Annotated in this window: 54 protein-coding genes (1 of these 54 running past the window's edge); 22 read left to right on the forward strand and 32 right to left on the reverse strand. The window is 64.2% G+C overall.

The window, feature by feature from the left end; all coding sequences use genetic code 11:
- The 7 genes from ACFORG_RS11925 to ACFORG_RS11955 all read right to left on the reverse strand — a co-directional run.
- Positions 1–1136 (reverse strand): acyl-CoA dehydrogenase family protein (locus ACFORG_RS11925; RefSeq protein ID WP_386735731.1); only part of this gene is annotated, 1136 nt, incomplete at its 3' end.
- A 108-nt stretch (positions 1137–1244) separates the two neighbouring features.
- Positions 1245–2033, reverse strand: coding sequence for a TIGR03084 family metal-binding protein (locus tag ACFORG_RS11930; protein WP_386735732.1), 789 nt, complete (start codon positions 2031–2033; stop codon positions 1245–1247).
- Positions 2034–2035: 2 nt separating this feature from the next.
- A complete protein-coding gene (locus tag ACFORG_RS11935; RefSeq protein WP_386735733.1) occupies positions 2036–3163 on the reverse strand; it encodes an NAD(P)H-dependent flavin oxidoreductase in 1128 nt (375 codons plus the stop codon).
- Complete coding sequence (locus tag ACFORG_RS11940; protein WP_386735734.1) at positions 3160–5136, reverse strand: acetyl/propionyl/methylcrotonyl-CoA carboxylase subunit alpha; 1977 nt, start codon at positions 5134–5136, stop codon at positions 3160–3162. Before ACFORG_RS11940 ends, ACFORG_RS11935 begins: the two co-directional genes overlap by 4 nt.
- Before the next feature lie 2 nt (positions 5137–5138).
- On the reverse strand, positions 5139–5933 hold the full coding sequence (locus ACFORG_RS11945) for an enoyl-CoA hydratase-related protein (RefSeq protein WP_386735735.1): 795 nt from the start codon (positions 5931–5933) through the stop codon (positions 5139–5141).
- The gene (locus ACFORG_RS11950) at positions 5933–7552 is read right to left on the reverse strand and encodes an acyl-CoA carboxylase subunit beta (protein ID WP_386735736.1); all 1620 of its coding nucleotides are present in this window, start codon (positions 7550–7552) and stop codon (positions 5933–5935) included. Before ACFORG_RS11950 ends, ACFORG_RS11945 begins: the two co-directional genes overlap by 1 nt.
- Positions 7553–9325, reverse strand: a complete 1773-nt coding sequence (locus ACFORG_RS11955) for an acyclic terpene utilization AtuA family protein (RefSeq protein ID WP_386735737.1) — start codon at positions 9323–9325, stop codon at positions 7553–7555.
- A 114-nt stretch (positions 9326–9439) separates the two neighbouring features.
- Here ACFORG_RS11955 and ACFORG_RS11960 point away from each other — a divergent pair, with 114 nt between their 5' ends.
- Both ACFORG_RS11960 and ACFORG_RS11965 read left to right on the forward strand, forming a co-directional pair.
- Positions 9440–10075, forward strand: a complete 636-nt coding sequence (locus ACFORG_RS11960) for a TetR/AcrR family transcriptional regulator (RefSeq protein WP_386735738.1) — start codon at positions 9440–9442, stop codon at positions 10073–10075.
- Positions 10072–11229 carry an acyl-CoA dehydrogenase family protein gene (locus tag ACFORG_RS11965; protein WP_386735739.1) on the forward strand — a complete coding sequence of 386 codons (1158 nt, stop codon included), beginning with the start codon at positions 10072–10074 and terminating at the stop codon, positions 11227–11229. The genes ACFORG_RS11960 and ACFORG_RS11965 overlap by 4 nt, the downstream gene beginning before the upstream one ends.
- 16 nt (positions 11230–11245) lie before the next feature.
- On the opposite strand, the gene ACFORG_RS11970 is transcribed toward ACFORG_RS11965, so the two are convergent.
- A complete protein-coding gene (locus ACFORG_RS11970) occupies positions 11246–12241 on the reverse strand; it encodes an AraC family transcriptional regulator (RefSeq protein WP_386735740.1) in 996 nt (331 codons plus the stop codon).
- Positions 12242–12337: 96 nt separating this feature from the next.
- On the opposite strand from ACFORG_RS11970, the gene ACFORG_RS11975 reads away from it, so the two are divergent.
- Positions 12338–13546, forward strand: coding sequence for an acetyl-CoA C-acetyltransferase (locus ACFORG_RS11975; protein ID WP_386735741.1), 1209 nt, complete (start codon positions 12338–12340; stop codon positions 13544–13546).
- Between the two features lie 11 nt (positions 13547–13557).
- A complete protein-coding gene (locus ACFORG_RS11980; protein WP_386735742.1) occupies positions 13558–15702 on the forward strand; it encodes a 3-hydroxyacyl-CoA dehydrogenase NAD-binding domain-containing protein in 2145 nt (714 codons plus the stop codon).
- Between the two features lie 18 nt (positions 15703–15720).
- Here ACFORG_RS11980 and ACFORG_RS11985 read toward each other — a convergent pair whose 3' ends face one another.
- Positions 15721–16308, reverse strand: coding sequence for a TetR/AcrR family transcriptional regulator (locus tag ACFORG_RS11985; RefSeq protein WP_386735743.1), 588 nt, complete (start codon positions 16306–16308; stop codon positions 15721–15723).
- Between the two features lie 297 nt (positions 16309–16605).
- On the opposite strand from ACFORG_RS11985, the gene ACFORG_RS11990 reads away from it, so the two are divergent.
- Genes ACFORG_RS11990 through ACFORG_RS12000 form a run of 3 tightly spaced genes read left to right on the forward strand, consistent with a single transcriptional unit; the run spans position 16606 to position 17922 of the window.
- Positions 16606–17070 (forward strand): nuclear transport factor 2 family protein, encoded by a 465-nt coding sequence (locus tag ACFORG_RS11990; RefSeq protein ID WP_386735744.1) that lies wholly within the window; start codon positions 16606–16608, stop codon positions 17068–17070.
- Positions 17071–17080: 10 nt separating this feature from the next.
- Positions 17081–17728 carry a pyridoxamine 5'-phosphate oxidase family protein gene (locus ACFORG_RS11995; RefSeq protein WP_386735745.1) on the forward strand — a complete coding sequence of 216 codons (648 nt, stop codon included), beginning with the start codon at positions 17081–17083 and terminating at the stop codon, positions 17726–17728.
- A 20-nt stretch (positions 17729–17748) separates the two neighbouring features.
- Positions 17749–17922 carry a hypothetical protein gene (locus ACFORG_RS12000; RefSeq protein ID WP_386735746.1) on the forward strand — a complete coding sequence of 58 codons (174 nt, stop codon included), beginning with the start codon at positions 17749–17751 and terminating at the stop codon, positions 17920–17922.
- An 82-nt stretch (positions 17923–18004) separates the two neighbouring features.
- On the opposite strand, the gene ACFORG_RS12005 is transcribed toward ACFORG_RS12000, so the two are convergent.
- The gene (locus ACFORG_RS12005; protein ID WP_386735747.1) at positions 18005–18652 is read right to left on the reverse strand and encodes a TetR/AcrR family transcriptional regulator; all 648 of its coding nucleotides are present in this window, start codon (positions 18650–18652) and stop codon (positions 18005–18007) included.
- A 78-nt stretch (positions 18653–18730) separates the two neighbouring features.
- Here ACFORG_RS12005 and ACFORG_RS12010 point away from each other — a divergent pair, with 78 nt between their 5' ends.
- The 4 genes from ACFORG_RS12010 to ACFORG_RS12025 are packed head-to-tail and all read left to right on the forward strand — an operon-like array spanning position 18731 to position 22627.
- Positions 18731–20047, forward strand: a complete 1317-nt coding sequence (locus ACFORG_RS12010; RefSeq protein WP_386735748.1) for a flavin-containing monooxygenase — start codon at positions 18731–18733, stop codon at positions 20045–20047.
- Entirely contained in the window at positions 20044–20946 is a 903-nt protein-coding gene (locus ACFORG_RS12015) for a bile acid:sodium symporter family protein (RefSeq protein WP_386735749.1), read from the forward strand. Before ACFORG_RS12010 ends, ACFORG_RS12015 begins: the two co-directional genes overlap by 4 nt.
- On the forward strand, positions 20943–21872 hold the full coding sequence (locus ACFORG_RS12020; protein WP_386735750.1) for an SDR family oxidoreductase: 930 nt from the start codon (positions 20943–20945) through the stop codon (positions 21870–21872). The genes ACFORG_RS12015 and ACFORG_RS12020 overlap by 4 nt, the downstream gene beginning before the upstream one ends.
- Entirely contained in the window at positions 21869–22627 is a 759-nt protein-coding gene (locus ACFORG_RS12025; RefSeq protein WP_386735751.1) for an SDR family NAD(P)-dependent oxidoreductase, read from the forward strand. The genes ACFORG_RS12020 and ACFORG_RS12025 overlap by 4 nt, the downstream gene beginning before the upstream one ends.
- Here ACFORG_RS12025 and hemF read toward each other — a convergent pair.
- The 4 genes from hemF to clpS are packed head-to-tail and all read right to left on the reverse strand — an operon-like array spanning position 22624 to position 25717.
- Positions 22624–23517 (reverse strand): oxygen-dependent coproporphyrinogen oxidase, encoded by an 894-nt coding sequence (gene hemF / locus ACFORG_RS12030; protein WP_386735752.1) that lies wholly within the window; start codon positions 23515–23517, stop codon positions 22624–22626. The two genes, ACFORG_RS12025 and hemF, sit on opposite strands and share 4 nt — an antisense overlap.
- A 16-nt stretch (positions 23518–23533) precedes the next feature.
- Positions 23534–24334, reverse strand: a complete 801-nt coding sequence (locus ACFORG_RS12035) for an SDR family NAD(P)-dependent oxidoreductase (RefSeq protein WP_386735753.1) — start codon at positions 24332–24334, stop codon at positions 23534–23536.
- Positions 24335–24370: 36 nt separating this feature from the next.
- A complete protein-coding gene (locus ACFORG_RS12040; RefSeq protein WP_386735754.1) occupies positions 24371–25342 on the reverse strand; it encodes a class I SAM-dependent methyltransferase in 972 nt (323 codons plus the stop codon).
- 33 nt (positions 25343–25375) lie between these two features.
- Entirely contained in the window at positions 25376–25717 is a 342-nt protein-coding gene (clpS, locus tag ACFORG_RS12045) for an ATP-dependent Clp protease adapter ClpS (RefSeq protein WP_386735755.1), read from the reverse strand.
- Positions 25718–25807: 90 nt separating this feature from the next.
- Between clpS and ACFORG_RS12050 the strand changes: the two genes are divergently transcribed.
- Positions 25808–26509: an HAD family hydrolase gene (locus tag ACFORG_RS12050; RefSeq protein WP_386735756.1), complete on the forward strand. Its 702-nt coding sequence runs from the start codon at positions 25808–25810 to the stop codon at positions 26507–26509.
- 242 nt (positions 26510–26751) lie between these two features.
- Positions 26752–28179, forward strand: a complete 1428-nt coding sequence (locus tag ACFORG_RS12055) for a D-alanyl-D-alanine carboxypeptidase family protein (RefSeq protein WP_386735757.1) — start codon at positions 26752–26754, stop codon at positions 28177–28179.
- A gap of 61 nt (positions 28180–28240) precedes the next feature.
- On the opposite strand, the gene ACFORG_RS12060 is transcribed toward ACFORG_RS12055, so the two are convergent.
- From ACFORG_RS12060 to ACFORG_RS12070, 3 genes are read right to left on the reverse strand one after another with little or no spacing between them, the layout of a single operon-like run.
- Entirely contained in the window at positions 28241–29005 is a 765-nt protein-coding gene (locus tag ACFORG_RS12060) for a LamB/YcsF family protein (protein WP_386735758.1), read from the reverse strand.
- Positions 29002–30012, reverse strand: a complete 1011-nt coding sequence (locus ACFORG_RS12065) for a 5-oxoprolinase subunit C family protein (RefSeq protein ID WP_386735759.1) — start codon at positions 30010–30012, stop codon at positions 29002–29004. The genes ACFORG_RS12060 and ACFORG_RS12065 overlap by 4 nt, the downstream gene beginning before the upstream one ends.
- A complete protein-coding gene (locus tag ACFORG_RS12070) occupies positions 30009–30779 on the reverse strand; it encodes a 5-oxoprolinase subunit B family protein (protein WP_386735760.1) in 771 nt (256 codons plus the stop codon). Before ACFORG_RS12070 ends, ACFORG_RS12065 begins: the two co-directional genes overlap by 4 nt.
- Before the next feature lie 134 nt (positions 30780–30913).
- On the opposite strand from ACFORG_RS12070, the gene ACFORG_RS12075 reads away from it, so the two are divergent.
- Genes ACFORG_RS12075 through modC form a run of 4 tightly spaced genes read left to right on the forward strand, consistent with a single transcriptional unit; the run spans position 30914 to position 33886 of the window.
- The gene (locus ACFORG_RS12075; RefSeq protein WP_386735761.1) at positions 30914–31285 is read left to right on the forward strand and encodes a winged helix-turn-helix domain-containing protein; all 372 of its coding nucleotides are present in this window, start codon (positions 30914–30916) and stop codon (positions 31283–31285) included.
- Positions 31286–31345: 60 nt separating this feature from the next.
- Complete coding sequence (gene modA / locus ACFORG_RS12080; protein ID WP_386735762.1) at positions 31346–32122, forward strand: molybdate ABC transporter substrate-binding protein; 777 nt, start codon at positions 31346–31348, stop codon at positions 32120–32122.
- Complete coding sequence (gene modB / locus ACFORG_RS12085; RefSeq protein WP_386735763.1) at positions 32115–32807, forward strand: molybdate ABC transporter permease subunit; 693 nt, start codon at positions 32115–32117, stop codon at positions 32805–32807. Before modA ends, modB begins: the two co-directional genes overlap by 8 nt.
- Positions 32804–33886 (forward strand): molybdenum ABC transporter ATP-binding protein, encoded by a 1083-nt coding sequence (gene modC / locus ACFORG_RS12090; protein WP_386735764.1) that lies wholly within the window; start codon positions 32804–32806, stop codon positions 33884–33886. Before modB ends, modC begins: the two co-directional genes overlap by 4 nt.
- A gap of 15 nt (positions 33887–33901) precedes the next feature.
- On the opposite strand, the gene ACFORG_RS12095 is transcribed toward modC, so the two are convergent.
- From ACFORG_RS12095 to ACFORG_RS12110, 4 genes are read right to left on the reverse strand one after another with little or no spacing between them, the layout of a single operon-like run.
- Positions 33902–34552, reverse strand: a complete 651-nt coding sequence (locus ACFORG_RS12095; protein WP_386735765.1) for an ABC-type transport auxiliary lipoprotein family protein — start codon at positions 34550–34552, stop codon at positions 33902–33904.
- Positions 34549–36663, reverse strand: coding sequence for an MCE family protein (locus ACFORG_RS12100; protein WP_386735766.1), 2115 nt, complete (start codon positions 36661–36663; stop codon positions 34549–34551). The genes ACFORG_RS12095 and ACFORG_RS12100 overlap by 4 nt, the downstream gene beginning before the upstream one ends.
- Positions 36664–36671: 8 nt before the next feature.
- Positions 36672–37487: an ABC transporter ATP-binding protein gene (locus tag ACFORG_RS12105; RefSeq protein WP_386735767.1), complete on the reverse strand. Its 816-nt coding sequence runs from the start codon at positions 37485–37487 to the stop codon at positions 36672–36674.
- The gene (locus ACFORG_RS12110) at positions 37487–38608 is read right to left on the reverse strand and encodes an ABC transporter permease (protein ID WP_386735768.1); all 1122 of its coding nucleotides are present in this window, start codon (positions 38606–38608) and stop codon (positions 37487–37489) included. The genes ACFORG_RS12105 and ACFORG_RS12110 overlap by 1 nt, the downstream gene beginning before the upstream one ends.
- Positions 38609–38768: 160 nt before the next feature.
- Here ACFORG_RS12110 and ACFORG_RS12115 point away from each other — a divergent pair, with 160 nt between their 5' ends.
- On the forward strand, positions 38769–39605 hold the full coding sequence (locus ACFORG_RS12115; protein ID WP_386735769.1) for a BKACE family enzyme: 837 nt from the start codon (positions 38769–38771) through the stop codon (positions 39603–39605).
- Positions 39606–39612: 7 nt separating this feature from the next.
- On the opposite strand, the gene ACFORG_RS12120 is transcribed toward ACFORG_RS12115, so the two are convergent.
- From ACFORG_RS12120 to ACFORG_RS12135, 4 genes are read right to left on the reverse strand one after another with little or no spacing between them, the layout of a single operon-like run.
- Complete coding sequence (locus ACFORG_RS12120; protein ID WP_386735770.1) at positions 39613–40347, reverse strand: peptidase; 735 nt, start codon at positions 40345–40347, stop codon at positions 39613–39615.
- Positions 40348–40354: 7 nt separating this feature from the next.
- Entirely contained in the window at positions 40355–41152 is a 798-nt protein-coding gene (locus ACFORG_RS12125) for a transglutaminase family protein (protein ID WP_386735771.1), read from the reverse strand.
- A 4-nt stretch (positions 41153–41156) separates the two neighbouring features.
- Entirely contained in the window at positions 41157–42098 is a 942-nt protein-coding gene (locus tag ACFORG_RS12130; protein ID WP_386735772.1) for an alpha-E domain-containing protein, read from the reverse strand.
- 5 nt (positions 42099–42103) lie between these two features.
- Entirely contained in the window at positions 42104–43528 is a 1425-nt protein-coding gene (locus tag ACFORG_RS12135; protein ID WP_386735773.1) for a circularly permuted type 2 ATP-grasp protein, read from the reverse strand.
- A gap of 256 nt (positions 43529–43784) precedes the next feature.
- Between ACFORG_RS12135 and ACFORG_RS12140 the strand changes: the two genes are divergently transcribed.
- Positions 43785–44081 (forward strand): hypothetical protein, encoded by a 297-nt coding sequence (locus ACFORG_RS12140; protein WP_386735774.1) that lies wholly within the window; start codon positions 43785–43787, stop codon positions 44079–44081.
- 33 nt (positions 44082–44114) lie between these two features.
- On the opposite strand, the gene ACFORG_RS12145 is transcribed toward ACFORG_RS12140, so the two are convergent.
- Both ACFORG_RS12145 and katG read right to left on the reverse strand, forming a co-directional pair.
- On the reverse strand, positions 44115–44693 hold the full coding sequence (locus tag ACFORG_RS12145) for a hemerythrin domain-containing protein (protein ID WP_386735775.1): 579 nt from the start codon (positions 44691–44693) through the stop codon (positions 44115–44117).
- Positions 44694–44758: 65 nt separating this feature from the next.
- Complete coding sequence (gene katG / locus ACFORG_RS12150; protein ID WP_386735776.1) at positions 44759–46936, reverse strand: catalase/peroxidase HPI; 2178 nt, start codon at positions 46934–46936, stop codon at positions 44759–44761.
- Positions 46937–47047: 111 nt separating this feature from the next.
- Between katG and ACFORG_RS12155 the strand changes: the two genes are divergently transcribed.
- The 3 genes from ACFORG_RS12155 (at position 47048) to ACFORG_RS12165 (ending at position 51115) form a co-directional block, all read left to right on the forward strand.
- Positions 47048–47983, forward strand: a complete 936-nt coding sequence (locus ACFORG_RS12155; RefSeq protein ID WP_386735777.1) for a hydrogen peroxide-inducible genes activator — start codon at positions 47048–47050, stop codon at positions 47981–47983.
- Positions 47984–48202: 219 nt separating this feature from the next.
- Positions 48203–50074, forward strand: a complete 1872-nt coding sequence (locus ACFORG_RS12160; RefSeq protein ID WP_386735778.1) for a DEAD/DEAH box helicase — start codon at positions 48203–48205, stop codon at positions 50072–50074.
- Positions 50075–50140: 66 nt separating this feature from the next.
- Positions 50141–51115 (forward strand): serine hydrolase domain-containing protein, encoded by a 975-nt coding sequence (locus ACFORG_RS12165; protein WP_386735829.1) that lies wholly within the window; start codon positions 50141–50143, stop codon positions 51113–51115.
- Positions 51116–51128: 13 nt separating this feature from the next.
- On the opposite strand, the gene ACFORG_RS12170 is transcribed toward ACFORG_RS12165, so the two are convergent.
- The 5 genes in view from ACFORG_RS12170 to ACFORG_RS12190 are tightly spaced (at most 10 nt apart) and all read right to left on the reverse strand, a layout consistent with a single transcriptional unit that may run on beyond the window.
- Positions 51129–52106 (reverse strand): ornithine cyclodeaminase family protein, encoded by a 978-nt coding sequence (locus ACFORG_RS12170; protein WP_386735779.1) that lies wholly within the window; start codon positions 52104–52106, stop codon positions 51129–51131.
- Positions 52103–52954 (reverse strand): alpha/beta fold hydrolase, encoded by an 852-nt coding sequence (locus ACFORG_RS12175; RefSeq protein WP_386735780.1) that lies wholly within the window; start codon positions 52952–52954, stop codon positions 52103–52105. Before ACFORG_RS12175 ends, ACFORG_RS12170 begins: the two co-directional genes overlap by 4 nt.
- Entirely contained in the window at positions 52951–54402 is a 1452-nt protein-coding gene (locus ACFORG_RS12180) for a M81 family metallopeptidase (RefSeq protein ID WP_386735781.1), read from the reverse strand. Before ACFORG_RS12180 ends, ACFORG_RS12175 begins: the two co-directional genes overlap by 4 nt.
- A gap of 10 nt (positions 54403–54412) precedes the next feature.
- A complete protein-coding gene (locus tag ACFORG_RS12185; RefSeq protein WP_386735782.1) occupies positions 54413–54958 on the reverse strand; it encodes a TRAP transporter small permease in 546 nt (181 codons plus the stop codon).
- 4 nt (positions 54959–54962) lie between these two features.
- On the reverse strand, positions 54963–55725 hold the 3' portion of the coding sequence (locus ACFORG_RS12190; protein ID WP_386735783.1) for a TRAP transporter substrate-binding protein. Its footprint extends 218 nt past the window's final position; only the last 763 of its 981 coding nucleotides appear in the window; the start codon falls outside the window, past its right edge; the stop codon is at positions 54963–54965.

Consider the following 55725-nt stretch of genomic DNA (forward strand, 5'->3'; position numbering starts at 1 on the left):
ATGAGTTCCTTCATCACCTCGTTGGTGCCACCATAGATCATCTGCACCCGAGCATCGGCATAGAGACGTGCGATCGGGTATTCCATCATGAAGCCGTAGCCGCCGAACAGTTGAAGGCACTCGTGCATGACTTCATTCTGGGTCTGTGATCCCCAGTATTTCGCCATCGACGCGAAGGTCGCGTCGAGCGTGCCGTCCTCCAGCCGAGCGATGCCGTCATTGACGAAGCTGCGCAGCAATTCGGCTTTGGTCTTGCACTCGGCCAGCTTGAACCGCGTGTTCTGGAAATCCATGACGCGCTGACCGAAGGCCGTGCGTTCCTGCGTATACTTGACCGTCTGCTCGATGGCGAAGTCGATCATGCCCAGTGCACCGATGCCGATGGTCAGCCGTTCCCACGGCAGCTGCTTCATCAACTGGTAGAAACCCTGACCCTCTTCGGGGCCGATCAGGTTGGTCATCGGAACCTTCACGTCCTCGAAGAACAGCTCGGCGGTATCGTTGGCCTTCATGCCGAGCTTCTTGAGGTTGCGGCCCCGGCGGAACCCTTCGGCGCCATCGGTCTCGAGCGCGATGAGCGATACACCCTTGGCACCCAGCGATTTGTCAGTTTTGGCGACCACGATGATCAGGTCAGCCGTCTGCCCGTTCGTGATAAAGATCTTGGACCCATTGATCTTGTAATGATTGCCATCCTTCTCGGCGGTGGTGCGCACCGCCTGCAGGTCCGACCCCGTTCCCGGTTCGGTCATCGCGATGGCCCCGACCATTTCGCCCGACGCGAGTTTCGGCAGCCAGTTCTGCTTCTGCTCCTCGCTGCCATAGGCGGTGATGTAATGCGTCACGATCGACTGGATCGCATAGCCCCAACCGGCATCACCGCGGCGGGCCTGTTCGTAGAGGGCGACCGAGTCGAAGCCCATGCCTCCCCCCGAACCGCCATATTCCTCGGGGATCGACCCGCCCATGATGCCGGCGGCGCCCGCCTTTTGCCAGAAGGCGCGGTCTACCACCCCGTTCTGGATCCAGGTGTCGATATTGGGCACAAGTTCATCGTCCAGGAAGCGGCCCGCCATATCTGCGAACATCTGGTGTTCGTCGAGCTTCCACGACGCTGTCGGCGTAAAGAGAGTCATCCCTGTCTCCTTCATCTCGTTCGCGGGAAATCCTATCGCCGCTTTGTTTTTGCACCAACGCCTATGACGCCGCGTCCGACCCGTTCGAACGCAACGTCCCGGGCAGGCTCAGGCCACCTTGTGCCGCGCTCCGGGCGGCGGAGGCGTTTCGGCACCGCCCGCGAAACACTGTGCAATGGCCATCCACTCGGTCGCGACCGGCCCCTCGACCGTCAGTCCGGTGTCGGCGATGTTGCGCGTCTGTGCCACCACCTGTGCGAATTCGACTGCCGAGCCTGCGATCCGGTCCTTGCCCGGCTCTCCATAGGTCCACACCGCCCCCGAGGGCGCCGTCAGCTCCAGCAGCGGCATGGTTTCGGGCACGTCGCGACCGTTCACCTTGAACGACCAGCCAAAGGTATTGACGCCCAGAACCACGACATTCCGAATCCTGTCGCTCTCCTCTCGGTCAACGCCGAGAGAGTCGAACACCTCCTGCCCATGCGCCCATGTCTCCATCTGTCGGGCGGTAATCGACGACCTGACCGACATGTCCGGGCCGACCCATTTCACCCGCATCTTGGGGTCCAGTGCCTCCCAGTCCTGTCCCATCCGGGTGTAAAAGGCGCGCCACGCCTCGCGAAGCGCCTCGCCCCGCTCGGGGATCATGGCGTTCTCGGTGGCGCGTATCCCTTCGCGCTGAATGCCTGCAACGGTCCGGGCCAACCTGCCCTGAAGCGCGGCCTGATCCGAGCGTGACAGCTCGGCCATCTGGTTCCAGAAATGGAGATGAACCAGCACATCGTTCAGTGTCCATCCCTTGAACTGGGTCGGCCGGTCCCATGCCTCGCCGGACACATCGGCAAGAACCGCGTAGAGCGCCTCGCTCTCCTCAAGGAAATCATGTGCCTGTTCCATTGCTACTCCTCCAACGTGGCGTTCAGTCGTTCGACGGCGGCCAGGTAGTCCTGCTTGAACTCCTGCACGACCGCACCGGCCGAACTCATACGATTCATCAGGCCGACACCCTGGCCGACCCAATAGGTCGAAAGGTCTCGCGCACCCTCGTGCCCGCCGGCGGCCAGCTTCTCGATCCGGCTGAGCGCCGGTTCCGACACCAGCGTCTGGAACGGCATAGGCAGCGGGTCGGGGCCTTTGCCTTCCCACGCGTCCGTCCAGGCAGACCGCAACTGGCGCGAGGTCTTCCCGGTCCGCGACCGGGATCGCACCGTGTCGCCGGAACCCGCGGCGATCAGTTTCTGCTTGATCACTTCCGACGGTTCGGCCTCGGCCGTGGTCAACCAGACCGACCCGCACCACGCACCGGCCGCACCCATTGCCATGGCGGCCGCCATTTGCGCACCGGTAACGATACCGCCCGCCGCCAGCACCGGCGTGTCACCTGCGACCGAAACCACTTCGGGCACCAGAACCATGGTCGAAATCTCGCCGCAATGCCCGCCCGCCTCGCCGCCAGCGGCCACGAGGATGTCGACGCCTGCAGCGACCTGTCGCTCGGCATGTTTGCGCGACCCGACGAGTGCCGCAACCGGTACACCCGCCCTGCGCCCTCTTTCCAGCATGACGGCAGGCGGCGTGCCCAGCGCATTGGCGATCAGGCGAATGGGAAAGGAGAACGCAACATCCAGCATGGCCTCGGCACCTGCCGCGTCGAGGTTGCGCGAGAAATTCAGGAAGTCCGCACGGTTCTCATCCAGCCCCTCCGCAGGCACACCGTGCGCTGCAAGCGTTTCGGTGACAAAGTCCGTGTGGCTTTCGGGAAGCGCTCCGATCAGGTCCGTGCCAGACGGTGCGTTATCCTGCCGCTGGATCGAGGTCGGAACGATCAGGTCGACACCATAGGGTTTTCCGCCGCAATTGGCGTCGATCCATTCCAGTTCGGTCCGCAACTGCTCGGGTGTGTACATGACGGCGCCGAAAACACCCATCCCCCCGGCACGGCTGACGGCGGCCACCACATCCCGGCAATGGCTGAAGGCAAACAATGGGAACTCGATCCCCAACTGGGCGCAAAGATCTGATTTCATGCTGCGTCCTCCTCGATCTCAATCATCGCGTCCCCTGAGGCGATCTGCGCGCCTGCGGCGGTGTGAACCGCGCGAACCGTACCGGTGATGGGCGCGGTTATGCGATGTTGCATCTTCATCGCTTCGAGCACCGCAAGGGTGTCGCCCTTGGTCACTTGGTCCCCCGGCCCTGCACGCATCTCGAGAACCAGACCAGGCATCGGTGCAGAGATCATACCGCCCGCATCACCCATCGCGTCGGACCTACCTGCGCGAAGCCGTCTCATGGCGATCCGGTCGGCCCCGGATGCCAGAAACACGTCGTGCCCCCGCACAAGTGCGTTGATCTCTTCGCGCTGGCCATCGATGGAAACTCGGAACTGTCCACCGCAATGCTGAAGGGCCAGCGAGAACGTCTTGTCGCCAACACGAATCTGCCACCCCTCCGGCTTTGCCGTTGCACGCAACTCGTACCGCTCCTCTCCAAGGGCCAGTGTCAGGACCGACGGCAATTGCGGCGCGCTGCACCACCCCAGCTGATCGGGCGCGACGTACCCCGAACGCGACAGGGCAGCCTGGCGATCGGCTTGCAGGATCAATGCCCCGGCCAAGGCAACGTGGCGCGGCGCGATGTCGACCGCAGGCACGCCATCGGGCCACGTGTTGTCCAAAAGATCCGTCCGCGCCTCGCCCGCGGCGAATACGTCAAGCGCGAGGACATCGCGCAGGAACCGCGCGTTCGTCACGCATCCCAGCAGGACAGTGCGTTCGACCGCCTTGATAAGACGGGCGCGGGCGATCTCACGCGCCGGACCATGGGCGATGATCTTTGCCAGCATCGGATCGTAAAAAGGGGAAATCTCCTGGCCCTCGCGAATCCCCGCATCGACCCGGATGCCCTCTCCTTCGGCCGCGCGCCACAGGTGCACCGGCCCGGTGGCGGGCAGGTAGCCGTTGGCCGGATCCTCGGCATAAAGCCGGACCTCGATGGCATGACCGGTGAGCGCGACGTCTTCCTGCGTGACCGGCAGGGGCTCGCCCTGCGCGACGGCGATCTGCATCGCGACCAGGTCCAGCCCGGTCACCATTTCGGTGACGGGATGCTCAACCTGCAAGCGGGTGTTCATTTCCAGAAAGTAGAATTCGCCGCTATCATCGAGCAGGAACTCGACCGTCCCCGCACCGCGATAATCGACGGCGCGCGCGGCCTCGATCGCGGCCTTGCCCATGCGATCACGCAACTCGGGCGTCATGACCGGGCACGGCGCCTCTTCGACAACCTTCTGATGCCGGCGCTGGACAGAGCAGTCGCGTTCCCCGAGGTGGATGACGGACCCGTGCGCATCAGCGAAAACCTGCACCTCGACATGGCGCGGCGCGATGACAGCGCGTTCGAGGATCAGCTCGTCAGAGCCGAAAGCGTTCGCCGCCTCCGAGCGCGCCAGCGCCAGCGCATCCGCAAGGTCCTCCTGCCGTTGGACAAGACGCATACCGCGCCCACCGCCACCCGCCGCGGCCTTGACCATCAGGGGAAGGCCAATCTCGGCAGCGGCTGCGGTCAATACCGCATCAGACTGGTCGGCCCCCTCGTATCCCGGCACGCAGGGCACGCCTGCGGCGATCATCAGGCGTTTCGCTTCGGCCTTGTTGCCCATGGCGCGGATCGCCTCGGGACGCGGACCGATAAAGGTCAGACCTGCGGCCTCGACGGCTTCGGCAAACGCGGCGTTTTCGGACAGGAATCCGTACCCGGGATGGATCGCGCCCGCGCCAGTTGCGCGCGCCGCTTCAAGGATCTTGCAGGCATCGAGATAGCTGCTGCCAACCGGCCCGTCGCCGATTTCGACGGCTTCGTCAGCCAGCTCGACATGCGGAGATGTAGCGTCGGCGACGGTGTGAACGGCGACGGCGCGCAGGCCGATGGCCTGAGCCGAACGGATGATGCGAGCGGCGATCTCGCCTCTGTTTGCGATCAGTATTGTATCGAAAGACATGGTCACTCCTCCGCCCAAGCGGGTTTGCGTTTGTCAATAAAGGCCTGCACGCCTTCGCGCGCCTCGCTTCCCAGCATGGCATCCGCGAAACTGCTGGCCGCGGCCTGCCTTTGATCCTCACGGTTTTGAAAGGGCAGCCCGGCCATCTGCCGCTTGACGGCGGCAACCGCGCCGGGCGCGTTGCGGCACGCTTGCGCGCGGATCGCGGCAATGGCTGCATCGATCTCCTCAGGGGGCACGACCTGATCGACCATGTTCTCCGCCAGCGGCGATGTTGCGTCGAACAGCTCACCCGTCAGCATCAAACGTCGGCCAAGCCGCCAACCCAGCCTGCTGACAACGAATGGCGCGATCTGCGCGGGCGTCAGGCCAACGCGCACTTCGCTGAGGCCAAAGCGGGCATTGTCGGCTGCGATCACGTAATCGCCACAACAGGCGAGACCGAAGCCACCCGCCATCGCCGCCCCTTCGACCACCATCACGGTGAATTGCGGCAGGGCGGCCACCGCGTCAAAGAAATCGGCGGCCTGCAGACTCAATGCGACCACGTCTTCATGGGTCGCTCCACCCCCAAGCGCCTTACGAAACGCCTTGAGATCGCCGCCGGCGCAAAAGACCCCGCCCCTGCCGCGAAACGTCACGCCACGCATGTCGCTTGTCCGCAGAACGGCGCACAGGTCGATCAGCTCCGCCACGCGGTCTTGGGTCAGCGGGTTGCGCGCTTCGGGCTGGTTGAACCAGACTGTCAACCAAAGGCCGTCCTGTTCGAATTCGAGATGTTTCGCCTGTGGCAGCATCAGAACCTCGCAACGCCATAGGATGCGGGCCGCACGTTCCGGGCGCGGCCTTCAAGGCAGGTCTCGAGGCAGAAGCCGAGGATCCGCCGGGTGTCGCGCGGATCGATGACACCATGGTCGAGACACCGACCAGACGTGTAGAACGCCCCCGACTGCCTGTCGAAATGAGCCGTGATCATCGCGCGCTGCTTTGCAAGCTTTGCCTCGTCGACCTCGGCGCCTTGCCGTGCGGCACCGGCGCGGGCGACCATTTCCATCGTGCCGGCGGCCTGTTCCCCGCCCATCACGCCTGTCACCGCATTGGGCCACGCGAACAGGAAATCGGGCTCATAGGCATAGCCGCTCATCCCATAATTCCCGGCACCGAAACTTGCACCGATGTAGAGCGTGATCTTGGGCACATCGACCGAGGTGACCGCCTGGATCATCTTGGCCCCATGCTTGATCATGCCTGCCTGCTCGTACTGCGTTCCGACCATGTAACCGGTCGTATTGCTCAGGAATATCAGCGGCGTATTCGCCTGGCCGCAAAGCTGAATGAACTGCGCGGCCTTGGTGGCCCCGGCCGGGTCGATCGGACCGTTATTGCCGATGATCCCCACCGCGATACCATTGATCGCCGCCTGCAGGCAGACAGTCGAGACACCGTATCGCGGTTTGAAATCCTCGAAACGAGATCCGTCGACGATCCGCGCCGCCACTTCGCGCATGTCATAGGGAATGCGCGTATCCTTCGGCACAACTCCCGCGATCTCTTCCGGGTCCAGCACGGGCGGTTCGAAAGACCGCGGCCGGGATACGGGAAGCGATTTGTTCCAGTCCAGGCCCTCGACCACGTCGCGCGCGATCTCGACCCCATGGGCATCGTCCTCGGCCAGATATTCGACCAGGCCGCTGATCTCGGCATGCATCTCGGAGCCGCCCAACTCGCGGTCGTTGGCCTTTTCGCCGGTCGCGGCATGCACCAGCGCGGCCCCTGCAAGCGCAGCCATGCCGTTCTTTTTCACACCTACAACATAGTCGGCCAACCCGGGCATATAGGCCCCGCCCGCGGTCGAGGGGCCATGCAGTACGGCAAGGTTGGGAACCCCTGCCGCCGACAGGCGCGCCAGGTTGCGGAACAGCTTGCCGCCATTAGCCCAGAACTCGACACGATACCCCATCAAGTTCGCGCCCGCGCTTTCCACGAGGTGCACGAAAGGCAGCTTTTGCCGCAGCGCGATCTCTTGCGCGTTGAGGAACGCTGCGCCTGTCATCTCGACCATCGCGCCAGCCTTGATGCCGCTGTCATCCACCACGACCATGCAGCGCGTGCCCGAGATAAAGCCGATCCCCACGATCAACGAGGCGCCGGGCACCGATGTTTCGGGGTCGTCGGTATCGACCATGTAGCCGGCCAACGAATGCAGTTGCAGGAACGGCATCCCGGGGTCGAGCAGCCGGGCGAGGCGTTCACGCGGAGTGATCTGGCCCCGCTCCTCCATCCGTGCACGACGTTTCTCGCTCAACTCGATGGGCCGCGCCTCGAGCGTGCGCAGGTCATTGACCAGCGCCAACATCTCGGCGCGGTTCGTGGCAAAGCTGTCGCTGTTGGGATCGATCTGGCTTGCAAACCGCATTTACCCCTCCTTTCCGATATCTTCGATCAAGGCCTGCGGCACCCGGACCGGCAGCGCCAACAATTCCTGTGCATATCCCTTGCCCTGCGCATCGTTGCGCAGCGAGGCGACGCCGCCGCCTCCAAGGGTGCGTTCCATGAGGATGTTCATCGACGACGTGCCGGGCAGGAAATACCGGTGCACCTCTCCCCGGCACCTGTCTTCGAACCGCGCCTTCACCGTTTGCGGGTCCAGCGCGCGCCAGATGTAGGGCAGGAACCTTGCGTCGCGTGCGATCACCCCGATATTCGCGCTGTCGCCCTTGTCGCCGGATCGCGCCCAGGCAATGTCTTCGAGATCGCAGGTCACCTCTGGTTCTTGCGCCTCGACGGTGGGCGGTGCGGGGCGCTCGCACTCTCCTGCAGTGGCTATCGGCCCGTCGCTTCCGCGGTAGGCGACTTCTTCGCCTTCGAGCGAGACGCGAACAGGCACCTCCCCTCTCGCCACAAGAAAGGAAAACAACGCCACCACCGGCGACGGTTTCGCGCGGCCACCCCCGGTGAAGAAGTGCAGCCCCGGCGGCGTCGCCAAGGCACCCCCGATCAATTCCTTGAGGAACAACCCGACCGCGCGCGGATCGTCATGCTTGACGGCGGCCTTGAACGCGATTTCCTCATACGCGCCTTCGCCCGGTCGCCCGCCAAAGGTCTCGAAAGAGACCTCGCGATAATCAGGCGCACCCATCGCTTCGAGCTTGGCGCGCGCCCGGTCAAGCCCCGCTTGGGCGAACGCGCGGGCCTTTTCGGCGGCGTTGCGCCCGTTGAACTGCAGCGTCGTTCCCGCCCGGTATCCGTCGGCCCACGTGGCCGAAACCTTAAGCGAACCGGTCGGCGGCCGCCCTCTGGCACCGCGCACCATGACCCGGTCCGGTCCCTGCTGCTCCAGAGTGACATGGCTGAAATCACAGGCGACATCCGGCAACAGGTAGGCTTGCGGATCACCGATTTCGTATAGCATCTGCTCACCGACCGACGCGGGATTGACGACACCCGTCGTGCCTTCGGGTTTCGTCAGGACAAACCCGCCATCTTCCCCGATCTCGGCCACCGGATAACCGATGCGGGCGATGTCACCGGCCTGCTGCCAATCGGTGAAATTCCCGCCGGTCGATTGCGGGCCACATTCCAGCAGATGCCCCGCCAGCGAGCCTGCGGCAAGACGATCGAAATCGGCCATGTCCCAGCCGAACCGCTGGATGCAGGCGGCCAGAGCCAGCGCGCTGTCGACGCAACGCCCGGTGATCACGATGTCGGCCCCGGCATCCAGCGCCGCAACGATCGGCCCCGCACCTAGATAGGCGTTGATCGAGGCGATCTTGTCGCCCGCGGGCATTGGCGCACCCGAGAACATTTCACGTCGGTCGGAAAAATCACCGGCGCGGGCAAGCAGATCGTCACCCTCGACGACCGCAACCTTGAGCGCGAGTCCCTCTTGCGCGATCCGTGCGCGCAACGCCTCGGCACAGGCGGCAGGGTTTACGCCACCCGCGTTCGACAAAACTCGAACGCCCGAAGTTGCGATCTGATGCAGGTTTGGACCCATCGCATCAGTGACGAAGTCGGTCGCATAGCCGGCCGAAGGGTCCTTCATCCGGGCGCGTGCCATGATCGACATGGTGATTTCGGCCAGGTAGTCATAGACAAGGACATCGACCCCGGCCGCCAGCAATTGTGCCGTGGCGTGCGGCGCCTCCCCCCAGAACCCGGCAGCTCCTCCGATTCGCAAGACAGTCACGCGACGTCCTTTCAATAATTCTTCATCGGCCATTTACAGACCGCCCGTTCTGTTTGTAGATTTGACTGGACCCGCCGGTCAATCGCAAACACCGAGTTCGACGCCACGGAACAAATGACCAAGGAAAAGCCCGCCACACAGGAAGAGCGCGCGAAGCAGACCAAGAAAAAGGTCATACGCGCGACCATTGCGTGCCTCGACAAACAAGGCTACGCGGAAACCACTTTCGCGCGCATCCAGGATCGCGCTGGCGTTTCGCGCGGGGCCATCACGCACCACTTCCCCAACCGGCAAGCGCTTGTCGCGGCGACTGCCATGGAACTGCTGTCCAACGCACTTGGACCTGTCGAACGCCGCGCGGACAGCACGCCGGACGCGGCCGAACCGGTCGCCGAGTTGATCAAGCATGTATGGGACAGGGTGGTGAACTCCTCGGGCGGGCGCGCGATGGTGGAAATTCTCGTCGCGTGCCGGACCGACAAGGAATTGCACAGACTGCTCCAGGATCAGTTGCATGACTGGGACCGGCAAAGTCGGGAATCGGTCAACACCGCCTATCGGGGAAGCGAGCCGGACGCGGACGACGCAGAGCTTTTGTGGAGTATCATCCGCAACTTTCTGCGCGGCCTGATCCTTCACGACAAGTTCGTTGCAGACCCCGCCTACCTGACGCGGATGGTCGAACGTTTCGCACGTATCATGGAAACCCAGCTGATCATGCTCAGCGACCCAAACGAGGATCCGGAATGACCTGCCCTTCGCCCTTCATGACACCCGAGCGCGAAGCGTTCCGCACCAACCTCAATCGGTTTTTCGACAGCGAAGTGAAACCGAACCTGGAAAAATGGGAAGCGGACCGCGCCGTGCCTTGGGAAATGCACGAACGCGTCGCCGACCTCGGCGTGTTCGGTTTCGGCATACCCGAGGAATATGGCGGGCTGGGGTTCGACGACGCGTTCATGCGCGCCGATTATGGCGAAGCGGCATTCGGCTGCGGCGCGTCCGGCTTTGCCGCAGCGGTGGGTGGCCGTTCCATTTCGATCGGCCCGATTTCCCGGCTGGCACCCGAGAATTTCAAGCGGACCGTCCTTCCCGAGATCATCGCGGGTCGGATGGGTTCGGCACTTGCAATCACCGAACCCGGCGGTGGCTCTGACGTCTCGAACATGGCCACGCGTGCAGAACGCAAAGGCAAAGGCTGGGTCCTCAACGGGGCCAAGGCCTACATCACCGGCGGCATGGAAGCGCAGTGGTTCGTGGTCGGCGCGCGGACCGGCGGAGCGGGATTGGCGGGCATCTCCCTGTTTCTCGTCGAGGCGGACAGCCCAGGCTTCACCCGAACGCCTCTTGGCAACAAGCAGGGCTGGCATTGCTCGGAACAGGCGATGCTGCATTTCGACGATTGCCAATTGCCCGACACCGCGCTGATCGGTCCCGAGAACAAGGGCTTTCTCGCGATCATGAACAATTTCAACTACGAACGGCTGTCGATGATCGCGGGAAGCCTCGGCATGATGAAGCTCTGCTATACGTCCGCGCTGGACTGGGCACGCGAGCGACGCACCTTCGGCCAGCGATTGATCGAACACCAGGTCATCGCGCACAAGTTCGCCGAGATCTCGGCCCGCATCGACATGATCGAGGCCTATCTCGAACGGATCTGCTGGGCGATCAACCAGGGCGCCATGCCCGCGGCCGAGATCGCCAAGGCCAAGGTACAGGCCACCAAGGCACTGGAATTCACCGCCTCCGAAGGCATGCAGATCTTCGGCGGGGCCAGTTACCTCGTCGGCAATCCCGTCGAACGAGTCTGGCGCGAGGTCAAGGTGATGGCAATCGGTGGCGGATCCGAAGAGATCATGCGCGATCTGGCCGTACGGCAAATGGGGTTGGCGGGCCAGTGACGTTGGTTTGGCGGCCTCAGAACTCCGAGTTTCGATAGGCACCGGGCGTCAGTCCGGTCCAGCCGCGAAAGGCTCTTACGAATGCGCTGGCTTCGCTGAACCCCAAGCGCGCGGCGATCTGCTCCACGCTGTCGCCGGTCGTCGTCAACAAGCGCACGGCCATTTCGCGGCGCACCTGCGTTCGGATGTCCGGGTACCCGACCCCTTCGCGCCTCAACCGCCGCCGCAACGTATGCTGCGCAAAACCAAGCGTTGCGGCCACCTCTGCCATTGTCGGCAGTCGCCCCTCGGCGGCCAGAGCCGTTTCCACGGCAAGGGACGTATCCAGCGCAAGACCCGATACCGCGTCCACCGGCAGAAACGCGTCGAGCGGCGTGCGCCGTGCATAGGCGATCGCCTCGGCCTCGGTCCGGTGTACGGGCAGCTTCAATTGCGACGAGGCAAAGGCCAGCCCGCTTGTCGGCGCGCCAAACTGCAGCGGAACGCGGCCGAACATCCGGCGATATGCGGGCGCATGGACCGGCGGCGGAAAATCGAACCACGCCGCGGAATAGCTGCGCCGGTTTCCCCCAAGCCAGATCATCATGTGCCCGACGAGCACCAGCACCATGTCGACGGCGGTATGGTTCAGCACTTCCCGCCTTGGAATGCGCGTCATCTCGAACACCGTCTCGTCGCCCATGTCACGCAGCGTGAAGTGAAAGGAATTGTCCATCAGGTCACTGAATTGCGCCAGCCTCTGCCAGGCCGCACCAAGCGTTCCGGCCATCGCGACATGGGCCGCCATGATCGCATGGGTTCCGATGCGTTGCCGGCGATGTTGCAACCCCGCCAGCTCGTCATCCAGTGCCAATGTCACAACGCGAACCAGCCGCACGAAATCTGCCGTGTCAAGATCGGTGACAGGTACCGCAAGGCCGGCCCGGGCCAACAGATCGTCGGCGGCAAAGCCATGCCTTGCCGCGCCTTCCAGCAGGTTCGCAACGGTTTGCGCGGGTATCAACGCGGTCATCACTTGTCACTTTATGTCAATTTTCCTGTCGCGCCAGATCATTGTGGAATCATCCGCACCGCCTAGTCTTTCGCCAACGCTGATGAGGAGGACATCATGGCCACCGCCGCCTATATTTTCGATGCCGTCAGAACCCCGCGCTCGCGCGGGAAAAAGGACGGAACGCTTCACGAAGTCAAACCAGTGGAACTTGCCGCCGGGCTGTTGCGCGAATTGCAGGCGCGCCACGACCTCGACACCGCACGCGTTGGCGACGTGGTCCTGGGCTGCACCGCACCCGTGGGCGACCAGGGTGCCTGTGTCGCCAAGGCCGCCGTGCAGGCCGCGCATTGGGACGAGGCCGTGCCGGGTGTGCAGCTCGATAGGTTCTGTGCCTCGGGGCTCGAGGCCGTGAACATGGCCGCCGCCAAGGTCGGATCGGACCAGGAGGAACTGGTCGTCGCAGGCGGCGTGGAATCGATGAGCCGCGTCCCGATGATGAGCCAGGGCGGCGCGATGTTCACCGACCCCGCTTTCGTGATCGACCAGACATCGGCCCCGCAGGGCATCGGCGCCGACCTGATCGCCACGATCGACGGCTACAGCCGCGAGGATGTCGACGCCTTTGCCGTCGAAAGTCAGCGCCGCGCGGCCCATGCCCGCGACAACGGATGGTTCGACCGCTCGGTCGTGCCGGTCAAGGATGAGAACGGGCTGACCGTGCTGGAACGGGACGATTACATCAAGCCCGGCACCGACATGCAGAAACTGGGTGCGCTCAACGCCTCCTTCGCACAGATGGGCGGGTTCGGTTTCGACGACATGGCGCTCGCCAAGTATCCGCAGGTGACGCGCATCAACCACGTGCACACGCCCGGCAACTCCTCCGGCATCGTCGATGGCGCCTCGGCGGTGATGGTCGGATCGGAAAAGGCGGGTAAGGATCTCGGGCTTGAACCACGCGCCCGGATCGTCTCGGCCACCGTCATCTCGACCGACCCGGTCATCATGCTGGCCGGGCCGGGACCCGCGGCCAAAAAGTGCCTCGAAAAGGCAGGGCTGACCGTCGATGACGTCGATATCTGGGAAATCAACGAGGCCTTCGCCTCGGTCGCCCTGCGTTACATGAAAGACCTCGGCATCGACCCCGAGATTACCAACGTGAACGGTGGCGCCATCGCGATGGGCCACCCCCTCGGGGCGACGGGCGGCATGCTCGTATCCACTGTTCTGGACGAGTTGGAGCGCCGCAACGCCAAACGCGCGATGATCTCGCTTTGCGTAGGCGGCGGCATGGGCATCTCGACCCTGATCGAGCGCGTGTAAGGAGGCAGACAATGGGCGAATTCCGCTACGAAAAAGACGCCGACGGCATCGTGACCGTCACCATGGACATGGACGGCCCGGTCAACGCGATGAACGCGCAGTTCTGGCCTCTGTTTGCCGAAACGATGGACCGGCTCGAATCCGAGGATGGGCTGAAAGGCGTGATCTGGACCTCGGCAAAGGACACGTTCTTTGCCGGTGGTGACCTCAACATGCTCAAGAGCATCGATGCCGACGGGGTTCAGGGCCTGTTCGACTCGGTCGAGGCGACCAAGGCCGTCATGCGCCGGATGGAGCGTCAGCAGGTGCCGCATGTGGCGGCCATCAACGGTGCCGCGCTTGGCGGCGGGTACGAGATTTGCCTCGCCTGCAATCACCGCATCGCCGCCGACAATCCCAAGACCAAGATCGGTCTGCCCGAAGTGACGCTGGGCCTGCTGCCCGGCGGCGGCGGCGTGGTCCGGCTCACCTACCTTCTGGGTCTCGAAGGTGCGATGCCTTACCTGCTCGAGGGCAAACAGGTCAGCCCGCAACAGGCGGTCAAGGCCGGACTGATCCACGAGGTCGTGCCCGCCGACGCACTGCTGGCACGCTGCCGCGACTACATTCACGAGGTTGCCGGCGACCCGGCCGCGACAACGCAGCCCTGGGACACCAAGGGGTACAAGATCCCCGGCGGCCCGTCGATGTCACCCAAGAACATGCAGCGTATCGCTGGTGCCGCCGCGATGCTTTACAAGAAGACACGCGGCCTGATGCCTGCCCCGGCCAAGATCCTCGACATCATGACCGAGACTGCGGGCAAGCTCGATTTCGACACCGCCCTGCGCTACGAGACGCGCCGCTTCGTGTCGCTTACGCCGATGGCGACGACGAAGAACATGATCGAAACGCTCTTCTTCGGCATGAACAAGGTGAACGGCGGCGCCAGCCGGCCCAAGGGCGTCCCGCCCTCAAAGATCGAAAAGCTGGGCATCCTGGGCGCCGGGATGATGGGACAGGGCATTGCCTATTCGGCCGCGATGGCCGGATTGCCAGTCGTTCTGAAAGACACGACGGTCGAGGCTGCCGAACGCGGCAAGGCCTATACCGCCGGGTTGCTGGAAAAACGCGTCAAGCGCGGGCGCATGACCGAAGAAGCCGCAGGCAAGGTTCTCGACCTCATAACCGCGACAGACAAGCTCGACGACCTCAAGGGGTGCGACCTGATCATCGAGGCCGTGTTCGAACAGATCGACGTCAAGGACAAGGTGCTTGCCGAACACGAGGCGCTGCTGGCCGAGGGCGGCATCTGGGGCTCGAACACTTCGACCCTGCCGATCACGCGACTGGCGACCGGCTCGGCAAAGCCCGAAAACTTCGTCGGCCTGCATTTCTTCTCGCCCGTCGACAAGATGCCCCTGCTCGAGATCATCGCCGGGGAAAAGACCTCGGATGAAACGCTGGCGCGCGCCTTCGATTTCGCCCGCCAGATCCGCAAGACGCCGATCATCGTCGGTGACAGCACCGGTTTCTACACATCGCGTACCATCGGGACCAAGATTATCGAAGCGGTGGAGCTGGTGGCCGAGGGGCATGACCCGGTGCGCGTCGACAACCTGTCGCGCCTGACGGGGATGCCCACGGGGATGCTCTCTCTGCTCGATGAGGTTCAGATCAAGCTGGTCGTCGACATCTACAACACCCAGGTCGAAATGGGCCTTCTGGACCCCGAGAAAGAACAGAACCCTGCCGGTCGCGAAATGCTGGCTGAACTGCGCGGGCAGCATGGCCGTCACGGGCGCGCAACGGGCAAGGGGTTCTATGACTACACCCCCCAGGGCAAGACGATCTGGCCCGGTCTCGGCGCATGGCGCAAACCCGAGGCCCGGATTTCGGACGAGGACATCAAGGACCGCATCCTTTTCAGGGCCGTTCTGGAAAGCCTGCGCTGTCTCGAAGAGGGCGTGCTGAGATCCGCGGCTGACGGGAATGTCGGCTCTATCCTCGGGATCGGCGCGCCGGTCCATACCGGCGGCTATATCCAGTTCGTCAACACGTATGGCCTGGATCGGTTCGTCGCCCGATGCGAGGACCTGGCAGAGCGTTACGGCGAGCGCTTTGCCCCGCCTGCCATTCTGCGTGAGCATGCCGCGCAGAACCGGGTTTTTGCCTGACCGGATTGCCGGGGGCGGTTATCCGCCTCCGGGCTGATCCCCTGACGGCAGCGCGGCATTAAGAATGATCTGCGCTGCCGCCTTGGCGTCCTTCGCTGCCTCGGCCCCGTTGAGCAGCACCGCCGCGGCAATCGCGCCTTCCTTCAGCAACAACAATTGACGGGCCAGCAGGACCGGTTCCACTGCCCCTGCCGATTGCGCCAATCGTGTAAAATGATCGGCCAGCAGGCGCTTGTGCTCGGATGCCTGGGCGTGGATCGGGTGGCCTTTTTCCTGGAACTCTGCGCCGGCCTTGACGAACATGCAGCCGCGAAATCCTTCAAGCCCGAACCATTCGCCCAGCGCATCGAAACAGGCCAATAGCTGGCCAGCAGGTGTTTCCGCCAACTCCTCCATCCGGCGATACAGCCAGTTGCGGAAATTCTCGTCCCTCAGCCTGAGAACGGCAAGGATCAGGTCTTCCTTGGTGCGAAAGTGCTTGTACATCGAGGTTTTCGAAACCCCGGTCTCGGCCACCAGCCGATCCATCCCCGTCGCATGGAAACCTTCGCGATAATACACGTCGAGGGCCTTTCGGACCAGTTCATCCCGCTTGTTTGTACGCATTGCTCTCTGCCTTCGTGACAGATCGGTACATAACATCACACTCAAACACCGCAAGTCTGCAGGCAAAGTCAGGCCCCTGCTGTCACCTATTGGTGATTATTCTGCCTGATGTCACCAATTCGTGAGTTGATAAGGTTTACTGATCAGTACATATATCGACTCAATACTTACCGATCAGTACACCAAGGAGATTGAGATGCGCCGTCGACCAAACCCACCGCTTTTGCCCGACCATTTTCTTCCCATGCTGTTGAGCGTTCTGCTCCTGCTTTCCACGATCGTCTGAAAGGCACAGACATGACACGACAGCCCGTCCCACCCTTCACGCTAGACACCGCCCGGCAAAAGGTCCGCGCCGCCGAGGATGCGTGGAACAGCCGCGACCCCGACCGCGTCGTTGGCGCCTATACCGGCGACAGCCAGTGGCGGAACCGGGCAGAGTTTCCTGCCGGTCAGAGCCAGATCCACGACTTCCTCAGCCGTAAATGGCGCCACGAGCACGACTACCGCCTTATCAAGGAACTCTGGGCGCACGACGGCAACCGGATCGCTGTTCGCTATGCCTATGAATGGCGCAACGACAGCGGCCAGTGGATGCGCTCCTACGGCAACGAGAATTGGGAATATGCCACGGACGGGCGCATGGCGCAGCGGCATGCGTCGATCAACGACCGCCCCATAACCGAGGCCGAGCGCCTGTTTCACTGGCCTCTTGGCCCCCGCCCCGCCGACCACCCCGGACTGTCCGACCTCGGATTGTAGGAGACCCGACATGCCCCGCGCATTTTCCAAACTCGCCTTTACACCTGCCGTGCGCTCACACCAGACGCGCATGGGCTCTGCCGCCACATATGAAAAGTTCATCTCTGGCGGCCCGGAACAGGGCCACGAAATCGGCCCGACGGAACTGGCCTTTATCGAAGAGCGCGATGGTTTCTATCAGGCCAGCGTATCGGAAACGGGGTGGCCCTATGTCCAGTACCGGGGCGGATCGGCCGGTTTCCTGCGGGTACTCGACGCCCGCACCATCGCTTATGACGATTTCTCCGGCAACCGGCAGTACATCTCGCGCGGCAACCTGGATGGGAATGACCGCGTCGCCCTGATCCTGATGGATTATGCAAACCGCCGTCGGCTCAAGATCCTCGGGCGCGTTCAGTTCACCGAAGGTGCACCGGGTGACGCGACCGCACAGGCACCCGTCGAACGCTCTGTCACGATCCATGTCGAGGCGCTCGACTGGAACTGCCCGCAACACATCACGCCTCGGTTCACCGCTGCCGAGCTTGCCCCGCAGCTTCATGAATTTGGCAAACAGATCGGTACACTCGAGACCGAGAACAAGCGCCTTCGCCAAGAACTGGCAAAGGCCCGCGAGGCGGCCGCGCCCTATGCGCGGGGCAACCGCCCGCTTCTTTGACGCGAAACAGGATTTTTCAGATGACCCAACAGCTTTTCAACACCGCCGCCGCCGTCATTGCCGCTGCCGTTCTGGCCGCCATCGCGCTGGCCATCGGCTTTGCCGCTGCCCCGACCGCTGTCCGCGCGGGTCCGGCCACGACATCGTCGCAAGTCGAAACACTGGCGCGCCTGGTCGAGGAACGGGCTTATTGAGACCGGGCCGACACCCCGCAGGTTGGGACGTTGCGGGGCCGACAGGGCGCAGCCGGGTTACGTCGCGGCTGCGCCCTCGACATCACCGCTTGTCCGCAGCGATCATCGCCTCGATCCCGGCAGCGCAATATTCCACCAGCAACTCGACCTGTGCCGCATCCGCGCCGGGACTCAGCGCCTGAACCCGCCACCCGGTATTGAGAAAGGCGAGCATGGCGGCGACCGAATAGACCTGCCCGGTTGCCAATAGCTGCGCATCGGCGTCGGGATAGAGCGCGGCGATCTCGGCGATGAATCTCTGTGCGGTGGGGTCGAAACACTCGGCCGCGATCTCGCGCCACCGCACATCGGCAGACACATGCGCCACCAGCCGGCCATAGGCCAACCAGTGCGCCCCGCCTTCCTGCGCCAGCGTGACATAAGGTCGGATGAAACAATCCAGGACCCCGCGCAACGAAGGCCGCCCCTGCGCCTTCAACGCTTCCAGCCCTTCGATCCGGATGCGGGCAAGCTCATCCGCGCGACGGGCGACAGTCTTGTGAAACAGCTCCTCCTTACCGCCGCCATGGTGATGGACAAGGCCCACCTGTACACCCGCCATTGCCGCGATATCCCGAATCGACGCCCCTTCGAATCCCCGCTCGGCAAAGACCATCTCGGCCGCGTCCAATATCCGGGCCCGTGTCTCCAGCGACCGTGCCGACGGGGCCCGTTTCCGTTGCTTTTCCATGGCTTCTCCGAGTTCGACGAATCCATCTTGCCTTATTTTGAACATTCGTTCAATCTAAGCGCCGAACAGGGAGGTTACATGACGGAAACGCGCAACGCATTTGCCCTGATCGGGGCAGGTCCGATGGGGCTTGCCGCGGCAAAGGTGCTCAAGGAACAAGGCATCCCCTTCGAGGGGTTCGAACTGCATTCCGATGTTGGCGGCCTGTGGGACATCGATGCGCCACGTTCCACGATGTACGAATCCGCGCATCTCATCTCGTCCAAGAAGATGACGGAATTCGCCGATTTCCCGATGCGGGACGACGTGGCCGAATACCCATCGCACCGCGAGATGCGGCAGTACTTCCGGGATTTCGCGGATCATTTCGGCCTGCGCGACCATTATCGTTTCGGCACCGAGGTCACCCGACTGGACCCCCTCGGCGGCAGTGGCGATGGATGGCGGGTCACATGGCGCGACGACGATGGCGAGCATAGCGGCGAATATGCCGGTGTGTTGATCGCCAACGGCACCCTTTCAGAGCCGAACATGCCCAGTTTCGAAGGCACGTTCGACGGCGAACTTATCCATGCCTGCCAATACCGCGATCCACGGCAGTTCGACGGCAAGCGAGTGCTGGTCGTAGGTGCCGGAAATTCGGGCTGCGATATCGCGGTGGACGCGATCCACCATGCCGAGTGCTGCGATCTGTCCATGCGGCGGGGCTATTACTTCGTGCCGAAATACGTCTTCGGAAAACCCGCCGACACGATGGGCGGCGCCATCCGCCTGCCGATGTGGCTGAAACGCCGTGTCGACAGCCTGATCCTCGGCTGGTTCGTCGGCGACCCGCAGAAATACGGGTTCCCCAAACCCGACTACCAGCTTTACGAAAGCCATCCGGTCGTGAACTCGCTGGTTCTCTACCACGCAGGTCACGGCGATATAAGGATCCGGCCGGATATCGCACGGTTCGACGGCAAGACCGTCCATTTCAAGGATGGTTCCTCGGCCGAATATGACCTCGTGCTGACCGCCACGGGCTACAAGCTGCACTATCCGTTCATCGACCCCGCCCTTCTCAACTGGCAGGGCGATGCACCGCATCTCTACCTCAACGCGATGCACCCCCAGCGCGACGACCTGTTCGTGCTGGGAATGGTAGAGGCGACGGGCCTTGGCTGGCAGGGCCGGCACGAACAGGCCGAAATGGTCGCCCGCTATATCAAGGGCCTGCAACAAGGCGATCCGGCCGCCGAAACGCTCAAGGCGGAAAAGGCCAAGGAGTTCGAACGCGCCACTGGCGGCATGAACTACCTGAAGCTCGCGCGGATGGCCTATTACGTCGACAAGGCGACCTATCGCAAGGCGGTGACAGGCTGGATCAGACGGCTCAAGGGCGCGGCGGCATGAGCGGCATCGACGAGATCACGCTCAACTTCTCGCCCGGGTCGCTGACCCTTCTCAACGCGATCCTCGCGGTGGTCATGTTCTCGATTGCCATCGACCTGCTGCCCGAGGATTTCCGCCGCCTGCGCCGCGCACCGAAACCTCTGATCGTTGGGCTGGTGTCGCAATTCGTTCTACTGCCTGTTCTGACCTTCGGCCTGGTCCTTTTGACGACGCCGCGCCCGTCGATTGCCCTGGGTCTTATCCTTGTTGCGGCCTGCCCGGGCGGCAACATCTCGAACTTCATCACGCATCGCGCGGGGGGAAATGCCGCGCTGTCCGTGTCCATGACCGCCTTTGCAACGGTCGGCGCGATCCTGATGACCCCGTTCAACATCGCGCTTTGGGGCGGTCTGTACGAACCGACCCGCGCCATCCTTCAACGGACCGAGATCGACCCCGTCCAGATCGCGATAACCGTGGGCCTCATGCTGATCTTGCCGCTGATCCTTGGCGTGACGCTCAACCACCACCGTCCTGACCTGACGAAACGCCTGCGCCGACCCCTGCAATGGGTCTCGATGGCGATCTTCATCGCCTTCATCGTGCTCGCACTTGTCGCGAACTGGGGCTTCTTCCTGGGCTATGCGGGTATGGTGGCCGGGCTGGTCGTCCTGCACAACGCGCTGGCCCTGGGCGGCGGCTGGACCATCGCCAGCCTTGCACGTCTTTCCCCCTTCAACCGCCGCGCCATCACGATCGAAACGGGTATCCAGAATTCGGGCCTCGGCCTCGTGCTGATCTTCGCCTTTTTCGGGGGCCTCGGCGGCATGGCCGTCGTTGCGGCCTTCTGGGGCATCTGGCACGCGATATCGGGCCTCGCCCTTGCCTCCCTCATGTCCCGGACGGAGGCCGCGCGATGACCCGGATCCTGATCACCGGGGCCGCGGGGATGGTTGGGCGCGCCCTGCTCGACGAACTTCAGCAGGGGGTCATAGCCACCGACCTTGCCCGCCCCGACACCCTGCCCGAGGGCGTGCGGTTCGAACGTATGGACGTGACGACCGACGATCCCGGCCGCGTTATCGCCGAAACCCGGCCCGATGTGATCGTGCACCTCGCCTCAATCGTGACCCCGCCCAAGGGAACGGGCCGCGACTTTGCCCATGCCGTCGATGTCGAAGGCACGCGCAAGGTGATCGACGCCGCGATCGCCTGCGGCGTGCGCCGTCTTGTGGTTACCTCTTCCGGCGCGGCCTACGGGTATCACGCCGACAATCCCGTTCCGTTGTTCGAGACTGACACACTGCGCGGCAATCCCGAGTTTCCCTATTCCGACCACAAGCGGAAGGTCGAGGAGATGCTGGCAAAGGCCAGACACGACCACCCCGCGCTGGAACAGGTCGTGCTGCGCGTGGGAACCGTGCTGGGCGCAGGCAGCGAGAACCAGATCACCGCGCTTTTTCACAAACCGCGCCTGCTGGCCGTGCAAGGAAGCGAAAGCCCCTTCGTCTTCATCTGGACCCGTGACCTTGCCCGCATCCTCGCACGTGCCGCGACGGATGGACCGCCGGGTGTCTACAATGTCGCGGGCGATGGCGCGATGGGCGTCACCGACCTTGCCCGTGCACTCGGCAAACCGGTTCTGCGTCTGCCGGCCTGGGTGCTGAAAACCGCTCTCGGCATCGCGCGGCCGCTGGGCCTGTCGCGCTATGGCCCCGAGCAGGTGCGCTTTCTGCAATACCGCCCGGTCCTTGCGAATGACGCGCTGAAATCGGAATTCGGCTATACCCCCGAGAAAACCAGTTTCGAGACCTTCGACTTCTGGAGAAAGCAGGCAGGATTATGAAAACAGCCGTGATTTCCGGCGGCGCCGGAGGGCTGGGACGCGCCCTGTCGACCGCATTGCAGGCCCGCGACTGGCGCGTGGTGCTGATCGATCTCGATATCTCGGGCCTTGAGCAGAGCGAGACGCAGATCGCCATGGCATGCGACCTCACCCGGCCCGACGCCCTGCGCGCAACGGCTGACCAGATCATGGAACGTTGCGACAGTATCGATATGGTCATCTACAATGCAGGCATCACCCATATCGGCGGTTTTGACCACAGCGATGACGACAGCCATCGCAAGGTCTTTGAGATCAATTATTTCGCCGCTGTCGCCATGGCCCGCGCCTTCCTGCCCGCCATACGCCAGGCACAGGGAACACACTTGGCGATCTCCTCGGTGGCCGGGTTCACGCCGCTGTTCCACCGGACGGCCTATGCCGCGTCGAAACATGCGCTCGAGGGGTTCTTCAAATCGCTCCGGTCCGAGGAACGGCCTCATGGCGTACGCGTTCATATCGCCGCGCCCTCCTTCGTGGCGACCAATATCGGCAATGACCAGCGCCAAGCCGATGGCACCGCGCGGCCCGGTTCGGCGACCGACGGGGTGGATTACATGACGCCCAAGGATGCCGTGGACGAGATCCTGCGCGGCGTCGACCGAAACCGTTCGATGATTCCGGTGGGCCGCATCGCCCGCGCGGCATGGTGGGTCAACCGTTTGTCACCCGACCTCTACCAGCGCCTGATGGAACGCAAGATCGACGGCCACTAGACCCATTTCGCCAACGGCGGCAGGCTCATCAGGACGGCATTGGCATCATGCCCCGTGGCAAGGCCGAACTTCGTGCCCCGGTCATAGACAAGGTTGTATTCCGCGTAGAGCCCGCGATGGATCAACTGCGTGTCCTTGTCGGCGTCCGAAAACCCCTGCCCGCGGCGCCGTTCCACCAAAGTCACGAAGGCAGGCAGGAACGCCCGCCCGATATCCTGCGTCAGCGCGAAATCGGCCTCCCACTCCCCGGTGCAGTAATCATCCATGAAGATACCGCCAACTCCACGCGCGCGCTTGCGGTGCGGGATATAGAAATATTCGTCCGCCCATTCTTTGAGCCGCGGGTAATGCGCTGCGCCATGTGGGTCCAGATGCGCCTTTTGCGTGTCGTGGAAATGCGCCGTGTCCTCGTCATACTCGATGCAGGGGTTCAGGTCCGAACCGCCACCGAACCACCATGCATGGGGCGTCCAGAACATGCGCGTGTTCATGTGCACCGCCGGGACATGCGGGTTGCGCATATGCGCGACCAAACTGATCCCGCTCGCCCAGAATCTCGGATCATCGGCCATTCCGGGGATACCCTTGCGCGCCGCCATCGCCGCCTGCGCCTGCTCGCCCAAAGAACCATAGACGGTCGAGACGTTCACGCCGACCTTTTCAAAGACGCGGCCACCACGCATCACCGACATCAATCCGCCACCGGCATCGCCGCCATCGGGCGCATCGCGCCGCGTCTCGGTTACATCGAACCGGCCCGGCGGCAGTTCCGCGAAGGGCCCGGTGGCATGGCTGTCCTCCAGCGCCTCGAATGCGGCAACGATCTCGTCACGAAGTTGCCGAAACCAGGCCGACGCTCTTGCTTTCTCGGCCGCCAGCGTATCGCTCATTCTACTCTTCCTTCGATCAATGGGCCGGGGCCGCGACCGGATCGAGCAGCGTGCGCCCGCCATCCAGCGTCAGGATCTGCCCGGTCATGAAGCCCGCCGCGTCCGAGGCAAGAAATTGCGCCGTATCGGCCAGCTCGCCCGGCGCCGCGATCCGGGCCAGTGGAGTGTGGTTTTCGATATCCTCGCGATAATCGCGGTTGTCGCGCAGGGTCGATCGCAGCGATGCGCTCATCACCGACCCGAACGCGATGGAATTGACGCGGATGCGGCTCGGCGCCAGCGCCACCGCCAGCGACCGTGTCATCTGGTCCAGCGCGGCAGAGGAAACGGAATAGGCCATCAGGTCCGGGTGGGTCCGGCGCGCCGCGATAGAGGACAGGTTGATGATCGACCCCGCCGGCGACTCGCTTTCGGGGTCACGCTGCTTGATCATGCGTTTCGCTACCGCCTGGCTCAGCCGCAGCGCAGGCATCAGGTTCTGGTTGAGAAGCGATACGACGGAATCGTCATTGGCGTCCAGCGGGTCCGAGATCATCACCTGCCGCGCGCCGTTCACGAGGATATCGACCTGGTCGAACGCGTCGATCGTGGCGGATAGCAGGTTGGCCACCGTCAGCTTCTCGCGCAGGTCGCCCGCGAAATAGCGCACGTTGCCCTCTTCGGCCTGCTTGCCCAGCTCTTCGACAAGGCGCGCCTCGTCCATATCGGCAAACATCACGTTCGCGCCGACCTCAAGGAACCGGCGCCCGATGGCAAGGCCGATCCCGTTTGCAGCACCGGTCACGATGGCGGTCTTTCCGGCGATGGAAAAGGACATGACGTTCCTCCAGGTTCTGGGGCAGGTTAACGGGGATCAGCGGCGGGGGCGAGAGGGTCTTGCCGCGTGCAAGATCTTGAAGCGATTGTCGCCACCGACTTCCTCTACCCTGGCAAACAGCGATTGCAACTCAGCCTCGTAGGGCAGATGCCTGTTCGCAACCATCCAAAGCGCCCCGCCCGGGGCAAGACTGCGCGCGGCGGTCTGGATGAAACCCTGACCGATGCCCGGATCCGCAGCACGGCCCGCATGAAAGGGCGGGTTCATCACGACCGTGTTGGCCGGTTCATCCGACCGCCACGTGCAGGCATCGGCCCAATGGAATCGCGCCCGCGTGTCGGCCACGTTCAGCCGGGCACAGTCCAGCGCGACATGGTCGGCCTCGACCAGATCGACCCTCTCGACACCGGGTTTGCCCAGTATCTGCGCCGAAAGGTACCCCCACCCGGCCCCCAGATCGACGACATGGCGGCCCAGCCTGTCCGGCAACGCCTCCGACAACAGGGCCGAGGCCGGGTCAATTCCGTCGGCCGAGAACACGCCCGGCGCAAGGTGGAAGCCGGCGATCTCGAACGTTTCGGGCGCGATCCAGTCGGCAAAACTCTCCGCATCTGCCCGAAACCAGAAGATCTTGCCATGCGCCTTGGATATCGGCCCTTCGACCGGCACGCGCTTGCGGATGTCCTTGAGCAGGCTGTCGATACCGTCGGTCTTGGCCCCGTCGACAACAACCGTGCCGCCCCCGCGCGCCGCGCGTGCCACCAGGTCGCGGGCCCGCGCCTTTGCGCGCGGCAGGAACAGGACGACATCGCCCTGCGCCACCGCCATCTTGGGCGAACACTCCAGTCCCAGTGCGGCGAAGTGGTCGTGATGCGGCTTGAATGGCTGGACCACGCGAACCGGCCCGGTCAGCCCCGACAAGTCATGCTCGGGGGTCGGCAGCAAAACACTCACCGCACCGGGCAGGTCCAGCCCGGCATCGAGCGCAAGGGAAAGGCGTAGGGACATGTTCGGAACGACCGGATCAGCGACGCGCGCGCGTCACTCTTCCCGCTCCATCGTGCATTGCAGCGGGTGCTGGTGCCGACGAGCGAAATCCATCACCTGGCCCACCTTGGTCTCGGCGATCTCATGGCTGAACACACCCACCACGGCAACGCCCCGTTTGTGTACTGTCAGCATCACCTCGAAAGCCTGCGCATGGTTCATGCCAAAGAATCGTTCGAGCACATGCACGACAAATTCCATCGGCGTGTAATCGTCATTCAGCAAAAGAACCTTGTAGAGCGGCGGGCGCTTGGTCTTGGGCCGCGTTTCGACCAGGACCGAGGAATCCCCGTCGTCATCCGATTTGTCCGACATGGTAATGGGCCAGGGCTGCATCGTGTTGCGGTTTCCGGTTTGCTTGTCTTGGTCGCGTTGGCGTTAATATAACGTTTCGCACTGGCAGGAAAAGGGACAGCGTGACAGGCGATGGCGGCAATTCTCACAACGGTTGGATTCGATGCCGATGATACGCTCTGGCACAACGAGCGTTTCTTTCACCTCACGCAACAGCGCTTCGCCGATCTGCTGGCCGATCACGCCGACAAGGACCACCTGATGGATCGTCTTCTTGCCGCCGAGCGCAAGAACATCGGCCATTACGGGTATGGCATCAAGGGATTCGTCCTGTCGATGATCGAAACCGCAATCGAAGTGACCGAGTCGCGCGTACCCGCCAGCGTGATCCGCCAACTGATCGAGGCCGGTCAGGACATGCTCGCGCATCCGATCGAACTCCTCCCCCATGCGCGCGAAGCGGTCGAAGCGGTCGCCGACACGCATCGCGTGGTCCTGATCACCAAGGGTGATCTTCTCGATCAGGAACGGAAACTGGCGCAATCGGGCCTGGGGGATCTCTTCGACGCGGTCGAGATCGTGTCCGAGAAATCCGCCCCGGTCTATACCCAGATCTTCGCCCGGCACGGCTCGGGCATCGAACAGGCGATGATGGTCGGCAATTCGATGCGCTCCGACGTGGTGCCCCTCGTCAATGCCGGCGGCTGGGGTGTCTACGTGCCCCACGGGCTGGAATGGGAAATCGAAAAGGCCGACCCACCAAGCAATTCCGACCGGTTCCACGAACTCGGTGACCTTGGCGATCTGGCGGATCTCGTCGCCTCGCTGCGCTGAGTGTTGCAAACGCGCCGCAGCCAAAACGAAAAACACGGCGCACGCGGCCCCATTTCCGCCACATTTACATGTCTTGAGGTCAATTTCCGGGCAGACCCCACATCTTGGCCCCGCGACGGTTCGAAATGAACTTCCGGCCACAACCTGCGGGTTTATTTCGAAAACACCCTGTGCTAGCCTCATTTCAATAATGAAAGAAATGCGCCAGCCGGAAAACCGGCGGCCCGAGGCAGACAGAGGCAATGACCGTGCAGGTTCGGCGATTCCGACCGGCCCATTTGGGCCTGACGATTCTTACGTTGATCTGGCTATGTGCGCTGGCGCCAATTGGCGCGCTTGCAGCTCCATACGCCGCCATGGTGATCGACGCACGCACCGGAGAGGTGCTCCACTCCCGCAATGCCGATACACGACTACATCCGGCATCGCTCACAAAGATGATGACGCTCTACATCGCCTTCGAGGCGGTGCGAAACGGCGAGATCGACCTGGATACGCAGGTGCGCATCCCGGCGGCGGCCGCGGCCGAACCGCCGTCGAAGCTTGGCCTGCGTACCGGTCAGCGAATCGCCTTTCGGTACCTGATCCGGGCATCGGCGGTGAAATCGGCCAATGACGCGGCAACGGCGATCGGCATCGCCATCAGCGGCTCGGAAGAGGCATTCGCCCGCCGCATGACGCGCACGGCCAAGGCGATGGGCATGACCCGGACCACGTTCAAGAACGCGCATGGCCTGACCGAAGAGGGCCACCTCAGCACTGCGCGCGACATGACCACGCTGGGCCGTCACCTGCTCTATGACTACCCGCAATACTACAACCTCTTCTCACGCCGCGAGACGCATGCCGGGATCAAGACGGTCGCCAACACCAACCGCCGCCTGCTGGCCGCTTACGAAGGCGCCGACGGCATCAAGACCGGGTACACCCGCGCCGCCGGGTTCAACCTCGTGGCCTCGGCCAAGCGGGGCGATGAACGGATCATCGCCACGGTGTTCGGTGGCAATTCAAGCTCCTCGCGCAACGCCAAGGTCGCCGAACTTCTCGATCTCGGCTTCCGCCGCGCACCCAGCCGCGCCCCGATCCGGCGTCCCGGTCGCCCGGCCTATGCCGGCAACAACGGGATCGGCAGCACGGGCAAGTCGATCCAGGTCGCCGCGGCCCCAAGCAGCAGCCTGCGCCCCCAACAGCGTCCAACCGCGCCCGCCATCGTCGTGGCCAGCGTTGCAGCCACCGCCCAACAGGACGAAAGCCGGATCCAGGCCGGTATCAGTGCCGCCATCGCCGAGGCAGACGTGATCGCAGCGGCCGAGGCGGACGCCGCCGGCCTGCGCCCCGTGGTGCGCCCCGAAACGATCGCGCTGGCCTCTGCCAGTGCCGCGGTCGCCGCCGAGCCCGACCAGGAGATCGTCACGCGCCTGTCCACCTCGGGCGGGCATCACTGGGGCATCAATGTCGGCCGCTACACCAGCCGCTACCAGGCCGAAAAGGTCTTGCTTCGCACCGCGCTGGCCGAGATGGCAACGCTCGACGGCACGCTGCGCAAGGTCAACCAGTCCTCCCGCGGGTTCGAGGCCACCTTCCAGGGCATGAGCCGCGATCAGGCCGACCTAGCCTGCCGGAGGCTCAAGGCTCGCAACGTCACCTGCTTCATGATCGGACCGTCATAAGATCCGACCGCCTACCTCGTAGATCAGGCCATGGACCCCAAGCCATGGCCTTTTTCTTTGCCTAACGCTCGAACATGCGCAGCTCGACCCCGCCAGCCTCAAGGCAGTGACGGACCGAGCGGGCGATCTCGACCGCGGCGGGCGTATCGCCGTGCAGGCAGATCGTGTCGATCGAGGTTTCCAGCCGCTTGCCGCTTTCGGTGATGATCGCGCCCTCGCGCACCATGTTCAGTATGCGCGGCCCGGCCAGGTTCGGGTCGTGGATCACGGCGCCGGGCAACGACCGGTCAACAAGCGTCCCGTCATCGTTATAGGCCCGATCGGCAAAGATCTCGCCCACCCATTTGCAGCCGAGGTCGCGCACCACCTCCTCCTGGGCCGTCGCGCAAAGCACCATGATGATGATGTCCGGGTCGACATCCAGCGCCCCCTCGTAACAAGCCCGCGCCATCCCCGCATCGACCATCGCCATGTTCGACAAGGCGCCGTGCAGCTTGAGGTGGCGCACCTGCGTGCCCAGCGCACGCGCCATGCCCTGCGCCGCGCCGAACTGGTAGCGGACAAGGTTGCGCAGGCTGTCATGCGGCACTGTCATCTTCCGGCGTCCAAAGCCCTGAAGATCGGGAAAGCCCGGATGCGCGCCGATCCCCACGCCCTTGTCCGCCGCGATGCGCATGGTCCTGGCCATCACGTCCGGATCGCCCGCGTGAAATCCGCAGGCGATATTGGCGCTGGTCACCACATCGAGAAGCGCGGCGTCGTCGCCCATCGTCCAGGGTCCGAAACTTTCGCCCATATCCGCGTTCAGATCGACATGTGCCATCATTTCTCTCCTTCGTCGGTGGCGGAGACGACCCCGCCGATCAGTTGATACGATAACAGGTCGGCCATCCCGGCCGGGTCGCGGACCAGCGGCGCGACCTGCCCCGGCAGGCGCGCCAGTTCGGCCTCGGCCTGTCTCTGTGCCGCAACCGCCTCGTCCAGCCGCAGGAACCGAAACCGGATCTCTGCCCCGGCCGGACATTGCGCCGCGCGGGCAAGGTCGCAGGGAATGACCGTCGCGATGCGCGGATAGCCCCCGGTCGTCTGGCATTCCGGCAGCAGGATGAACGGCTCTCCGGTCCCCGTCATCTGGATATCGCCGATGGCGATCACCTCGGACAGGACGTTGAGTTGCCCGCGCGCAGCGAAGCCCTCGCCCTCGCTATCCAACTTCACGCCCATCCGGTTTGCGCGCTGACTGCGCCGGAACACGGTGGCCGCGAACCGCGCGCGGATATCACCGTCGAAAAGCGCGCTCTGAAAGCTTTCGACAACGCGCAGCGTGCCGCCTGAAAACCGGTCTTCGACCGTCAGTGTCATCCCCGGCTTCGCTTTGCCACCGCCCACCGGCAAGGTCTGGCCCGCCTCCACTGGCGAACCGATCCCCGCCACCAGATGAGAAGACCGGGAATCCAGGAAAGGCTGCGTCGCAATCCCGCCCGCTACGTGAAGGTATCCGTAAACACCCTGCTGCACCGCGCCGATCGACAGGCGCTGCCCCTTGGCCAGCCCGTGTGACGCGTTCCATGCCACGGGTGTACCGTCGATGGAGGCCTGCATCCGCGCCCCGGTCAGCGCCACCACCATATCGGCCTGCGCCTCGAACTCACCGCCCATGCCGGCCATCTCCAGCGCGGCCAGCATCGGGTCCTGCCCCAGCAGCGCCGCACCCTCGTGCAACGCGAACAAGTCGACGGCACCTGCACGCGACAATCCGTGATCGAGGTAACCGGTCCGCCCCAAATCCTGCACTGTGCAGGCCGGCCCGATGCGGTGCACATGCAGGCTCATGCCGAAATCTCCTCGACCTCGGCACCGCCATTGCCGTCGGCGTTGCGGCCCAGGACCCGGTCATAGTCCGCGCGCGTCACCGACTCGAAAATCACCTCGTCGCCAGGATTGAGCGCGAATTTCTCCGTCGCGTCCGGGCGGAAACAGCGAAACGCTGTCTGCCCCACATGCCGCCAGCCGGTCGGCGCCGTGTTCGAAAACAGCACGAATTGCGAAATCGCCAGCACCAGCGCACCCGGCGGCACGGTCGGGGTCAGACCCTGTTGTCGGGGGATGTCGAACGCCTCCTCCAAGGGACCGAGATATGGCTGCCCAGGAGCGAACCCGATGGTCAGCACCCGCACCCTTGCAGTGGACAGCCGCCGCACCGCCTCTGCCTCGTCGAGGCCCGCCAGCTCCGCCGTCTCTGCCAGTTGCGGGGCAAGCTCGGTGCCATAGACGGTCGGGATACGCCACAGCCTGCGGCCCTCGGGTAGCGGCACGCCGAACCAGTCGCGGGCGGCTACTATCTCTTGCAGGCGCGCCGCGATGGCCTCATGCGTGTTCTGCGAAAGATCAAAGCGCAGATAGGCCGAGGCCAACGAGGTCGAGGTCTCGATCACCCCCGCTATCGCCTCGGCCTGTATCTGGTCACGAAAAGCGATGGCCGCCCGGTTGGCCGGTTCCGACACGCGGTCGCCAAATGTGACCAGCATCCCGTCCAGACCGGCGCTGCGGATCACTGGAAACCCATCACCGACCATCCGTTTCTCCGGCTCGGACCCCATCGACCGCTCCCTGTTTCTGCCGTTGCGCAACATCGACCGTCACAATGGCAGGCAAACGGCGAAGGTCAACAAGCCTCCTCCGGCTGCCGATCCCGCCGCTTGAAGCCACCGGCACGACGCGGCAGTATCGCGCGATGAACGCAGATGCCGACACCCCGCGCCTCAAGCTGCGCATCGTCTTCGGCTCCGCCGGGATGATCGGCCCGGGCAAGGCCGAATTGCTGGAACGCATCGGGCAAACCGGCTCCATCGCCGCTGCCGGGCGCGACATGGGGATGAGTTACCGCCGCGCCTGGCAACTGGTCGAGACGATGAACGCGATGTTCTCGGAACCGCTTGTCCTGCGCGTGCGGGGCGGGGCCAGCGGCGGCGGCGCAAGCCTGACAGAGACGGGGCGCAGGGTCCTTGACGAATACCGCGGGATCGAGGACGCGGCCCGCGCGGCTGGTCAGGCAGGCATCGCGCGGCTGAACGCCATGCTGCGGGAACCCGACCCGACGAATTAACCCTTGCCCATCCCAATGGGCACAGCGATATTCCCCGACAAACATATCGGAACGCCTTCCTTGCAGACCCTCGTCTCGATCTTCCTGTTCTTTGCGCTTGCCTTCGGGATGGTGCAGCCGGCCCGCGCCGATGACCTGACCGTGTTTGCCGCGGCCAGCCTGCGCAACGCGCTTGCCGAGGCCGCCGCAAGCTTTACCGCCGAAACCGGGACCAATGTGACCGTCTCCGCCGCCGGTTCCTCGACCCTCGCTCGCCAGATCGAAATGGGCGCGCCTGCCGATGTCTTCGTCTCTGCCAATCCCGGCTGGATGGACAGGCTCGAAGAACGCGGCCGCCTCGTGGCCGGGACGCGCCGAGACCTTTTGGGCAATCGCCTTGTTCTGATCGGCAACGGTGCCAGCCCGTCCAGTCTCGGCCCCGATCTCGACCTTGCTGCGGCACTCGGGTCCGACGGCCGGCTGGCGATGGCGCTGGTCGATGCTGTGCCTGCCGGGATCTATGGCAAGGCGGCGCTGACCCGGTTGGGCCAATGGGAAAACGTATCGGCCCGCGTCGCGCAGACCGACAATGTGCGCGCGGCGCTGGCCTTGGTTGCGGTCGGCGCGGCCCCGCTCGGCATCGTCTATGCCACCGACGCGCAGGCCGAACCACGCGTCAGCGTGCTCTACCGCTTCGCCGAGGATATGCACCCGCCCATCATCTACCCCGCTGCCGCGATCGCAGGCGCAAACGAGGACCGCGCCCGCGCCTTCCTCGACCACCTGCACGGTGACGCCGCCCGCGCGGTGTTTCTTGAACATGGCTTCGCCCCGCTGACGGACACCCCGGATGGCTGAGATCGACCCCGAGGTCTGGCAAGCGGTGCGCCTGTCGCTCAAAGTGGCGATCTGGGCCACGCTCGCCGCCCTGCCGCCGGGGATATTCGTGGCCTATGCGCTGGTCCGCTGGCGCTTTCCCGGCCGGCAATTCCTGAACGGGCTCGTGCACCTTCCGCTGATCCTGCCGCCAGTCGTGACCGGCTACCTTTTGCTGCTGGCCTTCGGGCCCCAGGGTCCGGCCGGGCGCGCGCTGGAGCCTCTCGGCATCGTCTTCGCCTTCCGCTGGACCGGCGCGGCGCTTGCGGCAGGCGTAATGGCCTTTCCGCTGCTCGTCCGTGCGATCCGCCTCTCGCTCGAGGCCGTGGACCCGAAGCTCGAACAGGCCGCCGCAACGCTCGGTGCCTCAAGGCTCTGGGTCGCGCTGACGGTCACCGGCCCGCTGGTCCTGCCCGGCATTCTCGCCGGCGCCGTGCTGGCCTTTGCCAAGGCGATGGGAGAGTTCGGAGCCACGATCACCTTTGTGTCCAACATCCCCGGCGAAACGCAGACGCTGCCCTCGGCGATCTACGCCTTCCTGCAGATTCCCGGCGCGGAATCCTCGGTGGTGCTGCTCGTCCTGATCTCCATCGCCATCGCGATGGGCGCTCTGCTCGTGTCCGAGCTGATATCGCGGCGGCTTGCTGCATGGGTGGCGGGCAGATGACGCTGTCGGTCGCCATCCGGCACCAGTTGCCGGGCTTCGCCCTGGACGTGCGGTTCGATGCGCCGCCCGGCGTAACCGTGCTGTTCGGGCGCTCGGGATCGGGCAAGACCAGCATCGTGAACGCGGTCGCCGGGCTGCTGCGACCCGATGACGGGCGCGTTGCGGTAGACGGCGACGTACTGCTCGACACCGCGCGGAACGTCTGGATGCCCCCCCATCGCCGAAGGCTTGGCTACGTGTTCCAGGAGGCGCGCCTCTTTCCACACATGACGGTGCGGCAGAACCTGCTCTATGGACGGTGGTTCGCGCCCCGCAACGCCCGGGCCGAAGACCCCGACCACGTGATCGACATGCTCGGCATCGTCCATCTGCTGGGCCGACGCCCCGCCGCGCTGTCGGGCGGCGAGCGTCAGCGCGTCGCCATCGGGCGCGCACTGCTGGCCGCACCACGCCTGATCCTCGCGGATGAGCCGCTCGCCGCGCTCGACGACGCCCGCAAGTCCGAGATCCTGCCCTATCTCGAACGCCTCCGGGACGAGGTCGCCATCCCCATCCTCTACGTCACCCATTCGGCGGCAGAGGTCGCGCGACTCGCCACCTCGGTCGTTGCTCTTCAGGACGGGCGCGTTATCCGCCAGGGCCCCGCGGCCGAGGTCCTCGCCGATCCGGGCGTCGCCCCCGCCGGCATCCGCGCGGTGGGCGCGGTTTTGACCGCACAGGTCGTCGCGCATCATGCCGACGGGCTGACCGAGGTGCGGGCCGGCAGCGATACGCTGTTCCTGCCCCATGTCCCGCAGACTGCCGGTGACACCTTGCGCATCCGCATCGCCGCGCAAGAGGTCATTCTTGCCAGCAAGCGCCCCGAGGGCCTGTCGGCGCTCAATATCGTCGAAGGCGAGGTGCACAGCATCCGCCCAGGCTCCGGCCCCGGCGCATTGGTCTCCGTGCACTGTTCCGGCGGCACCCTGCTGGCACGGGTCACGCAACGCTCGCTTGCGACACTCGGCCTTGCCGAAGGCTCGAAATGCTTTGCCGTAATCAAGACCGTCGCCATCGCGCCCGAGGATATCGGCGGCTGATCCCTCGCGCCTGGCTCAGGACCGCGGGTAGCTTCCCGAGTGCTTGTAAATCGACCGGATCGTCCACTCGACCGCGTCGCGCATTGCATCGCCCAGCGCCTCGTCAAAGGCATAGGCGATGCCCGGCATCTCCGAGGTTTCCGAGCGGGTGATCTCCTCGAACGAGGCCGAGGCTATGATGCGGTCGTCGTAATCGTCGACGATCTTGACGTTCAGCCGCACGCGAACGTCAAGCGCATCGCTATCCGTGCCATCTGCCACGACCTGCGCCTGGAACTCACGCATGTCGGTGACGATCACGAAATCGGGCCGCAGTATCGCCGCCGAACGGCCGACGGCGCCGACCTTGCCGGTGTTTTCAAAGCTCTCGATCAGCAGCGCCTGCACGAAACGCGGCGCGCGGTCGATCCAGCGCGCATCGGGCAGGTACTGTACCTCCAGCGGCGAGGGCTGAACCGCGATCCGGTCCGTATCGACGGCGGCTGTGGCTGTCGGCTCTTCGATGACAAGCTGCTGGCGCAGTGTCGGCAGGTTCGCGGCAAAGGTGCTCTTGGGCGTCAGCAGGTAGATGTCGTTCGGCTCGGCCGCCTCGTTGAGAAGGCCCAGCCCGGCGCAGGCCTGCAACAGCATGCTGGACGCAAGAACAAGGATGATTCTGGCTTTCATCGGCGGAACTCCGGGTTCTGGGTGCCTAGCAGGAACCGGGCCGGATCACGCTCCAGCCGGGCCACGAGACGTTCGAGGTTACCGACCAGCCGGCGCGACTCGTCGATGAAGCGTTCGAACTGCGGCAGCCCCGAACGCAGAAAGTCGGATACTTGCCGGCGGTTGTCCTGCACGATGCCGTTGACCGTGCCAACAAGGCTCGACGCCGATTGCGAGGCCGACAGGATCTCGCCCGAGACCGAGTCGACGTCTTCGGCGATCGCGGCCACCGTGGTCGAGAACACGTCGACCGCGCCGCGCACATCGGCGACGATCGCGTCGATATCCTCGTCGATCACCTGGTTGACCGAGTCGAACGTGCTTTGTGCCGAGGTCAGCGTGCCTTCGGCGGTGTCCATCGCGCTGGTGATCGCGGTCAGCGTCTCGTTGGCCGTGGCAAAGGTTTCGGTCGCTGCCGCCAGCGTCGTCTCGCCCTGCCCCGCCAGCCCTTCGAGCCGCCCCGACAGGCTTGTCACGTTGCGCCCGACGCTGTCGATCACGCCGGTTGCGCTTTCGGCGGCGCGGCGGATCTCTTCCATCACCGCGGGCAGGTTGGCCTGGACGGTGTCGTTGATCGTCCCGATCGCCGCCCGCAGGTCGGTAGTGGCCTCTTGCGCATCGGCGATCAGCGCCGTCGCATCGCCCACTGTCAGGTCATAGATCTCGTCAGATGTGTTGGTGACTGAGGTGATCATCGTGTCGGCATTGATCATCGCCGACTCGAAGGCCGCAAGTGTTCCCTGCGCCTGCGTCAGCCGCTGCGAGGCAAGATCCAGCGCCTCGCGCGCCGTGCTCGACAGCGCCTGGCTCTCGCGGTCCAGCGTCGCCAGCGTCTCGGTCGCCTGGTCGATCAGTGGCGGCAGGCGTTCCTCGGCAATGCTCCGCGCCGTGGCGACCGTTTCTGCCGCATCGCGTGCCAGCGGGCGGATATCGGTTTCCAGAAGTTCCGTGGCCGTGTCCGAGGTCTGCCGTACCGATTCCAACGTCGTCGTCGCCTCGCGCGTGGCCGTCTCGAAGGCCTCGATCGCGCCCTCGCTCTGTACCAGCCGCGCCTGTAGCTCGGTGCCGACCTCCTGGTAGCGGCCCATCAACTCGGACGCCTCGCCACCAAGGTTCGCGACCTGCGTGTCCAGCGTGCTGGCTGCCGCGCGGACCTGTTCCACCAGTTCCGGCAGCCGCGTCTCGATCAGATCCTGTGCCGCGGCCAGTGTTTCCACAGCCGCCGGTTCGATCTGGCTGGCCAGTCGTCCGACCGTCTCGGCCGCCGTGGTCCCCTGCTGCACGAAATCGGTCAGCTCGTTCTGCATCAACCCATCGGCCGTATCAAAGGCGCTGCGCGCGGATTCCAGCGTGCCCACCGCCGTTTCCGTGGCCACCTGCGCCGACTCCAACGTCTCCGTGGCCGTGTTCAGCGTGACCTCGGCCGTGGCCGACAGGTTTTCGAGCGTTCCGGTGAAATTCGCGATCTCGCGCGCGGCCCCGCCCAGATCGGCCGAGAGCCCTTCGAAATCGGTCAGGACCTGGTCCAGCCGCCCCGAGGCCGAAGCGAGGTTGTCCAGCAACTCGGTTACCGCCGCGCGGTTCTCCTCGCTGACGACCTTGTTGATATCCTCCAGGAGCACCAGCGCCTGGTCCAGCACGGCCGGTGCACCCTCGAACAGCGATTGCAGCGCGCTGCGTTCGCTTTCGATCACCCCGCCATCCGGCATCCGCTCCGACTCCGCCGACCCACCGGACAGCGCGACATAGCTCACGCCCGTAACACCCTGGGATTCCAGCTTCGCTATAGTGTCGGTCTTGATCGGCGTATCCGCCGCGACCTCGATCCGCACGCGCACCTGCGACGGGTCGTCCTGGTCAAGGTCCATCGCGACGACCGAGCCCACCGGCAGGCCGTTATACCGGACATCCCCGGCAGTGTTCAGCCCCGAGACATTCTCGAACAACACGTCGTAATAGGAAAACTGCCGGTTCACATCGACCGCGGCCAGCCACAGCAGAAAGGCGAACGCGCCGATCAGGCCGGCAAGCGTGAAGGCGCCGATTAGCAGGTAGTTGGCCCGGGTCTCCATCGCAGTCGCTACTCGCCTTTTTTCTTGTCCTGCGCAGCACGCGCGCGCGGACCCGTGAAATATTCCTGCACCCAGGGATGATCGACCGAGGTCATGTCCTCGATGGGACCCTCTACCAATACCTTCTTTTCCGCAAGTACGGCAATCCGGTCGCAGATGGCATACAAACTGTCCAGGTCATGCGTCACCATGAACACGGTCAGCCCCAGCGCGTGCTGCAACTCTCCGATCAAGTCGTCATAGGCCGCCGCCCCGATCGGGTCGAGCCCCGCCGTCGGCTCGTCGAGAAACACGATCTCAGGGTCGAGCGCGAGTGCCCGGGCCAGCGCCGCCCGCTTGCGCATGCCGCCCGACAGCTCCGACGGGAACTTGCTCCCGGCATAGGCCGGCAGACCAACAAGGCTGATCTTCAGCTCGCCAAGCGATTTCATCAGCGTCGGGCTGATCTTCAACTGCTCGCGCATCGGGGCAAGGACGTTCTGCAACACCGTCAGCGAGGAAAACAGCGCCCCGTCCTGAAACGCGACGCCCCAGCGTTTCTCGACGCTGCGCCGCTCTTCTTCCCGACCGTTCAGAACGTCGACCCCCAGCACCTCGATCGATCCGGCCGCGGGCTTGTTCAGCCCGACGATCGTGCGCAGCAGCACCGATTTACCGGTACCCGACCCGCCGACGATCCCAAGAACCTCACCCCGCCAGACGTCGAGGTCCAGGTTTTCGTGCACCACCTGGCTGCCGAACCGGTTGACCAGCCCGCGCACGCGGATCACCGCCTCGCGTGCGTCGGCCTCCTGCCCGGTTGCGGGGTTCGCCGCTCCGTCCATCACACCCCCATCTTCGCGAAGAAGATCGAAAACAGCGCGTCGATGACGATCACCGCAAAGATGGACTGCACCACCGACGCCGTCGTGCGCCGGCCTACGCTTTCCGACGATCCGCCCACCTGGAACGCCTGCCAGCAGGCGACGATCCCGATCAGCACGGCAAAGAACGGTGCCTTGATCATGCCGATGGCCAGATGCCAGATATCGACATCCTGCAAACGTGTCGTGAACATGCCGGGGCTTACGCCCAGGTCGATCCAGCTCATCAGCGCCCCCCCGATCAGGCCCGAGATGTTGGCGATGAAGCCAAGGATCGGCAGCATGATCACCAGGGCCAGAACGCGCGGCAGCACCAGCACCTCGATCGGGTCAAGGCTGAGCGTGCGCATCGCGTCGATCTCTTCCTGAACCTTCATCGCGCCCAGCGACGCGGTAAATGCCGAACCGGACCGGCCCGCCACTATGATCGCGGTCAACAGCACGCCCAACTCCCGCAGGATCGAGATGGCGATCAGGTCGACGACAAAGACCTCGGCCCCGAACTGGCGCAACTGCGTCGCGCCCTGAAAGGCCAGCACGATACCGATCAGAAACCCCATCAGCGCCACGATGGGCACCGCGCTGAACCCAACGATCTGCATCTGCGACACCAGCGCGGGCCACCGCACCCGCCACGGCCGGATCAGCGAACCTCCCAGCTTTGCCAGCGTCTCGCCCAGAAAGCTGAGGATCGACAGCGAGTCCTTGCCCGACGCGGCCATGCTTTCGCCAATGCGCTCCACCCAGCCGCGGAACCCCTCGGTGCGGGCTTCCTCGGGCGGCGCCTCGGGCAGGCTTTCCATCACGGTTTCCAGCAGCGCGGCGTGGGGCTGCGACGCCCCCTCCATCTGCACCTTCGTGCCCTCGGCCTCCAGCCGGCGGATCAGGTCGGCGATCAGCCATGCCCCGCCGGTATCCATCGCCTCCATTCCCGACAGGTCCAGCCGCACGGTCCCGCCCTTCAGCCGCGCCTCGGCAAAGCTCTGCTCGACCGCGTCCAGCGAACGCGTCAGCAACCGGCCTGCACAGCGCAGAACAGGGCCGTCCGGGGTTTCTTCGACTGTCAGCTCGGCGGCGGCCATGGGCAGCTTTCCGGAAGTGGATTCGGCAATTCAGCAATAGTACCGAATTACCTGTGGATACAATGCACCTTCGGCCCTGCATCGCAGTTCGGACAGCTTTGGGCTGGCAGATGACGCACGGGCATGTAAGCTGCCGCTGCTGCACCACGGGAGGAAGATCATGTCCGGCAAACCTTGCATCATCTGCGTCGCCATCACCGGCTCGGTTCCGAAGAAATCCGACAATCCCGCCGTGCCCATCACGGTGGCCGAGCAGATCGAAAGCACGCAAGAGGCGTTCGAGGCCGGTGCCTCCATCGCGCATTGCCACGTGCGTCTCGATGACGGCACGCCCAGCTCGGACCCCGAGCGCTTCGAACGCCTGCTCGAAGGCCTGCACAAGCATTGCCCCGGCATGATCGTGCAGTTCTCCACCGGGGGCCGGTCGGGATCGGGCCGCGAACGGGGTGGCATGCTGCCCCTGAAACCCGACATGGCGTCGCTCACCGTCGGCTCCAACAACTTTCCCACCCGCGTCTACGAAAACAGCCCCGACCTCGTGGATTGGCTGTCTTCGGAGATGCTCAAATACGACATCAAGCCCGAGATCGAGGCCTTCGACCTCAGCCATATCGTTCAGGCCGCGCGCATGCAGCGGGACGGGCGGCTCAAGGGACCGCTCTACATCCAGTTCGTAATGGGCGTGAAGAACGCGATGCCTGCGGATGAACGGATCTTCGATTTCTATGTCGAAACCGTGCAGCGCATGGCCCCCGACGCGCAATGGTGTGCTGCCGGGATCGGACCCAACCAGATCGTCCTGAACGAGTGGGCCGCCAGCCGCGGCGGACACCTGCGCACCGGGCTCGAAGATAACGTGCGGCTCGACAAGTCGACGCTGGCGCCGTCGAACGCCGCCCTGGTGCGCCGCGCGGTCGAGGTATGCGAGAAATATGACCGCCCCGTCGCCGGCTGGCAGGAGGCCCGCCAGATCCTCGGCCTGCGCCCCGCCGCATGAGACCCGCCTAGGACAGGTCGAAGTCCGGCAGGCTGTCCAGCGCGGCCTTCAGCGCATCGCTCCAGCCCTGCGACAGGCTTTGGAAATAGGGATCATGCCCTTCGATCCGGCCCGTGCGGCCGGTCACCAGAGAGCCTTCCTCGTACAGGTGATAGTCGAAGGGCGCCCCGACAGACAGGTTCGCCTTGACCGTCGAATCGAAACTGACGGCCAATAGCTTCATCGCCGCCTCGAACGTCATGGCCGAGTTGTAGGCGCGCACCAGGATCGGCCGACCGTACTTGGTCTCGCCGATCTGGAAAAACGGCGTGTCCCCGCAGGCCTCGATGAAATTGCCCTCGGGATAGATCAGGAACAGGCGCGGCGGCCCACCCGCGATCTGCCCGCCCAGGATCATCGTCGCGTGAAAGGCGCTATCGGCCTGCATGCCCGCCTGCGCATGCTCGTCGATGACCTCTTTCAGCGTGTCGGCCACCAGCCGCGCGGCCTGGAACATCGACGGCACGCCCAGTATCGTCGGCGTCCGGTCGTCGGGCGATTTCGTGCGCTCGTCCAGCAGGCTGACCACCGCCTGCGTCGTGGCAAGGTTGCCCGAGGACAGCAGCGTGATCAGGCACTCGCCCGGCTGCTCCCAGATCGACATCTTCGGAAAGGTAGAGATGTTGTCCACCCCCGCATTGGTGCGGGTGTCAGACATGAAGACGAGCCCGCGGTCGAGCATCATCCCAACGCAATATGTCATGCAGGCCTCACTGCTGCGCCACGTCGATCTGCACGTCCAGCTCCTCGCCGGCGCCACCGATCCGCATCCCCGATACCGGAGCTGCCTCGGCATAGTCCAGCCCCGTTGCGACACGAACGTAACGGGTATCCGGCGAAATACCGTTCGAGATGTCGAAACCGACCCAGCCCAGCCCCTCGACATGCGCCTCGGCCCAGGCATGCATCGCTTCCTGCGAGATACGGTCATTCAGCATCAGGTAACCCGAGACGTAGCGGGCCGGGATGCCCAGCCTGCGCGCACAGGCAATGAAGATATGACTATGGTCCTGGCAGACGCCGCGACCGGCCTCGATCGCCTCCTCCGCGCTCCAGTCCGGCTCCGACGCGCCCACCTCGTAGGCCACTGCCTCGCGGATGGCGGATGACAGTCTGTGCAGACCGTTCAGCTGATCGGACATGTCCATGCCCCTGACGAGGTCGCGCACACCTGCGCGCGCCTCGGTCCGGGGTGTCGTGGACAGGTACAACCACAGGGGCACCGGGCCGCGATGGCGTCCGACGATACCGTGGCCGTCATCGATCTCGACCTCGCCCTCGCACAGGATCTCGAGGTCGGTGGTGTCCCGGTCATAGCTGATAAGCTCGGTCAGGTTGTGGTGATGGTCCTCGAATGACAGCTCACGCTTGCCGCCGGTGACCTCTGTCCGCCAGTTCACGACGCGCTGGTGATGCGCCGATTTCGGTGTCTTGCGGATCTGCTGCAAGGCGAAATGCGCAGGCTCGGCAAAGCGATAGCGGGTGACATGGTTGATCTTCAGGCGCATGGGATCACTCGTAGAACCTGTAATCTATTTCGATCTGTCGCGCGACCTGCCCCAACGAGGACAGCATCGCCTGTATGTATTCGTGCAGCCCGTAGTCGAATATCGCGTCCACGTCATGCGACAGGAACCGCGACTGGATCTGCTCGACGATCTTCAACGACTCGCTGGGCGTCAGCGACCCGGCATTGAGATAGCGCATGTTGTCGCGCAGCTTGCCCACGCAAAAGGCCAGGCTGCGCGGCATGCAGGGATCAAGGATCAGGAAATGCACGATCTCGCGCGGCCCGCCGCCGGGGCCGTATTTCATCCGGAAACCGCCCCCGGCCGACACCGACCGCAGGATGCTCTCCCATTGAACGTTGTCCAGCGAAGAGCCGACGGAACTGACCGATGGCAGCAGGATGTAATACTTCACGTCAAGGATGCGCGCGGTATTGTCGGCCCGCTCCAGAAAGGTGCCGATCCGCAGGAAATCGTAGATGTCGTTGCGCATCATGGTGCCGTGGACCATCCCCCGAACCAGCGCGGCGTTCTGCCGGATGTCGCGCATGACCGCCGGCAGATCGCGCTCGGATACCTTGCGGCCCAGCAGGTCCTTCATCCGCATGAAGGACGCATTGATCGCCTCCCAGACCTCGCCGGTGATCGCTGTGCGGACCATCCGCGCATTCTGCCGGGCGGACTCGATCGACGACCGGACGGATGACGCATTGCGCCGGTCCCGCAGCATCCAGTCGATGGCCCCTTCCTTGCTCATCTCGTCGTGCGACTCGCGGTACCCGGCATAGGACCCGGCCGATTGCAGGATCGACGCCCATTCCTCTTCGCCATGCCCCATCCGGGTCAGCGCGATGCGCTGGCCGGTCTCGACAAGGCGCGCGGTATTCTCGGCACGCTCCAGATAGCGCGACATCCAGAACAGCCCGTTTGCGGTTTTGCCCAGCATCGCCCTCAGTCCTCCAGCACCCAGGTATCCTTGGTCCCGCCCCCTTGCGAGGAATTGACCACCAGCGACCCTTTCTTCAGCGCCACCCGCGTCAGCCCCCCGGGCGTGACATGGATGCGCCCCGGACTGACCAGCACGAAGGGTCTCAGGTCCACGTGGCGCGGCGAAAGGCCCGACCGCGAAAAGATCGGCACCGTCGACAGGCTCAATGTCGGCTGCGCGATATAGTTCGACGGCCGCGCCTTCAGCTTGTCGCGGAACGCCGCGATCTCCTTCTTGCTCGCCGTGGGCCCGATCAGCATCCCGTAACCGCCCGAGCCATGCACTTCCTTCACCACCAGGTCGGCAAGGTTGTCGAGCACATAGGCCAGCGCCTCCGGCTCCGAACAGCGCCATGTCGGCACGTTCTTCAGCAGCGGCCGTTCACCGGTATAGAACTCCACGATCTCGGGCATGTAGCTGTAGATCGCCTTGTCATCGGCAATCCCCGTTCCCGGCGCGTTGGCGATGGTAATCCCGCCCGCGCGATAGACATCCATGATCCCCGGCACGCCCAGCGCGCTTTCCGGGTTGAAGTTGAGCGGATCGAGGAAATCGTCATCGACCCGGCGATAGAGCGTGTCGATCGCCTTGTAGCCGTGGGTGGTGCGCATCGCCACGCGCCCGTCCACCACGCGCAGGTCGTGCCCCTCGACCAGCTCCACACCCATCTGGTCGGCAAGGAAGGCATGTTCGAAATAGGCCGAGTTGTAGATGCCGGGGGTCAGCACCGCCACCACCGGCTCCTCCGACGCGCAGCCGGGCGCCGAGGCCGCCAGCGACCGGCGCAGGTCCCTCGGGTAATTCTGTACCGGCAGCACCCGGTTCTGCGAGAACAGCTCGGGAAACATCTGCAGCATCGTCTCGCGGTTCTCCAGCATGTAGCTGACACCCGACGGCGTGCGCGCATTGTCTTCCAGCACGTAGAACTCGCCCGGTCCGGTCCGTACCAGGTCGATGCCCACGATATGGGTATAGACACCGCCCGGCGGGTCCACCCCGATCATCTCGGGCAGAAAGGCCGCGTTCCGGCTGATCATCTCGACCGGGATCCGCCCCGCCTTCAGGATCTCCTGCCCGTGGTAGATGTCGTAGAGAAAGGCGTTGATCGCGCGCACGCGCTGCTCGATGCCCCGCGACAGCCGGTGCCACTCGGTCCCCGAGATGATGCGCGGAATGATGTCGAACGGGATCAGCCGCTCCTCGGCCTCGGCCTTGCCATAGACGTTGAAGGTGATGCCCGTCAGCCGGAACAGTTCGTCCGCCTCGCGCTGCTTGGCCCGCAGCCGCGACGGGTCTTCCTGCCCGAACCAGTCGTGAAACCGACGATAGGGCTCGCGCAGGTTGTCGCCCGTGTCCCACATCTCGTCGAAACGCGCATTCTCCGTCATCGAAGATCCTTTCGGCTCTGCCTGACCTGGACTTGCAGCCTCCACCATATCGCGCGGCCTTGTCAAAGTCCGGTGCGTAGGAGCTCTGCCCAAGCGCCTTGCACCACCAGCTTGCCCCAAAATTAGGCTGTTCGTCCAATATTTTAGCAAACGCCTCGGCGCGGGCCACGGTTCCCCGCCCTGCCCGCCCGTGCACGCGGATGACAAATCGGCCCGGCCTGTGCCATCATGCCGACAGGGTTGAAGGGGGGCATCGATGATCACGGAAATCGTAACGTTTCGCATTCCCGGCGATATGGATCGCGACAGGGTCGTCGCACTGTTCGAGGAAAGCGCCGCAATCTGGCGCCAACACCCTAAACTGCATCGCAAGAACTATCTCTACGACCCCGAGGCCGGAATAGCCGGCGGCGTCTATACCTGGGACAGCATCGCCGACGCCAAGGAGGCGCATGGCGCGGCGTTCATGGCCCGCGTTGCGGAATCCTTCGGCAGCACGCCGACCTTCCAGTATTTCGAAACGCCGGTGGTGGTCGACAACCATTCTTCTTGACCGCGCCCGGCACGGCCTTGGGCCGCACTGCGGTCAGCCCAACCCTTCGGCCCCGAAGGTCAGGATGACAGGCACGACAAGGTCTTCTTCATCCTCGAGATGCTGCCCGATCCGGTGTTCCAGGTCGGCCAGCCCGTCGCGAAACTGCGCTGCCAGCATCTGTGCCTGCGCATGCTCCACCCCCTGAATCGCCGCATTTGCGCGTGTCACGAAATCGTTCAGCAGCCCATCCAGTGCATGGTGATCCGCATCCAGAAGGTCGAAGCCCGCCGCGATCCGCGGGTCCTTCTGACGCAGCAGCGGGAAGTAATGGTGGTCCTCGATCTGGTGATGCCCGTGCAGCTGGTTCACGAAAACCCCGCCGAACCGGCTGATCGACCGCGCAAAATGCACGGCGTCGCTCTTTGCATCGAGAAAGCGTTCGGTCTCATGGCCCATACGGTCCATCAGGTCGCGAAACATCAGGTGACGTTCCAGCCAGAACCGGACCAAGCCGTCAAAGCCGGGATGCATCTGCCATCCCTCGCGCGGGCAGTCTTCCAGGAGCACCCGCAGCGCATCCGGCAGGCCATCCCGCTCGCCCAGGGCGAGACCGTTCATCGCATCAGCCATTTATCGGGCCTACCGTCGTTCAAGGGGTGTCCGGGCGACCGCGCCGCCCGGACAGGTTCCGTCACTTACGCGACCAAGTCGAACCGGTCTGCATTCATGACCTTGGTCCACGCCGCCACGAAGTCGCGCACGAACTTCCCGGCATTGTCGTCCTGCGCATAGACCTCGGCATAGGCCCGCAGGATCGAGTTCGAGCCGAACACAAGGTCCGCGCTGGTCGCGGTCCACTTGACCTCACCCGTCTTGCGGTCGCGGATCTCATAGCTTCCGTCGTCCATCGGGTGCCAGCTATAGGCCATGTCGGTCAGGTTCACGAAGAAGTCGTTGGTCAACTGGCCTTCGCGGTCGGTGAACACGCCATGCTTGTTGCCACCATGGTTCGCGCCCAGAACCCGCATCCCGCCGACCAGCACGGTCATTTCCGCCGCGGTCAGCCCAAGAAGCTGCGCCTTGTCCAGCAACAGCTCTTCCGGCGCGACGGCGAACTTCTCCTTCTGCCAGTTGCGGAACCCGCAGGCCAGCGGCTCCAGCACGTCAAAGCTTTCGGCATCGGTCTGCTCGTCCGTCGCGTCGCCACGACCGGGGGCAAATGGCACATCGACATCATGGCCGGCCGCCTTGATGGCCTGTTCCAGCCCGACATTGCCCGCCAGCACGATCACGTCGGCGACAGAGGCGCCGGTTTCCGCCGCGATCGGCTCGAGGATACCCAGAACCTTGGCCAGACGCTCGGGCTCGTTGCCGACCCAGTCCTTCTGCGGGGCCAGACGGATGCGCGCGCCATTCGCGCCGCCGCGCTTATCCGACCCGCGATAGGTCCGCGCGCTGTCCCATGCGGTGGCGATCATCTCGGCCGAGGACAGGCCGCTCGCCGCGATCTTGGCCTTGACCGCCGCCACATCATAAGATGTCGAACCCGCCGGGATCGGATCCTGCCAGATCAGGTCTTCGGCCGGCACGTCAGGTCCGATATAGTTGACCTTCGGCCCCATGTCGCGATGGGTCAGCTTGAACCATGCCCGCGCGAAGGTGTCGGCGAAATACTCGGGATCGGCACGGAACTTCTGGCAGATCTCGTTATAGATCGGGTCGACCTTCATCGCCATGTCGGCATCGGTCATCATCGGCATGTCGCGCTTGGACGGGTCCGAGGCGTTCACCGGCTTCTTGTCGTCCGGCATGTTCACCGGCTTCCACTGGTTGGCACCGGCAGGCGACTTGGTCAGTTCCCACTCGTAGTCGAAGAGGTAGTCGAAATACCCCATATCCCATTGCGTCGGATGCTGCGTCCACGCACCCTCGATCCCCGAGGTGAACGCGTTCGCCGCCTTGCCTTCCATGCCGGGGTTGTCCCAGCCAAAGCCCTGCGCATGCACCGGGCAGCCTTCGGGCTCGGCACCGATATTGGCGTGATCGCCCCCGCCATGCGCCTTGCCGACGGTGTGTCCGCCACAGGTCAGCGCAGCGGTCTCTTCGTCGTTCATCGCCATCCGCGAAAACGTCTCGCGCACGTGCTTTGCGGTCCTCGCCGGATCGGGCTGGCCATTCACCCCCTCGGGGTTGACGTAGATCAGGCCCATATGGACCGCCGCCAGCGGGTTGTAGAGCGTTGCGGTGTCGTCCAGATCCTCATACCGGTTCTCGGACGGGGCAAGCCATTCGCTCTCGACACCCCAGTTCACGTCCTGCTCGGGCGCCCACACGTCTTCACGACCAAAGCTGAAGCCGAATGTCTTCAGGCCAAAGCTTTCATAGGCCATGTTCCCGGCCAGGATGATCAGGTCGGCCCAGCTCAGCGCGTTGCCATATTTCTTCTTGACCGGCCACAGCAACCGGCGGGCCTTGTCGAGGCTGGCATTGTCGGGCCACGAGTTCAGGGGCGCAAAACGGATGTTGCCGGTGGCCGCGCCGCCGCGCCCGTCGCCCATGCGGTAAGAGCCTGCCGAATGCCACGCCAGGCGGATCATCAAGCCGCCGTAATGCCCCCAGTCCGCGGGCCACCACTCCTGGCTTTCGGTCAGCAACGCCTTGACGTCCGCCTTGACCGCCTCGAAATCCAGCGCCTTGACCGCTTCGCGATGGTCGTAATCTGGGTCCATCGGGTTCGTCCGCGCCCCGTGCTGGTGCAGGATGTCCAGGTTCAGACCCTTGGGCCACCATTTGGTGACGCTGTTATTCGTGCCGGTGTTGCCACCGTGCATGATCGGGCAGCCGCCCGCCGTGTCGATGTTGTTGCCGTCCATGAATCACTCCCTTGTGCGAACAGTCCCGTCGACCGCTCTCTGGAATCGTTCTAACAAACCCCGCCCATTATCTGAAATTGAATTTACAAAAGGTTGCGATAAGTTCAGCTAATGATTGGCCTGACCCTGAAACAACTTCGCTATTTCGAGGCGCTTGCGCGTCACCGTCATTTCGGCCGCGCGGCCGAGGATTGCGCGATCTCGCAGCCCGCCCTTTCCCTTCAGATCAAAGAGCTCGAGGCGATGTTCGGCACCGCGCTGGTCGAACGCGGCCCGCGCGAGGTGCGCCTGACCCCGATGGGAGAGCGCCTGCTGACCAAGGCACGCCATATCCTGCTTGAGGTCGAGGAACTCGACGACCTCGTGCGCGCCGGCAAGGGTCCGCTGGCCGGGCGGCTGCGGCTGGGCGTGATCCCGACCGTCGCGCCCTACTTCCTGCCGTCGGTCATCGCGGCGCTGTCACACCGCCTGCCCGAGCTGGAACTCAACCTGCGCGAGGCCGTCACCCAGTCGCTGATCGCCGACCTGACCGAGGGGCGCATCGATCTTGCCATCGTGGCGCTGCCGATCTCGGAACCGTCACTGACGGAATTCGCGCTTTTCAAGGAGGATTTCGTGCTCGTCCGCCAGCTTGCCGATGCGGGCAAACCCGTGCCCAGCCCGGCCAAGCTTCAGACCATGCGCCTTCTGCTGCTGGAAGAAGGGCACTGCTTTCGCGACCAGGCGCTGTCCTATTGCGAATTCGGCGATGCCCGCCCCGGCGCTTTCATGGAGGGCAGTTCGCTTTCGACCCTCGTGCAGATGGTGGGCGCCGGGATCGGCGTCACCCTGATCCCCGAAATGGCGGTCGAGATGGAAACGCGCTCGGCCGATGTGTCCATCGCGCGCTTCCCCGACCCCGGCCCCTCTCGCAGCATCGGCATGGTCTGGCGCAAGACCAACCCGCTTTCCGATCAACTTCTGCAGATCGCGGCCATCATCCGTGCCAGCGGTACTGGCGCACCGGGACCAGCCGGGGATCGCGCGACCACGGTTGCCTTGACCTGATCGTTCACGCGACCCCGCCTTCCCTGCGACGGGAGCCGAGTTCCCGCCGCGGAGTTTTGTACAAAACGGTCAATGTGGCCCCCTCGACATGTACAAAACGGTCAATCTCGGGATGAAACCGCTGTACAAACCCCGCGCCGGGTGGTACCAGCCGCTTTTCCGCAGCTCACCTGCGTGCCCGCGGCGCGAGTCGCGCCAACCCCACGGATACACCACCCCATGATCAAACCCCTCTCCGAAGCGCTTGCCGAGCGCGGTTACGACACGTTGACCGCCGTGCAACAGGCCGTCACCGCGCCCGAGCTTCACGCCGCCGACCTTCTCGTGTCCGCGCAGACCGGTTCGGGCAAGACCGTCGGCTTCGGCCTCGCAATCGCCCCAACGCTGCTTGACGATTCCGAACGGCTCGACCGTGCCGAAACACCCCTCGCCCTCGTCGTTGCCCCAACCCGCGAGCTTGCCTTTCAGGTGATGCGCGAGCTTGGCTGGCTGTACGCCAAGGCCGGTGCACGCGTGGTCTCCTGCGTCGGCGGGATGGACATGCGCGACGAACGCCGGGCGCTGGAACGTGGTGCGCATATCGTCGTGGGCACACCCGGACGGCTGCGCGACCACATCCAGCGCGGCTCGCTCGACATGACGGGGCTGCGCGCAATCGTGCTGGACGAGGCCGACGAGATGCTCGATCTCGGGTTCCGCGAAGACCTCGAATTCATGCTGGGCGAAGCCCCCGCAGAGCGGCGCACCCTGATGTTCTCGGCCACGGTTCCCCCCGCCATCGCAACGCTGGCCAAGCAATATCAGCGCGAAGCCGTCCGCGTCACAACGACCACCGGAGGCAGCCAGCACGCCGACATCACCTACCAGGCGATGCAGGTCGCACAGGCCGATGCCGAGAATGCCATCATCAACGTATTGCGGTTCCACGAGGCACAGAACGCCATCGTCTTTGCCAATACGCGCATGGCGGTGAGCCGCCTGACTGCGCGGTTTGCCAATCGCGGCTTTGCAGTCGTCAGCCTGTCAGGCGAGTTGAGCCAGACCGAGCGCACCCATGCCCTGCAAGCGATGCGCGATGGTCGTGCGCGTGTCTGCGTGGCCACGGATGTCGCGGCGCGAGGCATCGACCTGCCCAATCTCGACCTCGTGATCCATGCCGACCTGCCGTCGAACCCCGAAACACTGCTCCACCGCTCGGGCCGCACCGGACGCGCCGGGCGCAAAGGCGTCTCGGCGCTGATCGTGCCCCCGAAGAGCGCGAAGAAGGCGCAGAGGCTGCTGAAAACGGCCAAGATCAATGCCGAGTGGATGTCGGCACCCAGCGCGGATGACGTCCTGCGCCGGGACGAGGAGCGCTTGCTCTCCGATCCTGTCTGGTCCGAAGAGATCAGCGAAGAACAACGCGCTTTTGCTGCACAGCTGGTCGATCGCTACGACGCCGAACGGATCGCCGCAGCTTACCTTGCCTTCTATCGCAGCCGTCACTCGGCGCCGGAGGAGCTTTCGGCGGCGGACCTGCCTGCTGCTCCGAAAGAGCGTCAGGCCTTTGGACCAAGCACGTGGTTCACCCTTTCTGTCGGTCGTGCGGACGGGGCCGAGCCTCGCTGGCTGCTACCGCTCTTGTGCCGTGCCGGTGGGCTGGACAAGACATCCATCGGGGCGATCCGCGTGCAGCCCAAAGAGACCTATGTCGAAATCGCCCAGGCGAATGCCGCGGACCTGATCGCGGCGCTTGGCCCGGATGGCGAAATCGAGGATGGGGTAATCCTGCGCCAGATGGACCGCGCACCGGATATCAAACCGTCGCGACCGGCGGAACGGCGCGGCGGAAAACCCGGTGCCGACAAACCGCGCCGGATCATGCCGCATTCTGCCGGCCCCAAGCGCAAGCCGAAAGAAGCGGGAAAACCCTCCCGCGCCGGGTCCGACACCAAAGAGGCCACCTACGCGCGCAAAAGCGGGCGGCCCTCGGCCAAACCCGGAGCGGGTCGCTTCGACGCCACCGAAGGGACCAAGCGAAAGCCGCGCAAGCCGGAGGCCAAAGCCTTTCGTGGCGGCGGTGATGAGCCGCCCCGCCGAAAGAAACGCTGACAGGAAAACGCAGCGTGGCGTTATGACGCCACTGGACGTTCCGCGGGGGCGGCCCACCTAATGGGCATGATGGATCGCCGAACCTTTTTCCTGACCAGTGCCGCGCTTGCCGCGCCCGCGATCCTGCGGGCGCAGGCCGACGAATTGCAGGCGGCCATCGACGCGCTGCCTCAGATGCATAGCCTTCAGGTCAGCAAGGGCGGCAGAATGATGTTCGCCGGGGCACCTCGCGGTCCCGGGCTTGACCAGCTGGCCAACATCAAGTCCTGTTCCAAGAGCATCGTGTCGCTTCTGCTGGGCGCAGCAATCGACCGGGGCGAGATTTCTTCGGTCGAGGCGACGCTGGGCGAGGTTGCGCCGGAGATACTGCCCGCCCAGGCGACAAAAGATGTCGCTGCAATCAGCATGGAAGATCTCGTGACATTGCGAGCGGGTCTGGAACGGACCTCGGGGCCGAATTACGGCGAGTGGGTCAGTTCATCCAACTGGCTCGCCAACGCGCTGACGCGGCCCATGGTGGCGCAACCGGGCGAACGCATGCTCTATTCCACGGGGTCTACGCATGTACTTGGCGCGGCCCTGACCGAAGCAACGGGCGCAAGTCTTCTCAAACAGGCGCGCGACCGCATAGGCGACCCTCTCGGCATTTCGATCCCCCCTTGGACCCGCGACCCGCAGGGATATTATCTTGGCGGCAACGAGATGGCCTTGCGCCCCACGGCCATGCTGCGCATCGCGGTCATGGTTCGCGATGGCGGTATTTTCGAGGGCCAGCAGGTCATTCCGGCGGAATGGATCGCGGCCTCGATCACGCCGCGTACCCGCTCACCATGGTCGGGCCTTTCATATGGCTACGGCTGGTTCCTGTCACCAAGTGGCTACGTCTTGGCGCGCGGCTACGGCGGCCAGGTTATCGCCGCCCACCCCAAAGCCGATCTGGCCGTTGCGATCACCTCGGACCCGACCCGACCTGCCCGGTCGGCCGGGTATTTCGGCGATCTCATGCAGCTGCTTGACGGGCCGATCCTGTCATTGGCCTGAAGACCGGGCCAAGTCAGAAATTCACGACCTGCCCCCGCCCGGCAGACCGCGCACGCTCCAGAACGTGATGAGCGCTGGCGAGATCCTGCGCCGCGACACCGAGCGAGCGATAGACGGTGATCTGGTCCGCATCTGCCCGCCCTGCCACTCTTCCTTGCAGCACGGCCCCGATTTCGCCCTTGAGATCGTCCTTGTCGAAGGTTCCCGCCGCGATCATGTCGACGATCTCGCCGGCCTGGGCCAGTGTGGACGGCAGGTAATCGACCCATATCGCGCCGCGTTCGACCATCCGGTCGTCCACTTCGCGCATGGAGGGGATCGAGGAGCCGACGATGTTCACGTGAGCGCCCGCAGGAATCCAATCACCCTTGACGATCGGGGCGGGAGAGGCCGTGACCGTGCAGACGATATCGGCATCTTCGACGGCGGCTTGCAGGTCCGTGGTGCTGTTAAACGCCACCTCCGGGTAATGGCTCGCGGCCTCTTCCACAAAGGCGGCTGCCTTTTCCGCTGACCGGCCAGCGACCACCACCCTTTCGACAGGCCGCACCGTCAGCATGGCGTGCAAGTGATGCTCTGCCTGCTCGCCATAGCCGATAAGGGCAAGGCTGCTCGCCTCCTGGCGTGCCAATGCACGGGTTGCCACGGCACTGGCCGCCGCGGTTCGGATGGCGGTCAGCAGGCTAGCATCCATCATCGCCACCGCGCCGCCGGTTTCCGCCTCGAAAAGCACGATTGCGCCGCGATGCGATGACAGGCCGCGCGCCGGATTGCCCGGAAACAGGCTGACGAGTTTGACGCCATAGCAGGCGGGATCGGCGATGGCACCGGGCATGACACCCATCTTGTTGTCTCCGCCGACCGGCAGCACCGAGCGCAGCGGCAGTTGAACGGTGCGATCCGACACACCCTTCATCGCGTTGGCGACTACTTCGATCGCATCGGTCATTGGCAGCAGCGCCGCCACATCATCATGGGTCAAAACGATCATAGCACGCGCTCCCCTGCGGTTCCCCAGTCCGGTCCGGTGACCGGCAGATCCATCGCCTGTTCCAGCATCGCCGTGTATTCCGCAGGGCGAACGACATAGGGGAAATGCCCACCCCATGCGAACCGGTACGCCGCCGAGGGCGCCACACGTGCACGGACTGCCGCGCGCATGGCAGGCGGGATCAGCGGGTCATCATCTGCTTCGACGGTAAACAGTTGGTCCTGAGGCAGGTCGAGATCCGGCAGCTCAGGTGCCGTTTTGAGCGCCTTCAGGCGCGTGCGCAGCTCGGCCTCGGGGATGCGGCCACCAACCTCCTGCAGCAACAAGTCGACCAGATCGGCCTGCTGAGGATGTGTCTTGGCCCAGGCTTGCAGCCCATCGCCGAAACCCGCGCGCAAGTCGTCAATCGGCGCCGTGTCGAGGTCGAGCGCATAGGGCATCCGCTGGTCGATCCCATTGGCAGAATGCAGCGTGTTGGCCGCGAATACCCGGTCGATCCGATCAGGATGGGCGGCCGCGAAGTACTGAGCCAGATAGCCCCCCAGGGACGACCCGAGTACCGAGGCGGTTTCGACGCCCAAATGATCGAGCAAGGCAGCCAGGTCGCCGCTCCACTCCTCGATGCCACCTGTCGCAGGATAGGTCACTGCGATCACACGCAGCCGATCCGAGAGCGCCGCGATCTGTTGCCAGAAGATATCCCCACGCCCCAAGGTGCCTGGGATCAGCAGAAGAGCCGGACCCGAACCTGTGTCGACGTAGCCCCACTCCCGGCCACCAAAGGTAGCGCGCTGCTCCGGGTGGTTTTCGGCAAAGGCGTTGCGCGCGGCAATCAGTGGATTGGTCATTTGAAAGGATCCTCGACGATGGGAAAGTAGTTCTTTGCCCGGTTGCGATAGGGAACGTTTGCGAAATCCGGCGTGATTGATCCCGGCGTCGCCACGCCGATCACCTGCGCCGCAATCGGGTTGAAGCCCGCCTCGTAATGGTTCGACGATTTCACGCAGACGTAGCGGCGTTGGGCAAGGTCGATACCCATCTGCTCAAAAGCTTCGGGATGAAAGGTCTGGCTACGCAGATCGTTGAGCACGATATCGATACCGTTCGCCTCGACCCAAACCGTGTCGCCCATCGGTGCCGGCAATTTGCCGAACCGCTGGGTCAGGCCCGATGCGATCTTTCGCACCGTGACGGTGAGATCCAGCGGGTCGCCCGACATCGGGCCGCATTTGCCGCCAATCCGCAGATCCAGCGTCGCGCCCTCGCCCACCTCCTTGCAGATGCGCAACGCGATCGGGTCCCAGAACAATCCGGTGGCCACGCTTGTCATGCCCCGGTCGATCATCGCCCGCAGCAGGAACGTGGCATCGGAAGGGGCACCGCCCCCGGCATTGTCGGACATGTCCGCCAGAACGACAGGCCCGGCAGGCGCCGCCTGCGCCAAATCGAGGGCCGTATCAATATCGGGAAGGATCCGATGCAACGCGTGGCGCAGACCGAAAACCTTTTGACCAAGGCGTTCTGCCTGCTCTGCAGCTTGGTCGGCATCGCCGTCGCAAATCGCCACGGCACGGGTACCGGTCCTTGGATGGTCGGACCAGGGAAACCCGTGGATCAGTGACAGCGACAATAACCCGTTCTTGCCTTCGTCAGCCAACATCCCGGCGACGAAATCGCTCATCGGCGGCTTTGTCGTCGGCATCGCGATGATCATGCGGCAGTCCCAATCGCGCATCACCGGGGTGATCTTCCCCTCGGCAGCGTCGGCGGCCAGTCTGAACAGGTCATCGGCACGCTCGGGCACATCGACGTGGGGGTATTCCTTGAACGCGACCAGAAGCGAGGCCTCGGTCATCATCTTGTCGGTCAGGTTGGAATGCGGATCGAGAAGTCCGCCGATCACCGCGTTCGGTGCAATCTTGCGGCAATGCGCGATCAGGTCACCTTCGCAGTCGTCATAGCCGTCGGCGATCATGGCGCCATGCAGGGCCAGCAGGATGACGTCAGCCCCGCCCGCGGCACGCAAATCGGCAAGGATCTCGTTCCGGAATGCTTCGTAGACCGACTTCACGGTCGGGCCGCCCGGCTGGGCGTGGGCGGACAGCGACTCGACCACCTGCCAGCCTTTTTCTTCGGCCGCCGCGCGCCAGATATGGAGCGGGGCAGTCCAGTACATCTGGGCATCTCTGGTCGCGTCGCCATGATGGATCGATCCCTCTTCGAAGCTGGCCAGTCCGGTCGGGAGGGGCGAGAAGGAATTGGTTTCGGTACTCAGACCGGCGATGAACAGTTTCATTGAGTGTTTCCTATCGGCTTTCATTGGCCGTTTCGGCGGTCGGCAACTGGCCGGTGGCCTGCATCGCCAACCGCGCCACGAGGTGAATCAGGATCAGCACAAATGCGATCGGCACGGCCGCCGTGAACCAGATCATCGGGATATCGAGCATCTCTGCCTGTCGGCTCAGGCTACGGCCAAGGAACCCGCGCGCCACGTCCATCCGGGCGTTGAACAGCGAATACCAGATTACCGGCACCGCAAAGATCACCACTGCCACAGCGCGGATCAGCGCAAACAGCATACCGTGCCCGCCCCGCACCTGTTGCATGGACGGAAACAGCGTCGGATCGGACCCAGCGCGAAACGCGCAAGACGCCCCCAACATCCCGGCCCATACCATGGCCCGGCGTGCCAGTTCTTCGGTCCAGATCGGCGGAGCATCGAGAACGTAGCGCGCCAGCACCTGCCATCCGGCAGCAAAGACCATGACCAGTACGGCCAGCACCGCGCCCCACAGGGCAAGGCTGTTGAGCAGCACCGAAATCCGGTCAAGAGTTCTGGCCATGGTCTTCATGCGATCAGTCCGCCTTGGCCGCTTCCCAGGCCGCGATCTGTTCCTGGGTCAGCAATCCGCTTTCATAGGCCGGGGCCGACGCATCGCGAAACTCCTGCCGCGCGGCCTCGTCAAGGGTGACCACCGTCACTCCCGCTTGTTCCAGCTTGCCAAGAACGGCGTCTTGGGTTTTCAACCACTCGCGGTTTGCCTTTGTCGCGGCGGCGGCGGCTGCATCAACAGTGGCCTGCTCTTCGTCCGACAGGCCTTGGTACCAGTCCTCCGATACGATGGTGATGCGCAGCGAGGGCGAGATGGCGGCATCGGTGAAATGCTTGATGAAATCCGTGTGACCGAAGAGCAAAGGAACGAAAGCCGGGTTCAGGTAGCCATCCGCGACTCCGGTCTGCAGGGCATTCGGAACTTCGGCCCAGCTTACGATGGTTCCGGCAGCGCCCCATGCCTCGTAGAGCTCGATCTGGCTTTCGTCGAGCGCCCGCATGCGCAGCCCCTGCATGTCGGCAACCGAGCGGACGGGTTTCTTGGTGTTGAAGATGCCGCTTGCCTGCCCGACCGTGTTGACGGCAATCACGCGCACACCTTCGGGCGTTGTCGCCGCGTTGATCCGTTCAAGCATTCCGCCCTGGTTCAACGCCCGATCGACCTCTTCCATGTCCTTGAAGAAATACGGAAGGCGTAGGCCGTAGACGAGTTTGTCGATCGAGCCGACGATATTGAGCGGCGACATGGACACTTCGAGAAGCCCCTGGCTTACTTGATCGAACAGC

The organism is Lutimaribacter marinistellae (assembly GCF_042648365.1).
Taxonomy (GTDB): domain Bacteria; phylum Pseudomonadota; class Alphaproteobacteria; order Rhodobacterales; family Rhodobacteraceae; genus Lutimaribacter_A; species Lutimaribacter_A marinistellae.

Bases quoted from the DNA above. Each gene is read 5' to 3' on its own strand.
- ACFORG_RS11930 (WP_386735732.1), bottom strand. From the start codon at position 2,033: ATGGAACAGGCACATGATTTCCTTGAGGAGAGCGAGGCGCTCTACGCG.
- ACFORG_RS11935 (WP_386735733.1), bottom strand. From the start codon at position 3,163: ATGAAATCAGATCTTTGCGCCCAGTTGGGGATCGAGTTCCCATTGTTT.
- ACFORG_RS11940 (WP_386735734.1), bottom strand. From the start codon at position 5,136: ATGTCTTTCGATACAATACTGATCGCAAACAGAGGCGAGATCGCCGCT.
- ACFORG_RS11945 (WP_386735735.1), bottom strand. From the start codon at position 5,933: ATGCTGCCACAGGCGAAACATCTCGAATTCGAACAGGACGGCCTTTGG.
- ACFORG_RS11950 (WP_386735736.1), bottom strand. From the start codon at position 7,552: ATGCGGTTTGCAAGCCAGATCGATCCCAACAGCGACAGCTTTGCCACG.
- ACFORG_RS11960 (WP_386735738.1), top strand. From the start codon at position 9,440: ATGACCAAGGAAAAGCCCGCCACACAGGAAGAGCGCGCGAAGCAGACC.
- ACFORG_RS11965 (WP_386735739.1), top strand. From the start codon at position 10,072: ATGACCTGCCCTTCGCCCTTCATGACACCCGAGCGCGAAGCGTTCCGC.
- ACFORG_RS11970 (WP_386735740.1), bottom strand. From the start codon at position 12,241: ATGACCGCGTTGATACCCGCGCAAACCGTTGCGAACCTGCTGGAAGGC.
- ACFORG_RS11975 (WP_386735741.1), top strand. From the start codon at position 12,338: ATGGCCACCGCCGCCTATATTTTCGATGCCGTCAGAACCCCGCGCTCG.
- ACFORG_RS11980 (WP_386735742.1), top strand. From the start codon at position 13,558: ATGGGCGAATTCCGCTACGAAAAAGACGCCGACGGCATCGTGACCGTC.
- ACFORG_RS11985 (WP_386735743.1), bottom strand. From the start codon at position 16,308: ATGCGTACAAACAAGCGGGATGAACTGGTCCGAAAGGCCCTCGACGTG.
- ACFORG_RS11990 (WP_386735744.1), top strand. From the start codon at position 16,606: ATGACACGACAGCCCGTCCCACCCTTCACGCTAGACACCGCCCGGCAA.
- ACFORG_RS11995 (WP_386735745.1), top strand. From the start codon at position 17,081: ATGCCCCGCGCATTTTCCAAACTCGCCTTTACACCTGCCGTGCGCTCA.
- ACFORG_RS12000 (WP_386735746.1), top strand. From the start codon at position 17,749: ATGACCCAACAGCTTTTCAACACCGCCGCCGCCGTCATTGCCGCTGCC.
- ACFORG_RS12005 (WP_386735747.1), bottom strand. From the start codon at position 18,652: ATGGAAAAGCAACGGAAACGGGCCCCGTCGGCACGGTCGCTGGAGACA.
- ACFORG_RS12010 (WP_386735748.1), top strand. From the start codon at position 18,731: ATGACGGAAACGCGCAACGCATTTGCCCTGATCGGGGCAGGTCCGATG.
- ACFORG_RS12015 (WP_386735749.1), top strand. From the start codon at position 20,044: ATGAGCGGCATCGACGAGATCACGCTCAACTTCTCGCCCGGGTCGCTG.
- ACFORG_RS12020 (WP_386735750.1), top strand. From the start codon at position 20,943: ATGACCCGGATCCTGATCACCGGGGCCGCGGGGATGGTTGGGCGCGCC.
- ACFORG_RS12025 (WP_386735751.1), top strand. From the start codon at position 21,869: ATGAAAACAGCCGTGATTTCCGGCGGCGCCGGAGGGCTGGGACGCGCC.
- hemF (WP_386735752.1), bottom strand. From the start codon at position 23,517: ATGAGCGATACGCTGGCGGCCGAGAAAGCAAGAGCGTCGGCCTGGTTT.
- ACFORG_RS12035 (WP_386735753.1), bottom strand. From the start codon at position 24,334: ATGTCCTTTTCCATCGCCGGAAAGACCGCCATCGTGACCGGTGCTGCA.
- ACFORG_RS12040 (WP_386735754.1), bottom strand. From the start codon at position 25,342: ATGTCCCTACGCCTTTCCCTTGCGCTCGATGCCGGGCTGGACCTGCCC.
- clpS (WP_386735755.1), bottom strand. From the start codon at position 25,717: ATGCAGCCCTGGCCCATTACCATGTCGGACAAATCGGATGACGACGGG.
- ACFORG_RS12050 (WP_386735756.1), top strand. From the start codon at position 25,808: ATGGCGGCAATTCTCACAACGGTTGGATTCGATGCCGATGATACGCTC.
- ACFORG_RS12055 (WP_386735757.1), top strand. From the start codon at position 26,752: ATGACCGTGCAGGTTCGGCGATTCCGACCGGCCCATTTGGGCCTGACG.
- ACFORG_RS12060 (WP_386735758.1), bottom strand. From the start codon at position 29,005: ATGATGGCACATGTCGATCTGAACGCGGATATGGGCGAAAGTTTCGGA.
- ACFORG_RS12065 (WP_386735759.1), bottom strand. From the start codon at position 30,012: ATGAGCCTGCATGTGCACCGCATCGGGCCGGCCTGCACAGTGCAGGAT.
- ACFORG_RS12070 (WP_386735760.1), bottom strand. From the start codon at position 30,779: ATGGGGTCCGAGCCGGAGAAACGGATGGTCGGTGATGGGTTTCCAGTG.
- ACFORG_RS12075 (WP_386735761.1), top strand. From the start codon at position 30,914: ATGAACGCAGATGCCGACACCCCGCGCCTCAAGCTGCGCATCGTCTTC.
- modB (WP_386735763.1), top strand. From the start codon at position 32,115: ATGGCTGAGATCGACCCCGAGGTCTGGCAAGCGGTGCGCCTGTCGCTC.
- modC (WP_386735764.1), top strand. From the start codon at position 32,804: ATGACGCTGTCGGTCGCCATCCGGCACCAGTTGCCGGGCTTCGCCCTG.
- ACFORG_RS12095 (WP_386735765.1), bottom strand. From the start codon at position 34,552: ATGAAAGCCAGAATCATCCTTGTTCTTGCGTCCAGCATGCTGTTGCAG.
- ACFORG_RS12100 (WP_386735766.1), bottom strand. From the start codon at position 36,663: ATGGAGACCCGGGCCAACTACCTGCTAATCGGCGCCTTCACGCTTGCC.
- ACFORG_RS12105 (WP_386735767.1), bottom strand. From the start codon at position 37,487: ATGGACGGAGCGGCGAACCCCGCAACCGGGCAGGAGGCCGACGCACGC.
- ACFORG_RS12110 (WP_386735768.1), bottom strand. From the start codon at position 38,608: ATGGCCGCCGCCGAGCTGACAGTCGAAGAAACCCCGGACGGCCCTGTT.
- ACFORG_RS12115 (WP_386735769.1), top strand. From the start codon at position 38,769: ATGTCCGGCAAACCTTGCATCATCTGCGTCGCCATCACCGGCTCGGTT.
- ACFORG_RS12120 (WP_386735770.1), bottom strand. From the start codon at position 40,347: ATGACATATTGCGTTGGGATGATGCTCGACCGCGGGCTCGTCTTCATG.
- ACFORG_RS12125 (WP_386735771.1), bottom strand. From the start codon at position 41,152: ATGCGCCTGAAGATCAACCATGTCACCCGCTATCGCTTTGCCGAGCCT.
- ACFORG_RS12130 (WP_386735772.1), bottom strand. From the start codon at position 42,098: ATGCTGGGCAAAACCGCAAACGGGCTGTTCTGGATGTCGCGCTATCTG.
- ACFORG_RS12135 (WP_386735773.1), bottom strand. From the start codon at position 43,528: ATGACGGAGAATGCGCGTTTCGACGAGATGTGGGACACGGGCGACAAC.
- ACFORG_RS12140 (WP_386735774.1), top strand. From the start codon at position 43,785: ATGATCACGGAAATCGTAACGTTTCGCATTCCCGGCGATATGGATCGC.
- ACFORG_RS12145 (WP_386735775.1), bottom strand. From the start codon at position 44,693: ATGGCTGATGCGATGAACGGTCTCGCCCTGGGCGAGCGGGATGGCCTG.
- katG (WP_386735776.1), bottom strand. From the start codon at position 46,936: ATGGACGGCAACAACATCGACACGGCGGGCGGCTGCCCGATCATGCAC.
- ACFORG_RS12155 (WP_386735777.1), top strand. From the start codon at position 47,048: ATGATTGGCCTGACCCTGAAACAACTTCGCTATTTCGAGGCGCTTGCG.
- ACFORG_RS12160 (WP_386735778.1), top strand. From the start codon at position 48,203: ATGATCAAACCCCTCTCCGAAGCGCTTGCCGAGCGCGGTTACGACACG.
- ACFORG_RS12165 (WP_386735829.1), top strand. From the start codon at position 50,141: ATGATGGATCGCCGAACCTTTTTCCTGACCAGTGCCGCGCTTGCCGCG.
- ACFORG_RS12170 (WP_386735779.1), bottom strand. From the start codon at position 52,106: ATGATCGTTTTGACCCATGATGATGTGGCGGCGCTGCTGCCAATGACC.
- ACFORG_RS12175 (WP_386735780.1), bottom strand. From the start codon at position 52,954: ATGACCAATCCACTGATTGCCGCGCGCAACGCCTTTGCCGAAAACCAC.
- ACFORG_RS12180 (WP_386735781.1), bottom strand. From the start codon at position 54,402: ATGAAACTGTTCATCGCCGGTCTGAGTACCGAAACCAATTCCTTCTCG.
- ACFORG_RS12185 (WP_386735782.1), bottom strand. From the start codon at position 54,958: ATGAAGACCATGGCCAGAACTCTTGACCGGATTTCGGTGCTGCTCAAC.